This window comes from Helicobacter saguini (assembly GCF_000762875.2).
Taxonomy (GTDB): domain Bacteria; phylum Campylobacterota; class Campylobacteria; order Campylobacterales; family Helicobacteraceae; genus Helicobacter_A; species Helicobacter_A saguini.
The window spans coordinates 1-57,671 of the sequence record NZ_JRMP02000009.1 but is presented as its reverse complement, the minus strand read 5'-3'; the positions used below and the strand labels follow the sequence as shown (position 1 = coordinate 57,671).

Annotated in this window: 54 protein-coding genes, 1 tRNA gene and 4 pseudogenes (1 of these 59 running past the window's edge); 36 read left to right on the top strand and 23 right to left on the bottom strand. The window is 35.4% G+C overall.

Annotation, left to right across the window (positions count from 1 at the left end; translation table 11 throughout):
• Window positions 1-954, top strand: partial view of an MFS transporter gene (locus LS64_RS06785; protein ID WP_052062717.1) — the 3' portion only. 654 nt of this gene lie to the left of the window's left edge; 954 of the gene's 1,608 nt are visible here — the last part of the coding sequence; its start codon lies off the left edge, out of view; its stop codon occupies window positions 952-954.
• Here LS64_RS06785 and LS64_RS13620 read toward each other — a convergent pair.
• Window positions 931-1,062 carry a hypothetical protein gene (locus tag LS64_RS13620; RefSeq protein WP_272916623.1) on the bottom strand — a complete coding sequence of 44 codons (132 nt, stop codon included), beginning with the start codon at window positions 1,060-1,062 and terminating at the stop codon, window positions 931-933. The genes LS64_RS06785 and LS64_RS13620 overlap by 24 nt on opposite strands.
• A 155-nt stretch (window positions 1,063-1,217) precedes the next feature.
• Between LS64_RS13620 and glaH the strand changes: the two genes are divergently transcribed.
• Window positions 1,218-2,180, top strand: a complete 963-nt coding sequence (gene glaH / locus LS64_RS06780) for a glutarate dioxygenase GlaH (RefSeq protein WP_034573845.1) — start codon at window positions 1,218-1,220, stop codon at window positions 2,178-2,180.
• Between the two features lie 169 nt (window positions 2,181-2,349).
• Here glaH and gmd read toward each other — a convergent pair whose 3' ends face one another.
• From gmd to rplJ, 3 genes are all read right to left on the bottom strand, one after another.
• Complete coding sequence (gene gmd / locus LS64_RS06775; protein ID WP_034573842.1) at window positions 2,350-3,486, bottom strand: GDP-mannose 4,6-dehydratase; 1,137 nt, start codon at window positions 3,484-3,486, stop codon at window positions 2,350-2,352.
• 239 nt (window positions 3,487-3,725) lie between these two features.
• The gene (gene rplL, locus LS64_RS06770; protein ID WP_034573840.1) at window positions 3,726-4,100 is read right to left on the bottom strand and encodes a 50S ribosomal protein L7/L12; all 375 of its coding nucleotides are present in this window, start codon (window positions 4,098-4,100) and stop codon (window positions 3,726-3,728) included.
• A 1-nt stretch (window position 4,101) separates the two neighbouring features.
• Window positions 4,102-4,584, bottom strand: coding sequence for a 50S ribosomal protein L10 (gene rplJ / locus LS64_RS06765; RefSeq protein ID WP_034573837.1), 483 nt, complete (start codon window positions 4,582-4,584; stop codon window positions 4,102-4,104).
• A 439-nt stretch (window positions 4,585-5,023) separates the two neighbouring features.
• Here rplJ and LS64_RS06760 point away from each other — a divergent pair, with 439 nt between their 5' ends.
• The gene (locus tag LS64_RS06760; RefSeq protein WP_034573835.1) at window positions 5,024-5,467 is read left to right on the top strand and encodes a hypothetical protein; all 444 of its coding nucleotides are present in this window, start codon (window positions 5,024-5,026) and stop codon (window positions 5,465-5,467) included.
• Window positions 5,468-5,513: 46 nt separating this feature from the next.
• Here LS64_RS06760 and LS64_RS06755 read toward each other — a convergent pair whose 3' ends face one another.
• The 9 genes from LS64_RS06755 to LS64_RS06715 all read right to left on the bottom strand — a co-directional run bounded on the left by LS64_RS06755 (window position 5,514) and on the right by LS64_RS06715 (window position 14,750).
• On the bottom strand, window positions 5,514-5,834 hold the full coding sequence (locus LS64_RS06755) for a hypothetical protein (RefSeq protein WP_034573833.1): 321 nt from the start codon (window positions 5,832-5,834) through the stop codon (window positions 5,514-5,516).
• Between the two features lie 460 nt (window positions 5,835-6,294).
• Window positions 6,295-8,178 carry a ribosome biogenesis GTPase Der gene (gene der / locus LS64_RS06750; RefSeq protein ID WP_052062716.1) on the bottom strand — a complete coding sequence of 628 codons (1,884 nt, stop codon included), beginning with the start codon at window positions 8,176-8,178 and terminating at the stop codon, window positions 6,295-6,297.
• Between the two features lie 87 nt (window positions 8,179-8,265).
• Window positions 8,266-8,802, bottom strand: coding sequence for a hypothetical protein (locus tag LS64_RS06745; protein WP_118949136.1), 537 nt, complete (start codon window positions 8,800-8,802; stop codon window positions 8,266-8,268).
• A 78-nt stretch (window positions 8,803-8,880) separates the two neighbouring features.
• Window positions 8,881-10,398: a bifunctional diaminohydroxyphosphoribosylaminopyrimidine deaminase/5-amino-6-(5-phosphoribosylamino)uracil reductase RibD gene (gene ribD, locus LS64_RS06740; protein WP_052062460.1), complete on the bottom strand. Its 1,518-nt coding sequence runs from the start codon at window positions 10,396-10,398 to the stop codon at window positions 8,881-8,883.
• A 27-nt stretch (window positions 10,399-10,425) separates the two neighbouring features.
• The gene (locus tag LS64_RS06735) at window positions 10,426-10,671 is read right to left on the bottom strand and encodes an RNA-binding S4 domain-containing protein (protein ID WP_034571607.1); all 246 of its coding nucleotides are present in this window, start codon (window positions 10,669-10,671) and stop codon (window positions 10,426-10,428) included.
• Window positions 10,668-12,167 carry a hypothetical protein gene (locus LS64_RS06730; RefSeq protein ID WP_034571609.1) on the bottom strand — a complete coding sequence of 500 codons (1,500 nt, stop codon included), beginning with the start codon at window positions 12,165-12,167 and terminating at the stop codon, window positions 10,668-10,670. The genes LS64_RS06735 and LS64_RS06730 overlap by 4 nt, the downstream gene beginning before the upstream one ends.
• Before the next feature lie 29 nt (window positions 12,168-12,196).
• Window positions 12,197-12,991 (bottom strand): outer membrane beta-barrel protein, encoded by a 795-nt coding sequence (locus tag LS64_RS06725; RefSeq protein WP_034571612.1) that lies wholly within the window; start codon window positions 12,989-12,991, stop codon window positions 12,197-12,199.
• Between the two features lie 18 nt (window positions 12,992-13,009).
• Window positions 13,010-13,978 carry a carbon-nitrogen hydrolase family protein gene (locus tag LS64_RS06720; protein ID WP_064773713.1) on the bottom strand — a complete coding sequence of 323 codons (969 nt, stop codon included), beginning with the start codon at window positions 13,976-13,978 and terminating at the stop codon, window positions 13,010-13,012.
• 46 nt (window positions 13,979-14,024) lie between these two features.
• Complete coding sequence (locus LS64_RS06715) at window positions 14,025-14,750, bottom strand: SEL1-like repeat protein (protein WP_034571615.1); 726 nt, start codon at window positions 14,748-14,750, stop codon at window positions 14,025-14,027.
• A gap of 239 nt (window positions 14,751-14,989) precedes the next feature.
• Here LS64_RS06715 and obgE point away from each other — a divergent pair, with 239 nt between their 5' ends.
• Complete coding sequence (gene obgE / locus LS64_RS06710) at window positions 14,990-16,270, top strand: GTPase ObgE (RefSeq protein WP_034571618.1); 1,281 nt, start codon at window positions 14,990-14,992, stop codon at window positions 16,268-16,270.
• A 392-nt stretch (window positions 16,271-16,662) separates the two neighbouring features.
• Here the strand turns inward: obgE and LS64_RS06705 are convergent, their stop codons facing one another.
• Window positions 16,663-17,535, bottom strand: coding sequence for a hypothetical protein (locus LS64_RS06705; protein WP_138127287.1), 873 nt, complete (start codon window positions 17,533-17,535; stop codon window positions 16,663-16,665).
• 786 nt (window positions 17,536-18,321) lie between these two features.
• On the opposite strand from LS64_RS06705, the gene LS64_RS13615 reads away from it, so the two are divergent.
• The 5 genes and pseudogenes from LS64_RS13615 to LS64_RS06690 all read left to right on the top strand — a co-directional run bounded on the left by LS64_RS13615 (window position 18,322) and on the right by LS64_RS06690 (window position 21,084).
• Window positions 18,322-18,450 carry a type I restriction endonuclease gene (locus LS64_RS13615; RefSeq protein ID WP_272916624.1) on the top strand — a complete coding sequence of 43 codons (129 nt, stop codon included), beginning with the start codon at window positions 18,322-18,324 and terminating at the stop codon, window positions 18,448-18,450.
• A 15-nt stretch (window positions 18,451-18,465) separates the two neighbouring features.
• A pseudogene (locus LS64_RS13215) lies at window positions 18,466-18,579 on the top strand (type I restriction endonuclease); the annotation flags it as partial.
• Window positions 18,580-18,642: 63 nt separating this feature from the next.
• Window positions 18,643-19,308, top strand: coding sequence for a hypothetical protein (locus LS64_RS06700; RefSeq protein WP_237416227.1), 666 nt, complete (start codon window positions 18,643-18,645; stop codon window positions 19,306-19,308).
• A gap of 18 nt (window positions 19,309-19,326) precedes the next feature.
• Window positions 19,327-19,863 (top strand): hypothetical protein, encoded by a 537-nt coding sequence (locus tag LS64_RS06695; protein ID WP_034571623.1) that lies wholly within the window; start codon window positions 19,327-19,329, stop codon window positions 19,861-19,863.
• A gap of 547 nt (window positions 19,864-20,410) precedes the next feature.
• Window positions 20,411-21,084, top strand: a pseudogene (locus tag LS64_RS06690) (IS1595 family transposase).
• A gap of 481 nt (window positions 21,085-21,565) precedes the next feature.
• Here LS64_RS06690 and LS64_RS13965 read toward each other — a convergent pair.
• Together LS64_RS13965 and LS64_RS13960 are read right to left on the bottom strand one after the other, a co-directional pair.
• A pseudogene (locus LS64_RS13965) lies at window positions 21,566-22,015 on the bottom strand (saccharopine dehydrogenase family protein); the annotation flags it as partial.
• 306 nt (window positions 22,016-22,321) lie between these two features.
• Window positions 22,322-22,918, bottom strand: a pseudogene (locus LS64_RS13960) (saccharopine dehydrogenase family protein); the annotation flags it as partial.
• 185 nt (window positions 22,919-23,103) lie between these two features.
• On the opposite strand from LS64_RS13960, the gene LS64_RS06680 reads away from it, so the two are divergent.
• Window positions 23,104-23,958, top strand: coding sequence for a TIGR02757 family protein (locus LS64_RS06680; RefSeq protein ID WP_081948340.1), 855 nt, complete (start codon window positions 23,104-23,106; stop codon window positions 23,956-23,958).
• A 19-nt stretch (window positions 23,959-23,977) separates the two neighbouring features.
• On the opposite strand, the gene LS64_RS06675 is transcribed toward LS64_RS06680, so the two are convergent.
• The 3 genes from LS64_RS06675 to LS64_RS06665 all read right to left on the bottom strand — a co-directional run bounded on the left by LS64_RS06675 (window position 23,978) and on the right by LS64_RS06665 (window position 26,149).
• The gene (locus LS64_RS06675; RefSeq protein ID WP_118949134.1) at window positions 23,978-25,054 is read right to left on the bottom strand and encodes an LptF/LptG family permease; all 1,077 of its coding nucleotides are present in this window, start codon (window positions 25,052-25,054) and stop codon (window positions 23,978-23,980) included.
• Between the two features lie 66 nt (window positions 25,055-25,120).
• Window positions 25,121-25,828, bottom strand: coding sequence for an imidazole glycerol phosphate synthase subunit HisH (gene hisH, locus LS64_RS06670; RefSeq protein ID WP_034572413.1), 708 nt, complete (start codon window positions 25,826-25,828; stop codon window positions 25,121-25,123).
• 30 nt (window positions 25,829-25,858) lie between these two features.
• Window positions 25,859-26,149 (bottom strand): DUF2018 family protein, encoded by a 291-nt coding sequence (locus LS64_RS06665; protein WP_034572410.1) that lies wholly within the window; start codon window positions 26,147-26,149, stop codon window positions 25,859-25,861.
• Window positions 26,150-26,327: 178 nt separating this feature from the next.
• Between LS64_RS06665 and LS64_RS06660 the strand changes: the two genes are divergently transcribed.
• From LS64_RS06660 to rny, 5 genes are all read left to right on the top strand, one after another.
• Window positions 26,328-26,966, top strand: coding sequence for a cyclic pyranopterin monophosphate synthase MoaC (locus LS64_RS06660; protein WP_160659292.1), 639 nt, complete (start codon window positions 26,328-26,330; stop codon window positions 26,964-26,966).
• Window positions 26,967-26,969: 3 nt separating this feature from the next.
• On the top strand, window positions 26,970-27,644 hold the full coding sequence (locus tag LS64_RS06655) for a hypothetical protein (protein ID WP_138127285.1): 675 nt from the start codon (window positions 26,970-26,972) through the stop codon (window positions 27,642-27,644).
• 27 nt (window positions 27,645-27,671) lie between these two features.
• Entirely contained in the window at window positions 27,672-27,956 is a 285-nt protein-coding gene (locus LS64_RS06650) for an HP0495 family protein (protein WP_034572405.1), read from the top strand.
• Window positions 27,957-28,027: 71 nt separating this feature from the next.
• Window positions 28,028-29,209, top strand: coding sequence for a 5-formyltetrahydrofolate cyclo-ligase (locus LS64_RS12785; RefSeq protein ID WP_052062529.1), 1,182 nt, complete (start codon window positions 28,028-28,030; stop codon window positions 29,207-29,209).
• 43 nt (window positions 29,210-29,252) lie between these two features.
• The gene (rny, locus tag LS64_RS06640) at window positions 29,253-30,818 is read left to right on the top strand and encodes a ribonuclease Y (RefSeq protein ID WP_081948338.1); all 1,566 of its coding nucleotides are present in this window, start codon (window positions 29,253-29,255) and stop codon (window positions 30,816-30,818) included.
• Between the two features lie 61 nt (window positions 30,819-30,879).
• Here rny and LS64_RS06635 read toward each other — a convergent pair whose 3' ends face one another.
• Window positions 30,880-31,206, bottom strand: coding sequence for a hypothetical protein (locus tag LS64_RS06635; RefSeq protein ID WP_034572402.1), 327 nt, complete (start codon window positions 31,204-31,206; stop codon window positions 30,880-30,882).
• 154 nt (window positions 31,207-31,360) lie between these two features.
• On the opposite strand from LS64_RS06635, the gene thyX reads away from it, so the two are divergent.
• The 4 genes from thyX to LS64_RS06615 are packed head-to-tail and all read left to right on the top strand — an operon-like array spanning window position 31,361 to window position 36,817.
• The gene (thyX, locus tag LS64_RS06630; RefSeq protein WP_052062773.1) at window positions 31,361-32,167 is read left to right on the top strand and encodes an FAD-dependent thymidylate synthase; all 807 of its coding nucleotides are present in this window, start codon (window positions 31,361-31,363) and stop codon (window positions 32,165-32,167) included.
• Window positions 32,164-33,795 (top strand): GspE/PulE family protein, encoded by a 1,632-nt coding sequence (locus LS64_RS06625; RefSeq protein ID WP_034572400.1) that lies wholly within the window; start codon window positions 32,164-32,166, stop codon window positions 33,793-33,795. The genes thyX and LS64_RS06625 overlap by 4 nt, the downstream gene beginning before the upstream one ends.
• 10 nt (window positions 33,796-33,805) lie before the next feature.
• The gene (locus LS64_RS06620) at window positions 33,806-34,330 is read left to right on the top strand and encodes a CinA family protein (protein WP_052062528.1); all 525 of its coding nucleotides are present in this window, start codon (window positions 33,806-33,808) and stop codon (window positions 34,328-34,330) included.
• A 6-nt stretch (window positions 34,331-34,336) separates the two neighbouring features.
• Window positions 34,337-36,817 carry an ATP-dependent helicase gene (locus LS64_RS06615; RefSeq protein ID WP_052062527.1) on the top strand — a complete coding sequence of 827 codons (2,481 nt, stop codon included), beginning with the start codon at window positions 34,337-34,339 and terminating at the stop codon, window positions 36,815-36,817.
• A 50-nt stretch (window positions 36,818-36,867) separates the two neighbouring features.
• Here LS64_RS06615 and LS64_RS06610 read toward each other — a convergent pair whose 3' ends face one another.
• A complete protein-coding gene (locus LS64_RS06610; RefSeq protein ID WP_034572398.1) occupies window positions 36,868-37,269 on the bottom strand; it encodes a Fur family transcriptional regulator in 402 nt (133 codons plus the stop codon).
• A 124-nt stretch (window positions 37,270-37,393) separates the two neighbouring features.
• On the opposite strand from LS64_RS06610, the gene LS64_RS06605 reads away from it, so the two are divergent.
• A complete protein-coding gene (locus LS64_RS06605; protein WP_034572395.1) occupies window positions 37,394-37,900 on the top strand; it encodes a hypothetical protein in 507 nt (168 codons plus the stop codon).
• A gap of 25 nt (window positions 37,901-37,925) precedes the next feature.
• Here LS64_RS06605 and LS64_RS06600 read toward each other — a convergent pair.
• Together LS64_RS06600 and LS64_RS06595 are read right to left on the bottom strand one after the other, a co-directional pair.
• A tRNA-Ser gene (locus LS64_RS06600) sits at window positions 37,926-38,016 on the bottom strand.
• A 152-nt stretch (window positions 38,017-38,168) separates the two neighbouring features.
• A complete protein-coding gene (locus LS64_RS06595) occupies window positions 38,169-39,233 on the bottom strand; it encodes a hypothetical protein (protein WP_034572392.1) in 1,065 nt (354 codons plus the stop codon).
• 280 nt (window positions 39,234-39,513) lie between these two features.
• Here LS64_RS06595 and LS64_RS06590 point away from each other — a divergent pair, with 280 nt between their 5' ends.
• The 16 genes from LS64_RS06590 (at window position 39,514) to LS64_RS06510 (ending at window position 57,408) form a co-directional block, all read left to right on the top strand.
• Entirely contained in the window at window positions 39,514-40,437 is a 924-nt protein-coding gene (locus tag LS64_RS06590) for a hypothetical protein (protein WP_034572390.1), read from the top strand.
• The gene (locus LS64_RS06585) at window positions 40,430-41,161 is read left to right on the top strand and encodes an NADH-quinone oxidoreductase subunit J (RefSeq protein WP_064773722.1); all 732 of its coding nucleotides are present in this window, start codon (window positions 40,430-40,432) and stop codon (window positions 41,159-41,161) included. Before LS64_RS06590 ends, LS64_RS06585 begins: the two co-directional genes overlap by 8 nt.
• Window positions 41,162-41,464 (top strand): NADH-quinone oxidoreductase subunit NuoK, encoded by a 303-nt coding sequence (gene nuoK, locus LS64_RS06580; RefSeq protein ID WP_034572382.1) that lies wholly within the window; start codon window positions 41,162-41,164, stop codon window positions 41,462-41,464. It abuts the gene before it with no gap.
• Window positions 41,465-41,467: 3 nt separating this feature from the next.
• Entirely contained in the window at window positions 41,468-42,331 is an 864-nt protein-coding gene (locus tag LS64_RS06575; RefSeq protein WP_118949133.1) for a hypothetical protein, read from the top strand.
• 3 nt (window positions 42,332-42,334) lie between these two features.
• On the top strand, window positions 42,335-44,212 hold the full coding sequence (gene nuoL, locus LS64_RS06570; protein WP_052062450.1) for an NADH-quinone oxidoreductase subunit L: 1,878 nt from the start codon (window positions 42,335-42,337) through the stop codon (window positions 44,210-44,212).
• A gap of 9 nt (window positions 44,213-44,221) precedes the next feature.
• Window positions 44,222-46,570 (top strand): complex I subunit 4 family protein, encoded by a 2,349-nt coding sequence (locus LS64_RS06565; RefSeq protein ID WP_118949132.1) that lies wholly within the window; start codon window positions 44,222-44,224, stop codon window positions 46,568-46,570.
• Entirely contained in the window at window positions 46,560-47,993 is a 1,434-nt protein-coding gene (locus LS64_RS06560) for an NADH-quinone oxidoreductase subunit N (RefSeq protein WP_034572272.1), read from the top strand. The genes LS64_RS06565 and LS64_RS06560 overlap by 11 nt, the downstream gene beginning before the upstream one ends.
• A gap of 405 nt (window positions 47,994-48,398) precedes the next feature.
• Window positions 48,399-49,625 (top strand): ParB/RepB/Spo0J family partition protein, encoded by a 1,227-nt coding sequence (locus LS64_RS06550; RefSeq protein ID WP_052062520.1) that lies wholly within the window; start codon window positions 48,399-48,401, stop codon window positions 49,623-49,625.
• Window positions 49,626-49,807: 182 nt separating this feature from the next.
• Complete coding sequence (locus LS64_RS06545) at window positions 49,808-50,233, top strand: F0F1 ATP synthase subunit B family protein (protein ID WP_034572275.1); 426 nt, start codon at window positions 49,808-49,810, stop codon at window positions 50,231-50,233.
• 31 nt (window positions 50,234-50,264) lie between these two features.
• Window positions 50,265-50,795, top strand: coding sequence for a F0F1 ATP synthase subunit B family protein (locus LS64_RS06540; RefSeq protein WP_034572276.1), 531 nt, complete (start codon window positions 50,265-50,267; stop codon window positions 50,793-50,795).
• On the top strand, window positions 50,796-51,335 hold the full coding sequence (locus LS64_RS06535) for a F0F1 ATP synthase subunit delta (RefSeq protein WP_034572278.1): 540 nt from the start codon (window positions 50,796-50,798) through the stop codon (window positions 51,333-51,335). It begins immediately after the preceding gene.
• Window positions 51,336-51,356: 21 nt separating this feature from the next.
• The gene (gene atpA, locus LS64_RS06530) at window positions 51,357-52,874 is read left to right on the top strand and encodes a F0F1 ATP synthase subunit alpha (protein WP_034572280.1); all 1,518 of its coding nucleotides are present in this window, start codon (window positions 51,357-51,359) and stop codon (window positions 52,872-52,874) included.
• Between the two features lie 19 nt (window positions 52,875-52,893).
• A complete protein-coding gene (gene atpG, locus LS64_RS06525; RefSeq protein ID WP_034572282.1) occupies window positions 52,894-53,796 on the top strand; it encodes an ATP synthase F1 subunit gamma in 903 nt (300 codons plus the stop codon).
• Between the two features lie 32 nt (window positions 53,797-53,828).
• Entirely contained in the window at window positions 53,829-55,241 is a 1,413-nt protein-coding gene (atpD, locus tag LS64_RS06520) for a F0F1 ATP synthase subunit beta (protein WP_034572284.1), read from the top strand.
• Between the two features lie 578 nt (window positions 55,242-55,819).
• The gene (gene atpC / locus LS64_RS06515) at window positions 55,820-56,194 is read left to right on the top strand and encodes an ATP synthase F1 subunit epsilon (protein ID WP_034572286.1); all 375 of its coding nucleotides are present in this window, start codon (window positions 55,820-55,822) and stop codon (window positions 56,192-56,194) included.
• 62 nt (window positions 56,195-56,256) lie between these two features.
• Window positions 56,257-57,408, top strand: coding sequence for a BspA family leucine-rich repeat surface protein (locus LS64_RS06510; protein WP_034572289.1), 1,152 nt, complete (start codon window positions 56,257-56,259; stop codon window positions 57,406-57,408).
• The last annotated feature ends 263 nt before the right edge of the window (window positions 57,409-57,671 follow it).

Sequence of the window (57,671 nt, the reverse complement as noted above, 5' to 3'; positions counted from 1 at the left end):
GGACTTGTGGCGACTTATATTAGTGAAATGGCTACAAAAGGTAACAGGGGCTTTTTCTCATCGTTTCAATATGTAACATTAATCGCTGCGCAATTTGCCGCACTCCTTTGCGTTTGGCTCGCGGTAGAATATTTTGGCGAAGCGGTAATGAAAGATTACGCGTGGCGATATTTGTTTGCTTTGGCTGGAATCTTGGCACTTGGCTCACTATTTTTACGCGCAAAAATGCATGAGAGTGCAAAAGAGCTGCATAAAAAAGATGAGCAAAAAGGCTCGCTAAAAGCCCTTTGGCAATATCGCAAATACTGCCTTTTGGTCTTTGGACTAACTGCGGCAGGCTCGATGTGCTACTATAATTTTACGACTTATATGAATACTTTTTTGGCGAAATCGGCGAACTTTTCTAGCGAAGATGCAAGGATGATTGCCCTTTGTAGCTTGGGCTTTGCGATGTGTTTGCAGCCTTTTATGGGGATGCTAGGCGACAAAATCGGTGTGCGAAAAATGCTTGGAATCTTTTCAGTGCTAGGCTTTTTAAGCGTGTATCCGCTTATGAGTGCGATTATTGCCTGTGGTCCAAATGGTGCGATTAATAGTGGTTTTATGGCGTTTATTTTTATCGCTGTGGGTGTGGTGATTTCTGGCTTTTATACGAGTATCGCGGGTATTGCAAAGGCGACTTTGTTTCCTGAAAAGGTGCGAGCGCTTGGCACGGGGCTGCCTTATGCTATGGCAGTAGCGATGTTTGGCGGGACGGTGCCTTCAGTTGCGTTATGGTTTAAATCTGGCGGACCTTATGGTAGCGAGGTAGTCGATGGGCAAACACAGATTCTAACGCTTGGGCTTAGTGAGCAAGGCTACTTTATTTATATGATGTTTTTTTTATTTTGCTGTGTGTTAGTGGCGATTAATATACCAAAGGAGACAGAGTTAGAAAAACAAAATGACGTGTGAAGATTCGTCTTCCGGTTGGATTTTATCCATATAAAAGGGTGGTGGGTGAGCTTTAGGCTTACTTTCATAGAATCTAGATTCTATAATTTCTAAGATTCTATATTCCATAATTTTTTAGCATTTAAATTTTGGAATCTATAACGATTTCAAACTTTAGATTCTAAAGATTCTAACTTTTGGTTTGTAATGCAAAATCCAACCGAAAGACGAATCTTTAAAATAGAATCTAAAAGCAAATTTCACAAGGGCAAAAGGAGTAAGATATGTCAAAGATAGTCGAAACAAAGGAATTTAGTGCGATTCCATCGCAGGTTTCAAGTAGATTAGTGGAAGTGACTTTCAACAAAAAGGTGATTAAGGATTTTCTCAAAGAAATGGAGCAGTATCCCGTTCAGGCGTTGGAATACAAGTCATTTTTGCGATTTCGTGCAGCACAGATTCTAAATAATCTTTGCAATGGCGAGCTGCAGGGCTTTTTGCAACGCACTTTAAGCAATAGAGAGCAAGGCGCACTTTTGATTAACCCAGAGGGCATAAATAGCGTTGAGCAAGGCGATGATATGGTAAAAATCGCTACTGCGTTTGTGCATCTTGTCGGGCGTTCAAACTTCGATGATATGACGGGCAAATTTTATGCGCGCTGGGCGGTGGTAAATACCGATAATAGCGATAGCTATCTGCGACAACCACAAAAGCCACTTGAGCTTCACAACGATGGTACGTATGTAAATCAGGTCACTGATTATGTGCTAATGTATAAGATTGACGAGCAGAATATGAAGGGCGGTGACAGCCAACTTTTGCACCTTGATGAGTGGGAGGATTTGGATAAGTTTTATAATCATCACCTTGCAAAACGCGTGATGAAATGGTCAGCCCCGCCAAGTAAAAATGTGAAAGAAGATGCGTATCACCCGGTATTTGAGACAGATTGTGATGGGCGTCCTGTGATGCTTTATATCGACCAGTTTGCCCAGCCAAAAGACTTTGAGGAGGGGACATATCTAGCTGATATGGGCGACTCGCTAGAAAATAGTAAGAATAAGCTAAGTTTCCCCGTGCCAGTGGGACAATTTTTGCTAATAAATAACCTATTTTGGCTACATGGACGAGACAAATTCGAGCGACACGAAAAACTTCGCCGCGAGCTAATGCGACAGCGTGGCTACTTTTCATTTTGCTCAAATCCATTTAAGCCATACCACACGCTTGGCAAAGGGAAATAGAATCTTAGATTTAGTCATTGCAGGCGTAAGCAAATCAATCCATGAAAATAGATTGCTACAAGAATTCTTTACAATTTTCTAGCAATGACACAAATTAATAGAATCTAGATTCTAAGTTATACCAAATACAACAAACAAACTCTAAGATTTTAGAATCTAGATTCTATATTTACTCAAAATACCTCATAATGCTATATCCGCCATCTTGCAAATATTTATCTTTTTGCATTAGTTTTATATCGCTTTGCATCATATCTTTGACTAATGCGTGCAAGTCGTATTTTGGCTTCCAGCCGAGTTTCTCTTTAGCTTTGCTAGGGTCGCCAAGTAGTAAATCCACCTCCGTTGGGCGGAAATATCGCTTATCCACCGCCACGACCTCACGCCCCTTTTCTAGCTTGTAGTCGCCCTTACAAGCGACCACCACGCCCACTTCATCTACACCCTTGCCCTTAAACTCGATTTCAATCCCAAGCTGCTCAAAACTAAGCCGCACAAACTCGCGCACCTCCGTTGTCACACCTGTCGCAATGACAAAATCCTCCGCCTTTTCCTGCTGCAAAATAAGATACATCGCCTCCACATAATCCTTCGCATGTCCCCAGTCGCGTTTGGCTGACAAGTTGCCAAGATATAGCTTATCTTGCAGTCCAAGCGCGATTTTACTCACCCCACGCGTGATTTTACGCGTCACAAATGTCTCGCCGCGAATGGGACTTTCGTGGTTAAACAAAATGCCATTACTCGCAAAAATGCCGTAAGCCTCGCGATAATTCACCGTAATCCAGTAGGCATAAAGCTTTGCCACAGCGTAGGGCGAGCGCGGATAAAAGGGCGTTTTCTCATTTTGCGGGACAGCCTGCACCAAGCCATAAAGCTCACTCGTGCTTGCCTGATAAATTTTGCTTTTCTTTTCAAGCCCTAAGATTCTAATCGCCTCCAAAAGCCGCAGAGTGCCGATGCCATCGGCGTTTGCGGTGTATTCAGGCGTCTCAAAGCTCACATGCACGTGGCTCATCGCAGCTAGGTTATACACCTCATCGGGACGAACTTCCTGCATAATGCGGATAAGGTTTGTGGAGTCGGTCAAATCGCCGTAATGCAGGCGAAAACGCACATTTTTACTATGCGGGTCTTGATAGAGATGGTCGATTCTATCGGTATTAAATAGCGAACTTCGCCGCTTAATGCCATGCACAAGATAGCCCTTATTTAGCAAAAACTCGGCTAAATACGCCCCATCCTGCCCTGTGATACCTGTAATCAACGCTACTTTATTTTTTTTATTAGTTTTAGTATTGCTCATTTCCACGCCCTTTATTAGATTCTATAGAATCTAAATTTTAGCTTAAAAATGTGAAATAAAGGCTAGATTATTAAACATAAATAAACATTAAAATTAAAATATTTTGCTTAAAAAATGTTGTAAAAAGTTAAAATTGCAATTTATAAATAATGAGTAGAAAATATGATAATAGATTCTAAAATACAAATCTTAGAATCTATTTTAGATTCTAAAAGAATCTAAGTTATATAAAGTAGAATCTATTTTATCTCCGCTTTAGCTCCGGCTTCCTCTAGCTTTTTCTTAAAGGCTTCCGCATCTGCTTTGCTTACGCCTTCTTTAAGTGTATTAGGCGTTTTTTCAGTGGCATCTTTTGCCTCTTTTAAGCCAAGACCTGTGATTTCACGCACGGCTTTAATAACATTAATTTTGTTCGCACCCGCATCAAGTAAAATCACATCAAACTCAGTCTTCTCTTCAGCCGCAGGAGCAGCCCCGCCGCCACCAGCCCCAGCCACAACGGTTGGTGCAGCCGAAACACCGAATTTTTCCTCAAAAGCTTTCACAAGCTCGCTTAACTCTAGCACCGACAAATTGCCGATGTATTCCAACACTTCTTCTTTAGTAATAGCCATATTATGCTCCTTCTTTTTGTTTTCTCAAATTGTCCATACCTGTCACAAAATACCTTGCTGGCGCGCTCCAGACAGAAAGCAACATACCGATAAGCTCCTCTTTGCTTGGCAGCTTAGAAATCGCTATGATGTGCTTACTATCGACAATCTCGCCATCAAAATACCCAAACTTAACCTTAAAATGCTCGGCGTTTGCTTCCGCAAATTTGCACACAACTTTTGATAGCGAAATCTGCTCATCAGCCCAAATATACACATTCGTATCTTTAAGCTCGCTCGCCTTATAGCCCGCATTTTTTAGCGCGATATTTGCTAGTTTATTCTTAATCACTTGCACTTTTATGCCACTTTTTTTAGAATCTCGTCTCAAAGATTCCAAACTTTTCACATTCAAGCCCTTGTAATCGCAAATAATCATAGCGCCCGCATTTTTAAAACTTTCACTCAAGTTATTCACTAAGCTAATTTTGTCCTGCTTTGTCATATATCCTCCTTTCAGACTTTATGACTTATACGGGGTTAGAAAATATAGAATCTATATCATAAAAAGTTATGAAATATAGAATCTAGTATCTAGTTTAAACTTTTAGATTCTATAACTTTTGCTTTATTAAGGCTTTTGCTTTTAAGGTTTCTTAAAACATCTTTAAAAACTTGTGCACTTTATAAAGGCAAATCACAAAATCCAAAAATCCCAGTAGTCTCTAGTCCCAAGATAAAATTCACTTTTTGCAATTCACAAAAAAAGATGTAATTATAGAATAAAATTTGTGAAATTACGCAAAAAATTGCAAAGTTAGATTCTAAAAAGTTAAATTTTTTTTAAAGCACTTACTTGCAATCCTTTACATCATATAAGAAATATTTTTTGTATAATTTAGATTCTATAATTTAGAATCTTAAATGCTTTTCAAGGAAATAAAATGTTTAAAAAGTTAGCTTTTTTATTACTTTTTATCTTTTTAGTGATAACTCAAGCAATTTTAAATGCAACAGATTCTAACGACATCACAGAATATAAAGAATTTTTATATAAAGGAAGTTGCGAAATTCATAACTTAGATAATGAAATTTGCAAATTTATAAAGCTAATTTATAGCTTTGAAGTGCTAGATTCTATATACGTGGCTACAATTCTTAGCAAAATCGCTCCTAATCAGCCCCAACCAGAAAATTACGCTTATAAGTGCGTTAGAGACGATTTAATGCAAAAAATTTGCAAAAGTTTGGAGACTTTGAGCGATGAAAATATCGAGTATATCTTGCGTCTAAGGCTTATGTATAGGGATGTTTATACAGGGCAAACATATGGCGTTTTTTCAACGGAGAATATTATTTTCTTGCGTAATGAATGCGCCCAAAATTAAACACTTTTACACAAGATTTGCAAAATAGATTCTATAATTGCATTTATCATAAATGCAGGACTCCATAAATATAGTCATTTTTTATATTGTAAAATTCTTTAAACGCATAGTAGTTAGAAAGTGCGAGTGATGCTAGTTTGTTAGGCTTTTTATTTTTAAGATTTAAGACTTTTTGCGTGTGGTCGCTGCCTTTACCACTTGGAATCTCAGTATCCACACTATTTGCAAAAGAAAAAAACTCCACGCCAAAACTCTGCATTATCTCATTTTGCGAATTGATAAAATACTTCTCGCTTTTCAAAAACTCACTCTCATTTTGATAAAATGTATCAATATAATATTTTTCTTTCTTACGTGGGATTTTCACACCAAAATCTTTTTCAAACTCATTGATATAGAATTTTTTTGCTAAATCGCCATTATATAGTTTAGAAAATATTTGTAGAACATGATGAATTGCTTTTGTGTGCCATCTTTTGCATAAGAGTTTAGCGCGTCTATAAAGGTAAGATTATTTTCTGCAAAGTCTTTTATGGTTAGGAGAATGCGGATTTACGAGAAGTTAGATTCTATGTTTTTCTTAGAATCTTTAGAATCTTGGATATTTTTAGATTCTATAACTTTATTAGAATCTTGCAAAGTAGATTCCATAATTTTGAATATTTTTTAGAATCTATCTTATAATTCACTTAAAATCTCATAAACCAAAGGCTTATAATCACGCAAACTAACCACTTATAAAAGTAAATTTTATAGAATTGAATTTTATACTATAGAAAATAGTTATTGGAATCTAAAAAATAGATTTTTTTAATAATTAATAAGTTCTAATTTTCAGAATCTTTTTGCTTTTTAGCTCTAGATTCTATAATTATGGGAGTGCCTTGAAAGTTGAAGGTTTGGCGAAGAGTGTTTGTTAGATAGCGTTTGTAGCTAAAGTGCAGGGCGTCTGGCTTATTCATAATAAGGGCGATTTGCGGCGGCTTTGTGGCAAACTGCGTAGCGTAATAAATGCGGATAATCTTGCCATGCTGGCTTGGAAGCGGGTGCTTTTTTTGGGCAGATTCTATGATTTCATTGAGCTTTGCAGTGGGAATGCGGCGCGAAAAGTTACCAAAAATCTCAATAATTTTGTCCTTTAGCTCGTTAATGTGTCGATTCGTAACACTTGAAAGGGTGAGCGTTGGCGCGTATTCAAGGAATTTAAAGCGACGTTTGTAGCTCTCCATAATCGCCTTAAAATCGGCTCTGTGGATGTCCCACTTGTTTAAAACCACGATAATGCCGAGATTGTGCGTGCTAGCAATGGCGGAGATGTGGCTATCAAGGGCGCAAAAATCCTCGCTACTATCAAGCACCAAAATGGCGATGTCACACAGGCTCAAAATCCGTTGCGTGCGGTCTAGGGCGAACTTCTCCAAACCATCAATCTTGCCACGTCGTCGCAAACCCGCTGTATCAATAAATTTTAACGTGTGATTTTTATACTCGATACTCTCGCTCACTGGGTCGATTGTCGTGCCTGCGATATTTGAAACAAGGGAGCGATTTTGGGAGACAAGGGCGTTTAGAATGCTGCTTTTACCGACATTTGGGCGACCGATAATGCCGATGCTTATGATGTTGTTGTTTTTTTTATCGTTTGTGGAATCTTCGTTTTGATTAGAATGTTCGCTATTTTCATTAGAATTTTGCGTTGTGGATTCTATAAATTCCACTACATTATTAGAATCATCAAAATAATCTATAAAATCTAACTTTTTTGGTTGTAAAGTTATAGATTCTGTAAGTTTGTTTTGCTTTATTAAAGATTCTATTAGATTTTCTAACTCGCTTAAAAGTTTAGTAATACCGCGATTATGGCTTACAGAAATAGGGATAAATGGCGTGCCAAAGCTAAGAAAATCGCTTAAATCAAAGCCCTTTTTATCACTATCAATCTTATTTATGGCTAGAATCACAGGGCGTTTTTTGCTAAGGGCGCGAAAAATATTTATGTCATTTTCACTTGGAATCTCATTTCCATCAAGCAGGTAAATCACAATATCACAAGATTCTATCACATTCATTGAGTGGGCTGAAATGCTTTGCCGCAGGGTATTTGCGATTAGCTCTTGGCTTTTTTTATTGCTTAGGTTTGGGTTAGATTCTATTTTAGATTCTATGTTTTTTTTAGAATCTTTAAAGGTTTTGCAGACGCTAGATTCTATATTTTTATTAGAATATTTTGAATTTTTTTGCGTAGAAATTATATCAATCTTAGAATCTAAGTTAGCTTTTTTAGAACTTTTAGAATCTAAAACTTGCATTTTTTTTAACTGCTTTAGATTTAACTCTAAGCCGCCTGTATCAATTAGTGTAATATCAAATTTATTTAGATGGATATTTTGCTTATTTATATCGCGTGTGCTGCCGCTAAGGCTGGAAGTAATGGCAATGTTTTTTTTTATTAATCGATTAAAAAGGGAGCTTTTGCCGACATTTGGGCGACCCATAATTGCGACTTTTGCAATAATATTAAAGGTATCATTATTTAGATTTTCATCATTCAAAACATCGCTATTATCGATACTAGAAGTTTTTTTCTTAGAATCTTTTTTGTTAGAATTTTTAACAAAATCGCCAGAATCTTTACGTTTAATCTTGCGTTCAAAATCTTTTTTGTTTAAGTTTAAAAGTGTAGTTTTTGTTTTATAAGAATTTTTCGCCATAATAATAAAAGTTTGCCAAAATGATAAAAGTTATAAAAAGTGTAAGTTAAGCTAAGTAAAACTTAGCAATTTAGATACTATAAAATCTTAGAATCTAACACCCAAAGTCACAGCGATTCTATGCACATTTAGCTGCTTTCCATCCAAAAATGGCTGCTGCCAAGACGCATCAATACCAGCCGTCATCGGTATCACAGGGATTTTAATCGCCAAACCATAGTTTAACGCCCATGTATCGCTAAGATTGCTATTCACAAACTGCGAATAACCCATCCCAACATACGGCGTCAAAATGCCGAAATTCACACCCAAAAGTAGCCCATATTGCAGGTTATTATCGCGTTTTGACTCGCCTGTCACAATGGATTGAAACGCAGTGTTAAGCTTCACACCCGCAGTATTTTCATACTTTATAAATGGCGCAAGTCGCAGTTTGCTAACCTTAAACCAACCACGCGCATACCCACCAATCGTAAAATTCGTGTCGTTATTAAATTTCCAACCTTTTACAACATTGAAATCAGTACCCAAACTCATACCAAAATCGACATCAAACAAAGGCAGTGCATTACCCACACCCACACCTAACGCAATCGCTAGGACACTTGCTTTTATTTTTTTCATCTTAAATCCTTTCAAATTGATTTAAACTAAATATCGGCTGTTATTATAACAAATAAAGTTAATGAAATGTAAAATATCTTAATTTTTTCTAAAAAGATAGTATATTATGTTTTTAGAATCATTACTAATTTTAGAATTTTTATCGCTTTTAGATTCTATATTTTCTAACTTTTCGTCTTCGCAAGGTTTGCAAAAATTTTGCCAAAAATTATCCAAAATATCAACTTTCACTAACTCAAAATCTTGCAGTAAAATCTTAGAATCTTTGCTATTTTTGCTATTAGAATCTAGTTTAGATTCTAAAAAATTTGGTGCGATATAGCCCAAAATTGCGTCTATTTTTTTTATTTTTTTAGCCTTATTTGTAGAATCTTTATTGTTAGATTCTAAGTATTCATTTAAAAGTGTCGCCAAAAAATTAAACCCCCCTTCAATAATGCCAAATCCCACATTTGGAATCTTCTCAATACTATCAATAATACTAACTTCTCTATCCTTAATATTATAAGATTCAATACTTTTAATATTTTTACTAAAAATATAAATTTTTGGTAATTTCTGTGCTAAATCGCCATTATTTTTATAAGGATAACAAGCAAAACGCGTATCAAGCAGTGGGTTATCATTTCTCAAAGTTTCTCCGCTAATAATTATGAAATCCGCAACACTTCGCATATTATGACTATAAATTTTAGAATCTAAATTGCTAATAATTCCACTTTTATAATCACCATTTAAACGATGTGCGATTTTAAAGAGTAAAAAGCCCTTATTTTTTTGATATTGCGTAAATGGATAGATTAGATTCTCCGCATTCATCGCACTTATATTTTTTTTAATTTCAATATTTTTTAAGGTTTCAAAGCCACCAGACGCCTTAAAATTATCATCTTTAATGCCTACACACAAAGACTTTATTTTTATTTTTTTAAGCAATTTAGAGCAAGGCGGCGTTTTGCCAAAATGATTGCACGGCTCTAAAGTTACATACATCTTGCATTTTTTAAAAATATTGTTATGAAATTTTGATATGAATTTATGTATATCTTGCGAATTTTCTAACTTTTCTAAATAATTTATTAGCTTATTTAGAATCTGCTTTTTAGATTCTATTTTCTTTAAATGTTTAGTTTCCCCTGCCACTTCAATGCTAGATTTCACATTAGAATCTATTTTAGAATCTACGCCAAATCCTTGCTTTTTTCCAGCTGTATCTTTAGACTTCACGCTAGATTCTAAAGAGCTAGATTCTAAAGAATTAGATTCTAAGGATTCCAAAGATTCCACATTACGAAAACTTTTTGGCAATTTAGATTCTATATAATATTGCCCTTTTTGTAATAAAAAGCCCTTTTTTATTCCATATTTTATAATACTTTTTAGAATCTTATTTCTATTTTTTAAAAAATATAAAAAGGCTTGTTTTAACGCCAAAACTTCCGCATGTGCCGCTCCAGCCTTAATATGCGCACTCAAAGAAATAATCTCCCCATCACACACCACACACGCCCCAACCGCAGGATTAGGCAGTGTTAGCCCCTGAAACTTCCACGCATAATCAATCACAATATCCATAAAAATCTTATCACTATTCATAACTTTCCTTTAATAAAATTATAGATTCTATAACTCTTTAATATATTCATCTTTCATATTTTTTGGCACATTTTTTAGTGTTGGAATTTTCAAAACCTGATATTTTTTGCTAGATTCTAAGAATTTTAACGTAATTATATCGCCGATTTTTACTTCTTTTGAGCTTTTTGAAATAATGTTATTAACCAGCACGACATTGCTTTCGCACATATCTTGCGCTATTGCCCGTCTTTTTGTGATATTTGTCGCGTTTAAAAATTTATCTAATCTCATTCTTTTTCCTTTTTTAAATCTAAAATATTCGTGTCTAAAACACCCAAAAGCAAGTTTGTAGGGCTTTTTAACTCGCTTGCGTTTTGCAGGGCATTGTCATAAATTTTAGCAAAATTTTGGCAAATTTTTTCATAATCGCTATGGTTAAATGTCGGTGTGAGCGCATTTGTAAAGGTTAGAATAAAGGGAGTAAAAATAATTTTAGAATCTAAAATGTAACCTAAGGCAGATTTTTGCTCCTTAATATCAAAAAATGTGTTAGTCTCAAAAATATTGTTAGTTTTTAAAGCATTATTACTATCTAAAATAGCCTTACTATCGATATTTTTCCTTAGTTCATTTTTAGATGTAAGGAAGTTTTTAGATGTAACAGAAGTTTTAGATGTAATAGAAGTTTTAGAAGTAACAAGATTTTTAGCACTAATATCTAAATCATTACTAAGTTTAGAATCTAGCCTATAATCAATACACAAAGCATTCTCAACTACGCATTTACAGCCATTTTTTAGCATATTTTCTATCATTTCAAGGCTAATTTTTACACTAAAATCATTTAAAAAAAACGCAAAGGCTGGAATGTTAAAAATCTCTAATTTATCCTTGCTATACTCGCATTTATGCAGCCTTGCATAAGTCTTTAAAAAATTTTCTTTTTCAAAAAAAAGGCGATTTGTATCACCGATAATTTGCAAGAGTGAGAGAATATCTAGCCCATTTTCTTCATAAATAAAGCCCTTAGAATCACTAATTGCGACCACTTTAGCGCGCAGTATTTGCAGGGCTTTTAGCGTATGCAAACTATTCTCATTAATACCAACTATAACGCAAAATTTCCCTTCAAACACAGCATTTCGGCTCTCAAGCAAGCTTTGAATCTGCTTAACACTTGCAAAATTTTTCATTTTTCTAAGCTTTTTACTATTCATTAAAGTTTTAGATTCTATATCTTTTTTAGTAGTAATATTATTATTTATAGAATATTTGATATTAGATTCTATAATATTTTCTTGCTTTAAAACTAAGTGATATTTTTTTTCCAAAAACTTATGATTTTTAGAATCTAATTTGCTTTTACAAAAAATAATTGCAATATTATTATGCCCAAAAAATCGCATACTTAACGCAATAGAAATTATAATATCTTGCAAAGATTCTATAAAAAAATTAGTATTTTTAGAATCTTTGTTGCCGAAATTAGAATCTGCAAAAAAATTAGATTCTATAATCTCATTAAAACTATCATAAAAAAGCTCTAAAATTACAAACTTTTCATTATTATTCTTAGCAAAAATATATATATCAAAATGCTTTGTCTCTAACTTTTTAGTTAAAAAATTATTAGATTCAGTATTTTTTTTCTTAGAATCTAAGCTGCTAGAATCTAACTCAAAAAACCTATCAAAATGCCCAAAATTAGATTCTATGTGAGAAAGTAGCCCTAACTTTTTCAACCTAAAATAATGTTTTTTGAAATAATTATAATAAAAATCTAACATATTTTCCATAAAAAATCTAACCAAAAATTCTAAAATTTATAACTATAACCCACATAAAAATTATAATCCGCCACAATCCCATCCGCACTCAAATCAAAGCTCTGCGTAGGCAGAAACCGCGTGCCTAGCTCGATTCTATGCTTATAAAGCACCACAGCGGACAAGCCCCCTTGCACCATCACATTACCCGTTAGCAATAACGAGGGCGGACCATTCACCCCAGAGCCCGTAATCAAGGGCTTTTCAGTATCCACATAAAGCAGCCCACCAGCGCCAATCCCCATAAAAAAACCAAGCGTATTTTTGTAACTTTTATCGATAAAAAAATCAATCAAAATGTCGAGCCCAAGGCTAATCATAAGGAAATTTCCCTTGTGATTTTCCCGCTGTTTGCTAAAGGGCGAAAGCGTATCGCTTGTAAAATCAAAGGCAAAATACCCGCGAATGCCGATGTAGTCGTCAAGATAGCTAACCACACCACTGCGAATGCCAGCGCCAAAACTCAAGCCCTGCACGCTATCTTGCGCAGAAATCATACGCGTAAGCGGTATCGCATTAATCGAAAGCATCACATACACGCCATTTCGCTTGATTTGTGCTTGTTTTAACGCGGAAATTTGCGTCTGCGTTTTTGGCACTTTTGTAATCGTTTTTCGCTCAATATCGACATTTGTTTGCACCTGTGCGGCACTTTGCACCTTTAATAGCCCATCACTTTCGCTATTGCCAAAATCAGTCAAGTCATTTGCATAAATAGATTCTAAAAAGATTAAAAATGCGATGATAAAAACTAATAAATTAGCCTTAAAAGTTCTAGATTCCATAACTTTCCTACTTAGAATCTAGCGGAATTTCCAGCTATTTTTAAGCTCATTTAGTGCGTTCATATCAAGCTCAACGCAAAGCATCCCTTCATTTTCATCCAAGCTATCAAGTATATCTTGCCCAAACGCCACAAAACTATGCCCATAAAAATCCCACTCATAGCCATCATTTGCCACGATTTTACCGATACGATTCGCCCTAAAAACATAGCAAGAGTTTGTAAAAGAATGCGTATTTAAAAGGTGCTCCCACCGCTCATTTGAGCTAAAAGTGCTAGCGGTAGGGACAAGCACGACATCAATTTTAGCCTTTTTAAACTCCATCCAAAACTCATCAAAATGCGCTTCAAATCCAAACAAAACGCCGAATCTAAAGCCATTTGCCATAAAAGTAAGCGGCAGTTTTGGCAGTTTGCTAATATCATTTGCAAAAAAGCTCGCTTCATTCCAATGCTCGTATTGAATAAGCCGCTGCTGCGTGTATGTGTGGCTTTTCCCACCGCTTAAAAGTAGCATATTTTTGTAGTAGCCCTTAAATTTCCCCTGCTCTTTATACTCGATGCAAGGGGCAATAATTGTATGTTTATAAGCCTTAGAAATATCAAGTAGCAAGTCAATCTTTTTTTTATTTTTTAATTTAGATTCTATATTTTTTAAATTTTCTTTTTTAGAATCTGCGGTATTTTCCACGCTAGAATTAATATTAGATTCCATATTAGAATCTTGCTTGTTAGACCTAGTTTTTTTTATTTTTTTAGAATCTTTTATAGAATCTGCCACGCTAGATTCTATATTTTTAAATTCCACATTCAAATCTTCCCATTCCTGCGAAAAAAATGGGTCTATCACATACTCGCCAAGCAATATGATACTGCCCTTATTTAGCGACTTTGCGTAAGTTCTTATGCGACTTTCATCGCTTAAATCCTGCAGCTGCAAAATCGCCACATTGTTGCTAAACTCGCGTATTTCCAAATCTTTCACCATTTTTCTTTCATTTAGATTCCAAAATTAATAAATCTATACGTAAGGATTATAGCGAGCTACACGCGTCACCATCGCGAAGTTTGCAGCCGCGTTCAAAAAAGATTTTACTATGATTTTCACGCGTATTAGAATCTAGCCACGTATCGCTAAAAGGCTGCTCATAAATGCTACCCAAAAGATAGCAGCTTGAGCCGATATTTTCATTACATTGTGTGTCTAGAATCCTTATTGCCTTCTCATTCAAAGCCGCCGCAGTATCGTAGTCATCTTGTGCGACAAAATCGCGCGCCAAGCGATAGCACCCCCAGCCATCATTTAGGTCACAGCCCATCTCATACAAATTTGCCTCGCTATAATCAGTCTCAACCTTGCCTTGTGACTGCATAATGCCTAGATATGTGCAGGACTCGCCAACTAGCGCACTTGGCGGCTCATCGTAGTTAAAGCAGCTTTTTTGCAGCACATCCGCTGCGCGCGCATAGTCCGCGTCCTTGTTTGTTTGAAACGCATAATACCAGCACGCCTTGCCGATGCCCAAATCACAGGCTTGTTTTTTTAGCTCGGCTGCCTTTTCATAATAGCCATCGACTTCTTCGGCGTAGCTTGCCTTTGATAGTAGCTCATAGCCCTGTTTTATATTAGAATCATACTGATGTTCTTTCATGCTTTCTATTCCATTTCCACCAAAATTATTGTCATTTATACCTACTAAATTTCCATTACCACTTACAAACGCACCATATAACAGCAGAGATTTAATTGTCACTAACATATTTTTCCTTTCAAAATTAAAATAGCATTATTTTATCTTAAAGATTCTAATTTTTTATATTTCAAGTATTAAATTTGATGATTTTATAATCTTAATTATAAAATACATATTTTAGAGTTTTCAATAAAATATTAGTAATTTTAATTTAACTTTATCGTTATAATATAAGTATGGAATATAGCATTTAATTGAATTTTATTCTTTTTATAGAATCTATTTTAAATCTAAAAGGTGTGGGAATGTTTGTAGATAGCGTGAAAATTAATATTAAAGCTGGTGATGGGGGTGCTGGGGCGGTGAGTTTCCGCCGTGAAAAGTTTGTGATACAAGGCGGTCCTGATGGTGGCGATGGTGGAAATGGCGGCGATATAATCTTTATCGCGGATAAGAATACTTCGACTTTGGCGGGATTTCGTGGGAATAAGAATTATTTTGCAAGTAATGGCGCAAGTGGTGAAGGGAAAAATAAAAGTGGTAAAAAGGGTGCTGATTTGCAGGTCAAAGTGCCGCCCGGGACGCAAATAATCAATGATAGCACGGGGGAGATTCTATGTGATTTGACACTTGATGGGCAAAGTGTGCGACTTCTTAAAGGTGGGAAGGGCGGCTTAGGCAATGCGCGCTTTAAAAACGCGACAAATCAACGCCCAACTTATGCTCAAAAGGGCATTTCTGGCACTCAAATGCAGGTGAGTTTGGAGCTAAAAATGATAGCTGATGTCGCGCTCGTTGGCTTTTCAAATGCGGGCAAAAGTTCGCTAATTAGCACGATTACAAACTCGCGTCCAAAGGTCGCAAACTACGAGTTTAGCACGCTTATCCCTAATCTTGGCGTGGTGGATATTAGCCTTTTGGAGTCCTTTGTGGTGGCGGATATTCCGGGTCTTATTGCTGGGGCAAGTGATGGAAAGGGGCTTGGGTTGCAGTTTTTGCGGCATATTGAAAGGACAAAGATTTTGTTATTTATGCTTGATATTAGTCGCGAGGGCAATTCGTCGTCTCGCACGCAATCTTCGCGGGAGCTTGATTCTCGCTTCGTCGATGAACGTTTAAGTTCTATCTCCTTGCTCGAATCTTCGCAACCCACGAATCTTGCGCACGATACTCGAATTGCCACACATAAAATTGATTCCATTGAATCTAAGTCGCAAGATTCTAAGGATTCTAATAGTATAGAATCTAATTTGCACGCACAATTTAACGTATTAATGAATGAAATAAAAAAATACTCCCCCGCTCTAGCCGATAAACCTTACGCCATTGCGATTACAAAAAGCGATTTAGATTCTAAAAATATAGAATCTTTTGGCTCGTTTGCACTGAAAGATACCTTGAAAACAGCGGACACACCGATATTTATAAGCGATGAATTAAAGGAATTTATGGAGTTTGGGAAAAGGATAGAATCTAAAACGCCACTTTTTATAATCCCTATTTCAAGTATTTCTCACACAAATCTAAACGCCCTAAAATCGCTACTAAATGAAAGCCTAAAAGCCCTAGATTCTAAAAACGATTAACTTTTGTAATATTGTAATTTTCTTGTCATTTTGCAGTTATAATTTCGATTGTGGAGCATCGTAATTCCTTTATGGGTTGTGCTCCATAAAGGGAAATCGCTCCGCCGAAAGGAGAAGCGACAATGTTAAAATACGTCGTAATTATACTATTACTTTGTATAATTTTTGTAAATTTTATGTATTAATTTGCATAAATTTATAAAATTATCTTAGTAATAGCTTAAGTGGGCTTGTAATTTTAAGGCTAAATTAAGCCAAAAGATTGCAAGTTCCTTTATACAATGTATTTTACTCCTTTTATAATTCTAACAAAATTTTAAAAATCCACAAAATATAGAATCTATTTAAATTTGTAATAGATTCCAAATCGCCAAATATACTAAAAAATGACTTTAATTTTTGAGATATATGTTTTGTGGTTTTATAGTTTTAGATATTTCTAGTAACTTTTTTATGTCATCTCTTATTACATTTTCCACATCTTTTAAAGTGTAGTTAAATAATTTTAAATTTCTTGTTTTTTCAAAAGTTTCCTTTACGTCAGTGCCTACTCTAAGGGATATTGCTTTATATAAACTAGAATTATCAAAAATAGGAATATGAGAGCATATCATTCGCTGGACTTTAGACAGCATTAGAGAATAATGATACTCCCACCACATAACTTTTTCTTCCATACTAAATCTATTATCACTTAAATTATTAGATATTTCATAAGCCATTTTATATATATCATCATATGATTCTCCATTAAGATTTTTTATTTCCCATTCTCCTTTGAGCCCTGTTATATAACCATCTACTGATTCTATCCAACTATAAGCATTAGGATTCATACAAACATATTTGTAGTCTTGTAATTTAATATTGCTAAATGCAGTATCAAAATAATTTTTGTTTTTGTTGGATAAATCAGCAGCACTAGATAATATCTTTACATATTTATTATTTTCGGCTTTTTGTTTATTTTCGTATAAATATACTGATACTAAATATGCAGGTGCTTCATTTAGTTGTGGCAAGTGTTCGCCTTCATAGCCCATAACTTCATATATGTCCTCGATTGTATATTTCGCCTTTAGTCTAGCAACATCATCTACCTTAATCAAGGGGTTATTAACTATTTTTGCAAGCCTATTGACTATCTCGCTCACATTGTCTGTCTTTGGATTTATGATAATATCCTCTGCTTTATTTGAAGTGATATTATAAATATCCCTTGCTACAGCCGTAACTATTAGCGTAAATAACGCTACCATTGTCAAAAAAATCCTTAACATACTTTATCCTTTGTGTTAAAATTGTCTTAAAAAAGACTGATAGTAATATTCTTGCAAAAAAAAAAAAATCAATATTAAATCTAAAATTTTAAAAAAAATTAAGAATGATGTATATATTTGTAACGTTTGCGTAAAAACATAAAACTAAATTCGTATTTTTATAACTTTTGTAATATTGTAATTTTCTTGTAATTTTGTAGTTATAATTTTGATTGTGGAGCATCGTAATTCCTTTATGGATTTAACGGCTCCATAAAGGGAAATCGCTTCACCGAAAGGAGAACGATTATATGAAATACTTTGTAATTATACTATTACTTTGTATAATTTTCATTAATTTTATGTATTAAAATGCATAAATTTATAAAATTATCTTAATAATAGCTTAAGTGGGCTTGTAATTTTAAGGCTAAATTAAGCCAAAAAGATTGCAAGTTCCTTTATACAATGTATTTTACTCCTTTTTTAAAACAAGATTCTAATAATGCACAAACAAGATTCTAAAAATTGCACAAACAAGATTCTAAAACCGCGTGAGCAAAATTCTAAAATCTACAAACAAAGATTCCAAAACCACGCAAATTATAGAATCTAAAATGTTACATTTTGTGATTTTAGAATCAAAATTCAAAATATTTTTACAATTCCCTTGAAAAAGTCGCATTTTGTGTTATAGAATCTAGGTTTATCAATCAATAAAAGAACGCACAAAATGGAATTTGAAAACGCACTAAAAGCATAATTGAAAAAATTGAGCAGCAAAAGGCTTTGGTGACTACTGAAGAGGCTACAAAAATGACTTTTATTATGCCATTTTTAAGTGCGCTTGGTTACGATGTGTTTAATCCTAGCATAGTCGTGCCTGAATATACCGCTGATATCGGCACTAAAAAGGGCTAAAAGAGCGATTACGCCATATTCAAAGATGGTTCGCCCTTTATTTTAATTGAAGCAAAATCACATAGTGAGAATCTTGATAATCATACAAATCAGCTCATCCGCTATTTTAATACCGCTCCTAGCATAAAGTTTGCCATACTTACAAATGGGATTGAATATCGCTTTTTTACCGATATTGACACGCCAAATGTGATGGATAAGACACCATTTTTAGTCGTTGATTTAGAGAATCTAAAGCCGCGGGATATTAAGGATTTACGCCAGTTTAGCAGCAAAAGTCTTAATTTAGATTCTATAATGAATGTCGCTTTGGAGAAAAAATATCTGCGAAATATAGAATCTATTTTTAAAAGCGAGATTGAAAATCCAAGCGATGAATTTGCCAAATTTTTTGCTACGCAAATAACAGATAAACGAATGACAAGTGCGATAATTGAGCAGTTTAAGGGCTATATCAAAAAGGCGTTTAAAGAAATAATTAATGATTTGGCGTATGAAAAAATCACAAATATTAAAAATGGTTTAAACGAGCAGGTTATGGAATCCGCTGAAGCAAGCGAAGATTCTAATGAAAAAGGCATCGTTACGACTGAAGAAGAATTACAAGGATACTACATAGTACGTGGCATTTTAGGCGATGCAGGGGCAAATCTCAATGATATAGGCTACAAAGATACTCTTAGCTATTTTAATATTTTGTATCAAAATAAGGTGACAAAGTGGATTGTGCGGCTTTATTTTAACACGCCAAAAAAGTCTTTAAGCTTTCCAAATGGCGAATTTATCGCCATCTCACGCCTAGAAGATATTTATAATTTGAAAGATAAAATTATAGAATCTTATAAGGGTAGAATCTAGATTCTATAAGGAGAGAAAATGTTTAGGAAAATTTTGTTGTTTTCTGCTTTTAGCGTAGTGTTAAATGCTGTTGATGTAGATTTGAACGCAATAAATGATATGGTAAAAAGGAGTGAAGATAGGCTAAGTGATATGCAGCTAAGGCGTGAAAATAGTAAAACACAAGAGTGGAGTGAGAAATCTTGCTGTGAATATAAAAAGGTAAATCCTGCAATTTGTGAAAGTGTGAGCTATATGGTTAGCGGGGTAAAAAGTATGCACAAAGCACAAGATTTAATCTATAAATATGATAGCGATGGTAGTATAGAATCTAGCCTGCAAAAGGGCGAAAATTATATCGACAAACTAAATATGAATGATAGCGATAAAAAAGCATATAATTTATACAAACAAAGGTTGCATAATAATCTGCTAAAAGTATGCGAGCTACATAAAAAGCTAAGCCCAACAGATAGAGAATATTTAGAAAACTTAGAATTGCGTTATGACGCACAGCTACTATATATAGAAAGCGAAACAGATGAGCTATGTGATGAAATACCAAAGGCAAAATAGCTTTTTTGTTTAGATTCTAAAGGTTATAGAATCTAGATTGTAAATTATTTAAGATTCTAAAAATATGGAATCTAAACTTTGTTTCTTATAAAATAGTGGTTTTTATATAGAATCTAAATTATGATTGTTTGTAATTTTCTTGTAATTTTGCAGTTATAATTTCGATTGTGGAGCATCGTAATTCCTTTATGGAAATTGAACGGCTTCATAAAGGAAAATAGCTCCTCATAGGAGGTGCTACAATGAAATACCTTGTAATTATACTATTACTTTGTATAATTTTCATTAATTTTATGTATTAAAACGCATAAATTTATAAAAAATGCTTAGTAATAGCTTAAGTGGGCTTGTAATTTTAAGGCTAAATAACGCCAAAAAGATTACAAGTTCCTTTATACAATGTATTTTCTCCTTTTTACTTGCAATATTACAAAAAATCTAGATTCTGTAAATAATAAAATCTTATAGAAACCATTAGGCTCATGACAACTTAAGCTCTTTTGTAATGGGCTTTAAGTTATGATTACGACCTTAGAAAAATGGGTTTATAATACGTTCACGAATTTCGGAGGCTAAATTTAGAGAAATTTTGTGGCATTGTGGCATTTTTGTCTTGATATTGAAGCAGTAAAAATCGCAAAAATTTGCAAAATTTCTAGAAATTCTCTTAACAAAATCTTCAAAGAAATTCGAAAATTAATGGCAAAAGAATGCGAAAAAATTTCACAATTAAAAGGCGAAATTGAAGTGGATGAATCTTACTTTGGACCAAAAAGAGTGAAAGGCAAAAAAGGCAGAGGAGCTAGCAAAAAAACGCCTGTGTTTGTCCTTGCGGAATTTCATGGCATGCTAAAACGCAACGGAAAAGTATATACGCAGATTGTAAAAAATTGTTCTAAGGACGAGCTAATGCCGATAACAACGCAGTTTTCAGCCCTTAAAGATTCTATAATTTATAGTGATACGTGGAAGTCTTATGACGCTTTGGTTGATTATGGAGCGCTAGCGCATTATCGTGTAAAACACAGCCAAAATGAGTTTGTAAATGGTAAAAATCACATAAATGGAATTGAGAATTTTTGGGGTTATGCAAAGCATAGATTAGCAAAATTTAAAGGTATAAAAAAAGAAAATTTTTACTTGCATTTAAAAGAAACAGAAAGCGTAGCTTCTTTAGAAAACGAAGTTTCTTTAGAAAACGAAGTTTCTTTAGAAAAATGAAGGTAAAGATTTGTATAAAATTTTACTGAAATTGATTAGAAAATATAGGCTATAAGTTGTCTTGAGCCAAAGTTATTGCCTTTTCATATGTGTTAATTATTGACTGTGATGGCATCTTTTAATGGTTTAATATTTAAATTTCTAAAAGTTTTTTTATCGTATTTATCCCTATTTTATATTTTTTTAAAATCTGTTATAAAAGATTTTGTATTTATTTTCTGCCGTCTTCTAGCACTTTGAAGTTGCCTGGACTAAAGACATCTAGGACTACGTAAGGTAAGCCTTGTTTGTTTAGTTCGCTCATAAAAAGGTCTGGGTCGTTTTGCTCCATATTCCACACACCACTCCCATGATTAGAATCTATTCCTTGATTTTCCCCACCGCGGGGCATATCTTTATTTAAAGCCACTCGTGCGGCGTTAAAAGATTCTATAGAATCTCCGTTAGATAAAAGCGAAGTGTTTTTAGCACATCCTACGCCCCATTTGTTTTCCACGATTAGCTTCGCGCCTATCATCGCTGGCACGCCTGTGGTATAGCTAACACCTTGCGCATTCACTTCCTTATAGCACTCTTCGTGGTCGCAAATATTATAAATATAAATCGTGCGTAACTTGCCATCTTTATAGCCGCGGATAAAGCAGCCGATATGCGTCTTGCCTTTTGTGCGGGACGCCAAACTTGCAGGGTCTGGCAGCAACGTTTTTAGCACCTCAATAGGCACGATTTTTTTATCCTTATGCAAAACTTCATCAATTCTTAACAAACCGACATTTTCAAGCACTTTCATATGCGTCAAATAACTCTCGCCAAAGGTCATAAAAAAGCGGATTTTACGCAGTCCCTTGATATTTCGCACGATAGATTCTAGCTCCTCGTGGTAAAGCAGGTAGCTATTTTTCACGCCCACTTCGGTGTAGTCCCACTCTTTCATTAACGCAAGGGGTGCTACGTCTCTCCATTCTCCGTTACAATAAGCTTCGTTCTTTAGCGATAAATCGGGGAGATCGCCTTTCGCTTCGTCGATGAACGTCTTAGTTCTATCTCCTTGCTCAAGGCTTCGCAACCCCGATTTCTCATCTAAAGCACTTTGCTTATTCAACTTATTACGCACTTCTTGTGTCCAATGTTTTTCAGCTCGCTCAAACTTACGATATATAGAATCTTCTTGCAAATCAGGGTTAAGTTTAAGATTAGATTCTAAACTCGTGTCCTTTATATTAGCCGCTTCGCTAGTCCAAAATCTCGCTTTAGAGCTTACTTCACGCAGGTTTATTTCTGGATTAAAATTAGTCGCAAAGGCGTATCCGTGGTCGCCTGCATTGCAGTCCAAAATATCAATAGATTCTATAGAATCAAAGTAGTGCTTTTGAGCGTAAGCGCAAAATACATTTGTCACGCCCGGGTCAAAGCCACTGCCAAGCAGTGCAAAAAGCCCAGCCTGCTTGAATCTCGCATCAAACGCCCACTGCTCCTTATACTCAAAATGTGCGGAGTCTGGATGCTCGTAGTTTGCGGTATCTAGGTAGTGCGTGCTAGTTTGCAAGCAGGCGTGCATTATGCTTAAATCTTGGTAGGGCAGGGCGACATTGACTAGGAGTTTTGGCTTGTATTTGTTGATTAGGGCGACTAAATCATCGACATTATCGGCATCGACTTGGTCTATTTCGATTTCGCCTAAGCCTTTTTCGCGAATTGAATCTGCGATTTTTTTGCATTTGTCTAATGTGCGACTTGCTAACACGATACGCGTGAAAGTTTCCCTATTTTTCGCCATTTTATGCGCTACTACGCCGCCTACGCCGCCCGCTCCTATTTGCAATACACACGCCATTTTTGATTCCTTTTTGTAAATAGATTCTGTAATTATATTAGAAATTTGCGGATTTAGTAGGTTTGTGCGTTTTTTTAATTAGTCATTTTTTGGTAATTTTTATTTTTGTTGCTTTTTATAGAATCTAGCCTGTATTTTTACTAAAATTTGTTATAATTTTGCGAATTTATTACAAGGATAAAATTATGGAATCTAAAACTTTAAAGGCTAAAAGTTATGGTTTAGATTCTAAAGATTCTATAGAATCTAAGGGTAATTTTAAGGAGTTAAAAGCCTTTTTAGATTCTCAATATTCTTACTTTAATGTGAAAGATTTTTTGCAAATTCACGCTGACCCCTTGATTGTCGCTCATAAAAATAAGGATTTTAAACACTTTGATGAAATGGCGTTACTTTGTGCGTTGTATGCTTATGGAAATGCTAATTTAATCGTTAAAAACTTAGAAAATATGCCATTTGAGTTTTTGCTAGATTCTAAAAATTCTAACTTTATAGAATCTAGTTTAGAATCTTTTCCATATTATCGTTTTCAAACGCGTCTTGATACAAAAAATGCCTTTAAAATCCTAAAGATTCTAATAAAAAATGGCGGGATTAAAGATATTTTTGTGAATGAATATAAAAAAAACAATAGCGTTATTTGCGGGATTAAAGCCTTGCAAAATGAAATCACAAGCATTATGGAATCTTATAAAATGCAAAGCCCTGGGCTAAAATTTCTCTTTGGCGATAGCAAAAATAACACTTCGCCGCTTAAACGTTATAATATGTTTTTGCGTTGGATGGTGCGCAGCGATAGCCTTGATTTTGGCGTGTGGAGCGATGTTAGCAAAAGCGATTTGCTGCTGCCGCTTGATACGCACACCTTTAATATCACAAAAAAGCTAGGGCTTTGCAGTGTGAAATCTTATAATATGAAAGCGGTGCAAGAAATCACGCAAAACCTTAAAAAATTTGACTTTCAAGACCCAGTTAAATATGACTTCGCCCTTTATCGCATAGGTCAGCTAAATATCGATATTTCTAAGTTTTTAGCATAAAAGTTATGTATTATAGAATCTAGATTCTATTTATCCTTTTGTAGTATCTGCAACTGATTACAAATAAGATAAACAAAGGCAAAAGTAGGCTAATTTCTGGGATAAAGACGGCGTTTGCGTTAAGTTTGGAGAGCGAGAAAAATACGCCCCACACAAGCAAAGATACCACGCTAAAGGTTATTCCTAGCATTGCAAGATTGCCATAGCGAGCAAGCGGCGGGGCGTAATACGCGATAATCACAGCTAGCATTGAGATGAAAAAAGGCACAATTCCTAGTGCATAAATAATGCCACGAGTGCGCTTACTATCGGCATTCTCACTCCATAGAATCTGCAGGGAATAAATCGCATCAAGCAGCGAAACTGAAGGCTTATTCTTATAAAAAGTATCCAAGATTTTGGGCTTAAAACCCTTTAAAATATTCATTTTTTCAAAAGTTTCAACGCTTAGCCCTGCCCCGCCAAGCGTGTATTCCGCAGGGAAAGTAGCCACCACAGGAGCGTGTAAAATCCACTCATTGTTTTCAAAAAACCCTTCATTTGCACGCGTAATAGACACTAGCTTTTTCTCGCCATTATCCGTGTTTAAAGTGTGATAAACCTTGATGCCTTGAGCCTTTTGCAGCAGCGGATACACTTTTTTAAAATAAATATAGTCATTCTCATAACGGATAAATAAATCGCTAGTTATCCCGCCGCTTGTGTTACGCGAAATGATGTTTTCAACGCTTTCTTGCGCGTAGGCAAAATCAGTCGCATTCAAGCCCACGTAGCCACAAATCGACAAGTTTATAAGCAAAAATGGCGGGAAAAAAATCTGCTTTTTTGAGTAGCCAAGCGAGAGCAGCGCGATGTATTGATTGCTCTTAATTAGCGTGATGTAAAAGACGATTAGCCCTAAAAGGAGCGAGAGTGGCAGGACATAGTTAAAGGCATACATTGCGTTGAATGCCAAGAATTGCACCGCGATATTTGCCGAGCCGCTAAGCAAGTCCAAGTGCTGCATAGAATCTACAAGGATGAAAAAAGATTCTAATGCTAGTAAAATCACAAATGTGGGCTTTAAATAGCGCGCCGCCACGAACCAAAAAAACATTTTTACTACTTTGCTCTTTGAGATTAAAGGGAGATTCTATAGTAAAAGTGTGAATGTTTTGCGAATTTATAATTTCACAAAATTTTCTAAAAATTTTAAGCCATCTTTGTGGCTTTTTTCAGGGTGTGGCTGAATGCCAAAAATGTTATCTTTACACACAATGCTAGGGAAACTCACGCCATAATCACAGCTTGCTAAAATGTATTTTTTATCGCACACAGCGTGATAGCTATGCACGAAATATAAAAAAAACTCCTTGCTTAAATCCGTAAAAATAGGACTACTCTGCTCTATTTTATTTAGATTCCAACCGATGTGTGGGATTTTTAGAATCTCGTTTTTAGAATCTATTTTTATAGAATCTTTTGAATCTGCATTTTTGTTAGAAATATTAGAATCTAAATAAATTACATTTTCTGGCTTATTAGATTCTAAGCCAAATTTTATCACCTCACCTTGAATTAATCCCAAGCCTTTAAAGTTACCAAATTCATAACTTTTATCAAACAAAAGTTGCATCCCTAAACAGATTCCTAAGATATATTTCCCACTTTTTGCAAACTCATTTATAGAATCTAAAAAGCCATTTTGAATGATATTTTCCATCGCCACGCCAAACGCACCAACGCCGGGCAGCACGAGCTTATCGCAATCTTTTATGCCCTTAGAATCTTTCAAACGAAGCACATTTAAATTATTAATCTCAAGCGAATTAAACGCACGAATCACATTTGCAATATTCCCCACACCATAATCGATAATTCCAAGATTCAAAACTTTTCCTTAAAATAATATATGATTTGCTTACTCATTTTCACTCAAAATCTTACTCATAGATTCTATAGCAAGACTATTTTTACGCTCATTTATCTTACTTTTTAGATTATCATCGCTCAAAGATTTTTGAAAAAAATCACGCAAATTTACCTGAATATCATCTTCTTCTAACAATATTTCATACATAGCTAAAGTCTCTAATAACCTTTCTAATTCACTTTCCGACAAGCCCCTAGATGAATTAAAAATAATTTCTTTCCACTTACTTACAGGGCTACCAGCAAATATTTCCATGCTATCTAATGGATTTTCCCACATTTTTGCTCCTTTTTATAAAGTTAAGATATTCTCAATGCCCTGTGATTATATCATAAAATATGTCTACATATTTTTTCAAAATATTTTAGTTTAGCTACTTCAAGATATATAACATTTAAAATATATGGTAAAATTCTTGTTTGTATTCTATAATTTAAATTCAAAAAAGTTGGGAAAAATGATATTTTTAAAAGATATTTCTAAGAAAAAGTTGCAGGAATTTGAGAGTTTGGCGCGTGGCATTATGATAGTGCCTAGCAAGGTTTATTATGATTTTAATAGTAGTTTGCAAAAAGATTCTATACTGCAGAGTGCCGTGATTATCGGTATTAACGCGGCGAAACGCACGGCTGATATGTTCCCACTTTGCCATGCTTTAGAGATTTATAACATTGAGATTGACATTACGCCTAGTGATAATATTTTGCGCGCTAGTGAGATTGATAAGGGCGAGTTTTTGCCTAGTTTCAAGCCAAAAAAGTTTAAATTTTCGTCCAAAAAGGCTGAAATGGCTGCGAGTAAAGTAGCCGAAAATAGCCAAAATAGCAATGAAATTATCAGTATTAGCAAATTAAAAGAAGCAAAAAGACGCTTTAATGAGAAAGAGAGTGCGCAAATCCATCATCTAAATCACGCTAAGAAAAGTGCGAATGCAAAATGCGGCTTTATAACCCTTGTGAGTGTGAAAACGCTCTCGCGTGTGCGACCTGATATAGAGGCGCTAAACGCCCTAAACGCCGTGCATCTAAGCCTTATAAATATGCTAAATACGCGAAACGCGGAAGTTATAGAATCTAAGCTTGATATAAGTGAGTAGGGCATGGGCTTTATTTTAAATGTGCTAGTTGGCGTGGTTTGCTTTATTGTTATTTTTTTTATCGGCAGGTTTAATCTTGAAACTGCTTTTTTGTTTGCGTTATTTGTCGCGGTTTTTGCTTTTAAGAAAATGGATTCTAAAGTTATAGAATTTGGTGTTTTAGATTCTAATAATTCTAAGGATTCTAATAGTGTTAAAGATTCTAATGCTGGTTTAGAATCTAGCGGCGTTAAAAGTTCTAAAGATTCTAACTTTTTATCAATTTTATATCAATGTGTAATTGCTACATTTTGCTCTAGTATAATTAATACAAATGAGTGGCAAAAGTTTGTTGTGTTAAGCATTTTGGCGTTAGTTTTTATTAGAATCTATGATTATTTTAAGCCTAGTTTTATAGGAAGATTCTATGATTTTAATAAGTTTCAAAATTCGCAAGTTTTTGTGGGTAAAAATTCAAAAGAATTTATAGAATCTAATTTGCAAGATTCTAAAAATATAGAATCTAAAACAGATTCTAACATTCAAAATAAAAAAACAACTTTGCTTACAAATGCGGCGTTTTATAGAATCTTAAGTGCGATTTTAAATGGAATCTTGAGTGCGATTTCCGCTTTAATCGTCCTAAAATTGCTACAAAATTTCGGCTTAGACAAATATATTTCAACATTTTTAGTATAATTTGCTAAAAAAATACAAAGGATAACCATGCACGGACACAAACACACGGATTTAGAGATTGACATAAAGCCCCAGATTGACTACCCTTGCAAGTGGAGCTATCGCGTTATCGGGCTGCATAAAGACCATGTGAATGCGGCTTTGAAAAATGTTTTTGGCGATAAAAATGTCGAGATTTCGCCCATTGAGCATCACAGCAAAAATCACAAATATGTCGCGATAAATTGCAGTATAAATGTCGAAAATAACGAAGAGCGGCTAAAATATTTTAATGGATTAGTCGAGCAGCAGGGCATTGTGATGGTGATTTAGATTCTAAATATTTCTTGTTTTGCACCCCTAAAATACTCAAAGCTTAGTTATATAACTTAAAAGGATAGAAAGTGACAAAGGGTGAGTTTCGGGCGGAGTGTAAAAGGGAGGCAATTAATTTTACTAAAAGGTTTGAAACTAAAAAGGTTGGTGGAAAGGGGGTGGAAAGGGGGGGTTGTGTGCGGGATGTTTTGGTGCAAAAGCAGATTTTAAAGCTTGTTTTAAGTTATAAAAAGCCAAAAAGTTATAAATATTATAATGGTAAGGATTTGCGATATAGGGAGAATAATTCTAGATTCTATAATATTTTGCTATATAATGCTCTAAATTTTGAAGTTAGTATGAATTATGTTACAAATATGCTACGGCGGATTAAAAAATACAATATTTTTGTGCCAAAAGTGAAAAATTTTGCAATTAATATAGTAAAATTTAGGTTACCTTTGAGTAAAAATAGTTTTAATATTAAAGAGCCAGAAGGTTATAAAAATCATAATAATATAGTTATAAATGTTGCGATTATCCCAGTTTTAGGGGTTTGCGTTGTAAAGGATAAAAGGGTTTTAGATTTTGTAAATTTAGATTCTAAAATAGATTCTAAAAATCGTGCGGATTCTATAAATTTAGATTCTAAAAATGATTTTGCGAAAATGGATTTTATAAAAAAAGATTCTATAAATAACGCAAATTTTGTCAAAACAGATTCTAAAATTTTAGCGAATTTAGATTCTAATAAAGATTACAAAAAAGCTAATTTTATAGAATCTAAGTTAGAAAATTTGCAAGGGTTTAAAGATTTAGATTCTAAAGATTCTAAGTATTTTAAAAGCGAGATTATAGAATCTAATTACCAAAATTCTAAAAAAGTTATAGAATCTAGAATTTCACAAAACTTAGAATCTAAAACGCCAGAATCTAAAATCAAAAAAGATTCTAAAAATATAGAATCTAAATTAGATTCTAAACAAATCGCAACTTTTACTAATCTAAATACTATGAAAAATATAACTTTTAGCAATTTATATTCTATAAATTATAACTACAAAAAGGGAAAAGTTTTTAAAAGAATAGGTTTTGGTAAGGGAATGTATGATAGATTCTATGCTAAAAGCAAGATTAAGCCACAAAGCATATTTGTTAGCCGCGTTAAACAAGCAACAAAAGAGCAAATCTGTGATGCCCACGATATAGAATCTAAGATATATTTGAGTGTGTTTAAGAGAAATTTTAATGATAAAAGTTTCAAAAAATAGAACTTTTTACGATAAAATGTGAGATAAAAAAAGAGACAAAAAAATGAATATGATTGTGATTTATAGCACGCTAAGTGCGATAACAGCGATAATTGCGACACTTTTTTTTATGCGAAAGGTCAGCTATGCCAAGATTCTAAACGATGTGAATAATAGTAACGCAAAAATTAAGGTTTTGGAGAGCGAAATAGACCAGCTACTAAATAATCGCCACAAAAAGCTAAAGGCGCAAGAAGAGGACTTTTTAAGCGATTTAAAGCGGCGAAAAAAAGAGCTAGAATCTAACTTTGAGAGCGACACAAAAGAGCTAAAACGCAAATACAACAACCTGCAAAAAGACCTTGATAGAAAGCTCAAAGAGCGGCAAAAAGAGGCAAATCTAATGCAGGAGGCAAAGGTGCAAATCCTGCGGCAAAAAGAGGAGCAAGATAGAATCTTAGAGCAGTGCAAACTAGAGCGTGAGAATCTAATCGATGCGTTAAGCAACTACACCGCACTCACAAGAGAAGAGGGCAAAAAGCTACTGCTAAATCACTTAGAAGAGGACTTAGCAAAGCAAAAGGCGAGTATGATAAGGCGTTATGAGGCGGAGGCAAAGGCAGAGGCAAAGGGTAAGGCAAACTACATTATAGCACAAGCCACGACACGATTTGCCGGCGAGTTTGCCAGTGAGCGACTAATAAATATGGTGAATTTGCCAAATGATGAGATTAAAGGGCGCATTATAGGTAAGGAAGGGCGTAATATCCGCAGTTTTGAGACTTTGACTGGGGTCAATATCATAATTGATGATACGCCAAATGCGATAATTTTGAGTTCGTTTAATCTGTATCGCCGCGCCATTGCGACTAAGACGCTTGAGATGTTGGTAGAGGATGGGCGCATTCAGCCGGGCAAAATCGAGGAAATTTATGAAAAGGTCAAAAATCAGTTTGAGGAGCAAATCTTAAGCGAGGGAGATTCTATCGTGGCGGATTTGGGGCTAGGCTTTATGCACGATGAGCTTAAAAAGCTAGTGGGGCGTTTGCGTTATCGTGCTAGTTTTGGGCAAAATGCTTTAGGGCATTCGCTAGAAGTATCAAGGATAGCCGGAGTGATTGCAAGTGAGCTAGGCGGCGACTACACTTTAGCAAGGCGTGCAGGGCTACTGCATGACATAGGGAAGGCGCTAACTGATGAGCTAGGGGGAAGCCATGTCGATTTAGGCGTGGAAGTGTGCGAACGATACAACGAGCATCCAGTCGTAATCAACGCGATAAAAGCACATCACGGACACGAAGAGAGCTTGAGTGTGGAGTGTAGCGCGGTATGCACGGCAGATGTACTTAGTGCGGCGCGACCGGGGGCAAGGCATGAAGTGCTAGAAAACTACATAAACCGCGTGCAAGATTTGGAAAAAATCGCAATGGAAAAATTTGGCGTGCGGCAGGCTTACGCGGTGTATGCGGGACGCGAATTGCGCGTAATCGTTAGAGCAGACCTTTTGAATGACTACGAAACTTCAGTTTTGGCGCGTGAAATCGCAAATGATATAAAGGCAAAGCTGCAATATCCAGGCGAAATAAAGGTGAATGTAATCCGCGAACTTAGAGCTGTCCAAATGGCATAGATTTTCTAAATCTATTATTTTAATATTTAACTTTTTTTGGTTTATTTGCAAACACTTTTCCTTATTTCGCGCATTCTTTACACACATTTTTGTTGTCCTTTTTTGTGATTTCATCTTGTGGGACATATTTTCCGCAAGATTCACAAGGGATTAGGTTTGTAGAATTGTTGTTTTTAAACTCATCTCGTTGAAAATAATTGCCACTAAAAATTCCAAAAAATCCATCTTTTTTAGTAGAATTATTATGATTTTGATAACTTTGTGAATTAGATTCTAAATGTTGCGTATTATTTAGATTTTCATTAGAATCTTTTTTAGCAAAAAATCGCTGTCGCTCCAAAATCAAAAACGCAATCCCAACAAGCAAAATAATGTATAAAAATACCATTTTAACGCTCCTTTTTTTATTTTTTAACTTTATTTAAGCAAAGATTCTAAACTTCAAACAAGAATGATATAATACAACTTTTTTATGAATTTATTATGATTTTTAAAGGTATTTTATGGAATCTAGCTTAGAATCTAATCTTTATGATAATCAAATGAGTGTTGAATTGCTGCATTTTACCCCACTTTTTGTGTGTTCGCGCGCCATTCGCACTTGCTGGGATTCACACGCTAAAAGTGACTGCGGGGGCGAGCTTGACCGCGATTTGATACATCGAATCGGCAATATAAATAAGCACAAATCAACGCTAGAGCACCTTTACTATAATTTTGAAATAATAGGAATATCTCGGGCTTGCTTGCAAGAGCTAGCCCGTCACAGAATGGCAAGTCTAAGCGTGAAAAGCACGCGATACACGCTAAAAGAGCTAAAAAATGAGAGCGAATTTATCAATTTAGATTCTATAAAAAAAATTCAAAAAGTTCTAGATTCTATAACTGAATCTACCCTAAAAAATGCCGAAAATTTAAGCCTAGAAAAAATCATAGAATCTAACCTAGATTTTGCCCAAAGCGAAAGCCTTAAAAACGCCTTGAAACGTGCCGCAAAATACATCATTTTAAGCCAAAATGAAAGCGTAAATTTATACAATTTACAAGCCCTAGAAAACCTTAGAATCTTACTGCAAAGTGGTATCAAACAAGACATTGCAAAATACGCCTTGCCAGAGTGCTACAAGAGCCGTCTTGTGTGGAGTATAAACGCGCGAAGCTTGCAAAATTTTTTATCACTAAGAAGCAATAAAAGGGCTTTGCATGAGATTAGAATCTTAGCCCATAACATTTTTAATGCCCTGCCAAATGAGCATAAATATCTATTTTTAGAATTTTTAGAGCCTTTAGATTCTAATATTTCTAATAAAAATATAGAATCTAATTCCCCACAAAAGTCTAAAAAATGAAACTTTTTATAGAAAAAATAAGGGCAAATCCCTACCTAGATTCTAAAAAATTTTTTACTACATTAAATGATGATGATAAGAAAATATTTTTAGATAGCCTTTTTGATATTTTTAAGCAAAAAAGTATCATTTTTTCTAATTTTTTAGAATCTCATCCATATTTTGAAAATTATATAATAAAGCAAGATTTAACCCCTTTTAATCTCGCATTTATCGATGATAGCATTAACGTGATGTATGCGTGTATGCGATGCAAACAGGATTTTTTGCCAAGTGTTATTTTTGAAGATATTATAGATTCTAAAAAAATTATGTGTGTTATATCTTTTGAGCCATTTAGTTCTAATTTTCGTAATAATATTGCCATGAAACTGCGAGAACATTATGCCAAAGAAATTCACTTTTTTATAGCAAGAAAAAGCTTTTTAAGTGAAATAAATAATGTTATACAAATGCAAAAAATGGCTGAAAATAACGAATTAGATGAAAATTTCTTAGAATCTTTGTTTGTTTTAGCACAAAAATTTAACGCAAGTGATATTCATTTAATCCTTGATAAAAACACATCAAATACCCTAAAATACGAGCAAAACGCTACTTGTTTATTTCGCATAAATGGGAATTTATTGCATTTTTTAAATATACATGACAATCTTTTTCATAAACTATCAAAAAAGCTGAAATTACTTTGTAAAATCGATATTAATGATAAGCAAATACCACAAGATGGGCATTTTAAATATGAAAAAATACCAAATTCTAATAAAGAATCTTATTTTAAAAATGATATTAGAATCTCCTTTTTACCCACGCTAAATGGCGAGTCCTTAGTGCTTAGAATCCCTGCAAATAAGCAAAGATTCCATACTTTTAAAAATCTTAATATGATTGAAAATCACCTTAAGTTACTAAAAACTAACTTACTAGCAAAAAGTGGGCTAATAATCATTAGCGGACCGACAAATAGTGCCAAAACTACGCTACTTTACGCTTGTTTGCGACATCTAAATAATGGTAGTAAAAAAATTCTAAGCATCGAAGACCCAATCGAGCAAGAAATAGCAGGAGTAGCACAATCACAAGTGAATAGAAATGAAAATCTAACATTTGCAAATGCCCTAAAATACGTCCTTCGTCAAGATGGCGATGTCATAATGATAGGTGAAATAAGAGATGACGAAACGCTTGATTTAAGCCTAAAAGCAGCCCTTAGCGGACACTTAGTTTTAGCCAGCATTCACGCAAGTGACTGCATTTCTAGCATCTCAAGAATGCTTGATTTAAACGCGCAAAAGGGCTTATTAGAATCTGTGTTAAAATGCGTGATTTCGCAGCGATTGTTAAAAACTTTGTGTCCTTTTTGCAAGGAAAAAATTGATGGAAAATTTGTCGCAAAAGGTTGCAATAAATGTTATTTTCAGGGCTTTGGCGAAAGAAAATTAATACAAGAAATGCTTGATTTTAGAAACACAAATAACGCACTTTTATGCGATTATAACGACTTTAAAGAAATTAGCACAATTTTAGATTCTAAAAACAAAAAGGCATATTTCTCACAATCCCTGCAAGAACAAGCAAACGCACTCTACACACAGGGCATCATCCCTTATGAAGAAACACTGCTGTGAAAGGAAAAATATGGAAAATATAGTAGAAAAAACATTACAAATTTTAGAACAAAATGGCTTAAAAATTAGCGTAGCAGAATCTTGCACAGGCGGATATTTAAGCTATCTTTTAACATCCATAAATGGCGCAAGTAGCGTGTATAAAGGCGGTGTGACAACTTATTGTATAGAATCTAAAATGAAACTTTTAGGCGTAAAAGCTAGCATTTTTGAAACTTTTAGCGTATATTCAAATGAATGCGTGGAAGCGATGGCACGCGGCGTAGCAGGGCTTTTTAACACGCAAATTGCCATTGCCACAAGCGGTCTAGCCACAGATGATACAAGCAGCGATAACTTTTTGAAACTCCCTGCTGGTTTGGTTTTCACCTGCGTTTTAATTAATGAAAAAGCATATTTTTTGAGTAAAAATTATTTGGAAAATTTACAAGATCATAAGATTATAGAAGTTAATACAAGAAATTTAGTACAACAACAAGCTTGTTTAAATTCATTAGATTTTTTACTTCAAAATCTAGATTCTATATTAAAGTAAGCAACAATGAAAAGTTATTTGGATAATTTAAATGATGAGCAAAAAATGGCGTGTGATGCGGCTCTTGGGCATAATCTAGTCATTGCATCTGCTGGGACTGGGAAAACTTCGACTATTGTGGGGCGCATTTGCACATTGCTTAGTCGTGGCATTAAGCCTAGTGAGATTTTGCTTTTGACATTCACAAATAAGGCGTCAAGCGAGATGATTTCGCGTGTGGCAAAGATTTTTGGGAGTGAAATCGCAGGGCAGATTACTGCTGGGACTTTTCATAGCGTGGCGTATAAAACCCTGCGTGAGCGGCAAAAGATTCTATTAAAAAGTCCGCGTGAATTGCGAATTTTATTTAAAAGTGTGTATGAAAAGTTTAGCTTTGCTAGTTTTAATGCTTCTCTTGAATCTAGTGTAGATTCTAAAAATGCTAACTTTATAGAATCTAAAGTTACAGATTATAAAGGTGCGAACTCCCCCTCCCTTGCGGAGGGGGTCGGGGGGTGGGTAAAGACCATCAATAAAGTGGAAAACCAAACTACTCAAATGGATTCTAAAAACGCACAAGATTCTAACAAAGTCAAAGTACCCACCCCCCTAACCCCCCTCCGCAAGGGAGGGAGGAACACCACAACAAAATCTAAAACCAACAAAGTTTCCAAAGAAAACATAGAATCTAGATTCAACACCAACAAAGATTCTAAACAAAATATAGAATCTAGATTCCATACAAAACAAGATTCTAATATTTCACAGAATCTAGATTCCAAAAATCATAATTTTACAGATTCCATAGAATCTAGCGAAAAAGATACACGCAAAAATAAATTGCCTTATGGCTATCAATATTTATACGACACATTTTCACTTTTTCAAAACTCCACCACCACGCAGGATTTCGCAACTTGGCTAAAAGAAAAAAATCCGCACCAAGAGCCTTACATCGACACTTACGAATACATTTTTGATGAATTTACAAAATTGAAACGCGAATATGGCTATGCTGATTACAACGATTTGCTGCTTTTTTTCCGCGAAGAGTTACAAAAAATGAAACTTTCTAATGAAATTAGTTACATCGAAGTGCTTTGCGATGAATATCAAGATACGAACCCCTTGCAAGATTCTATAATCCACGCAATTGCCCCACGTAGCCTATTTTGCGTTGGCGATTATGACCAGAGCATTTATGCCTTTAATGGCGCGGATATTAGCATTATTACGAATTTCACCGCGACTTACAAGGATGCGAAAGTCTTTACGCTTGAGAAAAACTACCGCAGCACGCAGCACATTTTGGACTTGGCAAACAAGGTCATTGAAAATAATCCGCGCATTTACCCTAAAAAACTGCAGGTTGTAAATACGCAAAGTGCGTTTAAGCCACGACTTTTGGAGTATGATGATTTGTATTCTCAATATTCTAGCATAGCAAGAATTATTTTTGATTTACACGAAAAATATAGCATTCAATTTAATGATATGGCGGTAATTTATCGCAATAATAGCAGTGCTGATGGGCTTGAAGCGTCTTTGAAAGCCTTAGGAATTGCTAGCAAAAGAAAGGGCAGCACGAACTTTTTTGATACAAAAGAGATTGAATTTCTGCTTTGTCTTATCAATATTTTGGCAAATTCGCGTGATATGATGAGCTATATCCACGTTTTTTCGCATGCAAAGGGCATAGGAAATAGCATTGCAAAAGAGATTTTTGAAGCACTGAATCTGCTTGGGGCTGGGAATTTGCGTGATGGAATCTTAAAGCCAAATACAAAGATTGAGTGTTATAAAAAGGGTGTGACAAATGCTGGTGTAGGGCTTTTTGGCGATAGTCTTATGAATGATAATAGGTCGCGATTTGATAATATTTTAAGTGATGGTTTTAAATCGCATCCGCTTTTAGCTCACAGTAAAATAAATATAGAATCTGCGATTTTTTTTAATGATTTTTACACGCTTTATACCGATTCTATGGGCATTTCGCAGCCTTCAAATTTGATTGAGAAAATTATAAAAACGCGTCTTTTTAGCAAATTTTTAGAATCTTTATTAAATGAGCGAAGCAAAAATAAGGATGGCAGCATAGATTCTACGCTTTTTGAGAATAAAAAGACGCAGCTTGAGCAACGCCTTGCCATTTTGCATAATTTAAGCAAAAATTACAAGGATTTACGCGGCTTTATCAATGCGATGGTGCTAGGCAGTAGCGAGTTTGGCGAGGGTAGCGGGGTTAATCTTTTGAGTATTCACGCTAGTAAGGGCTTGGAGTTTCGCTGTGTGTTTGTGATTGATTTAATGCAAGGGCGATTCCCAAACCTAAAACTTGTCGCAAAGGGCGGTAGTATCGAAGAAGAACGGCGTTTATTCTATGTCGCCACCACGCGTGCAAAAGAGTATTTATTTCTATCTTTCGCCCATAATGACACGGGAAAAGACATCACTTACACCCCATCAATCTTTCTTTACGAAGCCGGATTGATAATTAAGAAACATTAAATAATTACTGAGAACTAATTTTAATAAAAAATTTAAATTTTTTTAGAATCTTATTCCCTACACTCGCTGCAAACACCTGTAAAAACCGCCGATAAAGAATCTAATTTATATCCGCTCATCGCCTCGCATTCATTCTGTAAATTAGAATAATTTATGTATAAATCTTGCAATTTTCCGCACTTTTCACACATTACATGGACGTGCTTTTGCTGTTTTATTTCATATCGTTGCTTGTAGCCTGGGGCTTTGACCTCGCTTAAGATGTCGCTCTCGCACATAATCGTTACATTTTTATAAATAGTCGTAAGCGAAGTGGATGGATAATTCTCCAAAATATTCTCATAAATGCCCTCAATCGTGGTATGCCCCTTGCTCTCAATCTCGCGCAAAATGGCGAGCCGCTGCGGCGTGACCTTGAGCCGCTTTGCCTTTAGTTCCTTTTCAAAATTCATAACTTTTCCTTAAATAAATATAAATAATTGCGTTTATGATTCTATAATATAATTGTTAAGTAAAAATAATTATTGTGTTTTTTGCGGTAATTTTTGCAAATTTTGTGTATTTTAAGGACATTTTATGGTGATTTTTAGCAGTTTTACAACTGAGCAGAAATTCAAAGAAATTAGTGATTTTAATGAGTGTAATAGCGTTAGTAGCGATGTTTTTATTTTTTTTCGCTTGAGTGATACGCAGAGTTTAGAATCTTATTTTTTGCTGGCTAAAAAGTTGCGTGATAATGAGATAAAGTTCGCTGTTTTGCTAGATTCTAATAATCTTGGGCGGTTTAATTTGCTTAAGACTTCGCTGCTTATGTTTGCTGATTTGGGCGCTAGCTACTTTATGATTGAGCGTGATGATGGCGATTTTATTAAGGGGCGGCATGATGATATGCTTGCGACCTTGCAAAATATCGCAAATTTTTATCTTTTGGATATGAAGATTCTAGCGGTGGTTAGCTCCTATCAGGCGATTGAAGAGCTATCATTTATGCGTATGCCAAATGATTCTATGGATGATAGCGACACGCACATCGGCATTGATGGAATCATTGAAAGGAAAGTATTGTATGGGGGAAATAATTAGATTTTTTGGAATTTTTATTGTTTAATGGCGGACAGGGAGGGATTCGAACCCTCGGTAATCTTGCGACTACGCGTCCTTAGCAGGGACGTGGTTTCAGCCAACTCACCCACCTGTCCAAAATTATCAAAATGAAAAACAATAATTATACAATGTTAAAGTTTAAATATAACTTAAAGTTGTGGAAAATTGTAATTTATTTATGCTGATTGATTGGCAATATTTCTTGTTAATTAGGATGCCTTATATTACACAGTTTTATGTTTTTGGTTTATAACTTTTCACTCTTAATAAAATCCGTTATTTTGTTATATAGAATCTTGTCATTTTTGCCGCGAGATTCTATGCTTAAAGCACGTTTTTTATTCGTGTAGCTAAGCATTTTAGCGATATTTTCTTGTATATCTTTTTTATTATTTTCGCCCAGATTTTCATATTTAGAATCTTGCAAATCAAGTATTTTCCCAGTCTCCACAAGCCGCCAGTAAAGCATATAATCAACGATATTTGCGTTACTCGACAAACTAAAAGTTTTAAGATTTTTTGTAATCATTTGGTTGTTTAACGCCGCCGCCACGCTATCTTTAGCGATTTCGCGCTCTAGCATTTTTGCAGCCACAAGGTTTTTTGGCGTAAAAATCCCATTATTTAGCAGATAATTTAGCGTAATCCCAGCATTTTTATCATTGCGTTTAACACCTTCAAGTAGCGTATCTAACGCCCTTTCACTCCGTCCTGCAAGGCTAAAATACGCGTAAGCCACAAGCAGTTTTTGTGTATCATTAGTCTCTAGCCCATCGCAGAGCAAGGCTTCGCCCATAATCGCACTAGATTCTAAAATATATAACTTTTTAAGATTAAAATTAGTATTTTTGATATTTTCAAGTGAGATTTCATTCGCCATAAATTTTGCAAATTCACTAAAATCCACATCCAGATTCTCACTTATTAACACCTTGCACTCCTTGCAAGTCTCCCCAACATCAAACGCACTCATTTGATAGATAAACGCCAGTGCAAAGGCACTTTTTTTATTTTTGGCAAGGAAAATTATAGAATCTAAATTTTTAAGTTTGCTAACATCATAATGAGTTTGAGCGTCAAAAAAGTATCCATTTTGGCTTTCCACACCGCGAAAATTCACCGCTTTATCAAGCATAGATTCTATCACAGGCTTAATTGCCTGTATCTCGCCTTCAAAATCGCTTTTTGTATAAATGCCAACTTCTTTTAGAATCTTTATTCCCTTTTCTTTTTGCGTTTTATCAAATTTACAAGTATTAGCAAATATGTAATTAATTATCACTAAAAATAATAAAATAAGTAACTTTTTCAAATCTTATACCTTTTTTATGCCGACTTTGTATAAGGTTAATTGTAGTGGAGAAACTTTAAGATTTTTTTAATAATCAAAGTCTAAAAAGTTTATAATGTTACAAAAGTGTTAAAAAATTCTACACTTGGAAATAATAAATGTAAAAAAATTAGCATTTTGAAAATAAAATGCGAATAAAATGATAAAATAAAGATTTTATTTAGAGTATTTTTGGCTATTAAGTTTTGCGATATTTTTTAGCCTTAGTTGTTTGTTAAAAATGTTTTTAGGAATTTTAGAAATGGCGTTTAGAATCTTTGTTTTTTTATTTATATTTATGGAATCTGGTTTTGCTTTGGATTCTAAGGAAAATGCGAGTGAAACGAAAAATTATATCACTGATTATGTCTCTCAAGCGATATGCGAGCAAAAGGGCTTAAAGGCGGAGATTTGCTACTTTATCGGGGTGAATTATGATATGTTTATCGCGTATAATCTTGTGGCAAGGGCGATTGATATGGATTATAACATACCAGCGGATAGCCCTGATATTGCGAGGAATATTTATAAGGAGATTTGTTATACCCTTGAGCGGCTTAGTGATGCGGATTTGGCGGTGATTAATGGGCTAAATTTGTATTCGCATTATCTTTATAGTAGTGGAGAATTTTTATTTTTTGATAGCGATATTAGGGCGATGCTTAAAAATGATTGCGAAGCGTTAAAAAAAATGGAGCAAGAAAAGGCGAAAAATCCTAAAAGAGATTCTAATAATAAGCAGTCTATGAGTGCAGATTCTAGGGCGTTTGCGTTATGGCTAGATTCTAAAGATTCTATAGAATCTAATTTTAAAAATGTGGATTTTATAGAATCTAAAAGGCTAGATTCTGTGGATTCTATAAATAGTGTTTCGCTCACAAACAATATGTTAGAAAATATAGAATCTAGATTCTATAAAAATACTGAATCTAATAATTTAGATTCTAAAAAGTTAGTGAAGTTAGAATCTATTATTGCTTTGAGTAGAGAGAAAAATTTTATAGAATCTAAAGGGCTGGATTCTAAAGATTCTATAATTTTCGCTTTTAATGACCTATCGCCCACCCACCACCCTATTTATGGTATAGAATCTAAGATAGATTCTAATCTAATACCCACCCACTATAATAATTTTATAGAATCTAAAGTTACAAATATCATAGCTTTAAGGAGAAAAAATGTTTGAATTAATAGCTTTTTATACATTCGCGTTTTTAAGTTTATGCGCCTTTTTGGTCGTTGTAATGTCAAATAACATTCTTTACGCACTAAGCGCGCTCGCCTTTGGTATGATACTTATTTCTAGCTTTTTTTTCTTGCTTTCAGCGGACTTTTTAGGCGTGGTGCAGATTATAGTGTATACCGGCGCGGTCGTGGTTATGTATGCGTTTGGAATGATGTTTTTTGATATTAATAAGGAGATAAAAGAGAAGTTTCACAATCAGTTTTTGGTGTGGTGTATTTGCGGTGCGTTGGCACTTTGCTTGTTTATCGCGGTGGGTAATCTTGCTGGGTTTAAGGCTGCAAGCAATGCGGATTTAAGCACGAATGCCCTAGCGCACTTGCTTTATAAGGACTACTTGATTGCCTTTGAGGCGGCTGCGGTTATGCTTTTAATGGCAATGATTGCTGGAATTGGCTTAGGGGCGCATAAGGCGGAGTTTCCGCAGGACTATAATGTGGGCGATGATTTGGACTTAGATTCTAAAAAACGTTCAAACTTGCCTTTGGAAACTTTGGATGTTGGCTTGTGTGGCGCTGGTATTTCGCAGACAAGTTTCACTGAGACGCGTTTTAGCGATGGCGCAAAAGTCATTGATATTAAGGAAGCAAAGGTGATAGATTCTAAAGGTATCACTGAATCTATTGTGGAGACGATAAGTGAAATGGAAACTAAAAAGGAGCAATAAATGGTAACGTTAAGTCATTATCTTGTTTTTAGTGCGATTATGTTTTGTATCGGCTTGTATGGAATCTTGCGGCGAAAAAATATTTTGCTTTTGCTTTTTTCGACTGAGATTATGCTAAATGCGATAAATGTGGCGTTTGTGGCTATCGGTTATTATCGTGGGGATTTAAGTGGGCAAATTATTGCGTTATTTGTGATTGCATTAGCAGCAGCCGAAGTTGCTATCGGTCTTGGACTTGTGATTTTACTGCATAAGAAATATAAAACGCTAGATTTAGATTCACTAAATAATATGAAGGGGTAGGTTATGAGTTTTATAATAGAAAAGTTAGTAAATATGGAATCTAGATTCTATAAAAATATTGAATCTAATAATTTAAATTCTAAAAAATTAGAAATTATAGAATCTTATTTGATGCAAAATTCGCACCTGCAAAATTTGTGTCATGTTCCCACTCTGCCACCCTTTTGTAAGATTAAAACAAATCTTTCAACTGCGAATTTTGCCAACAACGTCGATGAAAATATAGAATCTAGATTCTATAAAAGTATTGAATCTACCAACTTAGATTCTAAAAAAGTTATGGAATCTAAAACTATAAAAAGTGTGGATTGCCACGAAAATTCTTGCGAATTTTCTCGCAATGACAGCAAAGATTCCATAAAAAACATAGAATCTAAAAAAGAGAAATTAGATTCTAAAAACAAACGAATAAAAACGTCAAGCGATAGCTTGACATTAAATAGAGACGTGCGAAGCACGAACCTTGTGAGCCCGCCTGTCGCGCAGTGCGAAAAAAGCGAAAAAGCGAATGCAGAAGTGCATTCGCCGCTTTTTTTGCAAAGCGACAGATTAGCGGGGCTCGCCCCCTTTAAGAAAAAAAAGCGGCTGCTTTTTTTTGCAAAGGGGGCGCGGGGTGGGGGATTTGCACTTTTTTGCGCAATGTGTAAAAATGAAACAAACAACGTTTTGTTGAAAAATAGAGAATTTGGAAAAATAGAATCTGAAAATGATTTGTTAAAAAATAGCAACTTTAGAAAACTAGATTCTATAGAATCTAAAAACGCAAAAGATTCTAAACAAGATTTTAAAATTATGGAATCTAAAAAAATAGATTCTATAAACCTATCGCCCACCCACCACCCTATTAAAATAAATATGAAAGGCTAAGTTATGGATTTGCTAATTTTATATAAAGAAAAGTTACTACTTGCAACGATTTTTCTGCCTTTGATTTCTGCCCTACTTGCTGGGTTTAAGGCGACTAGCAAACGCTCAATTGCTTTAGGCTATATTTGTAGCATTTTAATTAGCCTTAGCCTTGTGTGTGCTATCGCCCTAACGCTTATTTTAATCTGCAGTGATGTGGGTAGCTTTCATGTTATTTTGTGGGATTTTATTAACACTGGGCAGTTTCAGGTTTCGCTATCTTTTATGTTTGATAGGATTAATGCCGTAATGATTGTTGTTGTGACTTTGGTTTCAGCTATGGTGCATTTTTACTCTATCGGTTATATGGCTCATGACAAAAGCTTTAATCGCTTTTTTGCATATCTTGGTGGCTTTGTGTTTTCGATGTTATTGCTCGTTGGCGGCGATAATTTGCTCGTGCTATTTATCGGCTGGGAGGGCGTTGGGACTTGCTCTTATCTTTTGATAGGATTTTGGTATGATAGAAAGTCCGCAAATGCCGCTAGTATCGAAGCGTTTGTAATGAATAGGATTGCCGATTTAGGAATGCTACTTGGAATCTTTTTAGTATATTACTCACTTGGCTCGCTAAATTATAGCGATATATTTACGGCGTTAGCGACTAATCCACCTAGTGAAAACATTATAAACTGGATAGCGATTTTACTATTTATCGGTGCGATGGGAAAATCGGCTCAATTTCCGCTCCATACTTGGTTAGCAAATGCGATGGAAGGACCTACGCCTGTATCAGCTTTAATTCACGCCGCGACAATGGTTACTGCTGGAGTGTATTTAGTCATTCGCCTTGCTCCTATTTATGAGTTAGCTCCGCACGTAGCCTACTTTGTAGCGGCTCTGGGTGCATTTGTGGCAATTTTTGCAAGTCTTATGGCGATTGTAAATAAGGATTTAAAACGCATTATCGCCTACTCGACCTTAAGCCAACTAGGATATATGTTTGTCGCAGCAGGGCTTGGCGCTTACTGGATAGCATTATTCCACCTTTTTACACACGCATTTTTTAAATCGCTATTATTTTTAAGTGCTGGAAATGTAATGCACGCAATGAATGATAAGCTTGATATTACCAAAATGGGCGCGTTAAAAAAGCCTTTGAAAATCACTATGATATTTATGGCGATAGGCTCACTCGCCCTTTGTGGAATACCGCCCCTTGCAGGATATTACTCAAAAGATAAGATACTAGAAGTAGCATTTGCACAGCATGAATTTGTGATTTACGCTGTATTACTTTTTGGAGCGGCTTGTACTGCCTTTTATAGCTTTAGATTATTTTTCTTAGTATTTTTCGCGCCAAAGGCTTATGAAGATTCTATCCATCCACATGAAGCAAGTCGCGTTATGATATACGCAATGACGCCCTTAGCCATTTTAGCCGTGATTGCTGGTATGTTTCACTCAAGTTTTGAATCTTTCCTAAACGCCGTGCTAGTGCCGATAAATATCCATATTGATAATATTTACGCACTTATTGCTATTACACTTTTATTAGTTCTAATATCTATAGCTTTAGCGTGGAAAATGTATGCTGGTGGCTTTAGAGATTCTAAAAATCATAACTTTTTATATAAGATTCTTATAAATGAATACTACATTCCTAAACTTTATAGAATCTTGTTTGTAAAGCCATACGCATATTTAAGCGAGTTTTTATATCATTTTATTGATATGGGCTTTATTGATAAGATTGTAGATTCTATAGCGCGACTTTTCCTTGTCTTAAGCTATTGCTTAAAACCATTGCAAAATGGGAATCTAAGCTCGATGCTACGCCTTATGAGCTTTGGGCTAGTCGCACTTTTAGTGATTACTTTGGTGTATTTTATTGCGATATAGGAGTTAGGTATGGAATATATTTTGACATTGATTATTGCGACTCCTTTGGTAGCCACGCTTTTTATTTTTTTATTTGATGATGGTGGGGCGAAGCGATTTGGTAGAATCATTAGTCTTATTGAGCTTTTAATGGTGCTATTTTTGTGGTGCAATTATGATTCTAATGTGGTAGATGTGCAGTTTTATCACAAGTTTTTTATTATGGAATCTTTGGGGATAAACTACTCTGTGTATGTGGATGGAATCTCGCTATTTTTGGTGATACTAACCGCATTTATCATTTTTATAGCTTGTGTATTCTTAAAACGAAGCGATGATGCAAAGCCTTTTGTAGCCTGTCTTTTATCGCTTGAAGGCATTTTAATGGGGCTATTTTTAAGCTCAAATGCAATACTTTTTTATGTATTTTGGGAACTCGCTTTAATCCCTGTATTATACATGGTAGGCGTTTGGGGAAGCGGTAATAGAATCTATATAGGGCTTAAATTTTTCGTTTATACATTCGCAAGCTCGCTACTTATGCTAATGGCAATACTTTATATGGGCTATTTGTGCTACACGCAAATAGGCATTTTTAGCTTTGATTTTTTCATCTGGCGAAGTAGCGAAGTAATCATTCCATTTGAAACGCAGCTTTGGCTATTTTTAGGCTTTTTTATTAGCATAATGGTTAAGATTCCCATCGTCCCATTGCACACGTGGCTACCACATATTTATACCGAAGCTCCAACGCTTGGTAGCGTTATGCTATCCGCTCTTTTAAGCAAAATGGGAACGTTTGCCCTATTGCGTTTCGTGCTACCGATTTTCCCTGATGCGTGTGTGTATTATATGCCTGTCGTAAGCGTCCTAGCCGTGATTATGGTCGTTTATGCTGGAATTATCGCCTTTAAGCAAAAGGATATAAAACGCGTAATTGCATATAGCTCCATTTCACACATGGGAATTGTCCTACTTGGAATCTTTAGCTTTAATGCCGATGGAATCTCTGGCGCAATCTTTATGATGGTAGCTCACGGTATCACAAGTGCTGGACTTTTCATACTAGCTGGTATGCTATATTATCGCACAAATACTCGTCATATAGCCGATTTTGGCTCAGTAGCTCATGTTATGCCACATTACGCATTTTTCTTTGCTTTGGTGATGTTATCAAATGTTGGGCTGCCTTTGACTATCGGCTTTGTGGGTGAGTTTTTATCACTTTATGGCTTTTTTGCTACTTCGCCTGTATTGACGGCGTTGGCTGGGACTACCTTGATTATCTCGGCAAGTTATATGCTTTATCTTTTTAAAAATATTTTTTATAATAAAGAAAGCTATATAAATAGTAAAGATAGCAAGATTCTAAGCAGTCTTAAAGATTTAAATTTTAGGGAATATCTTAGCATTACGCCCATTGCAGCGGCTATTGTGGCGTTTGGAATCTATCCTAATGCGATTTTAAATTATACGCAAGTTAGCGCGCAACAACTTGTTTCATCAATGTTAGCCTTAAGTGTAGAATCAAGTAGCAAAACACACTTATTGAAAGTCAATGGCGGTCTTATTGCGCCTTTAAATGTGGAGCAGTTTATAGGGCGAGATTCTATTGAGTTTAATGGAGAAGAGATTCCATTAAATGATGCGGAAAAAGAGTTGTTAAAACAAGAGTTAATGAAAGAATTAAAGGCTTTGGAATCTAAAGATTCTAATAATTTACAGAATCTAGATTCTAACATTTTAGATTCTAACGATGATTATGATATTTTTCAATTTAAAGAGTGGGATTTTTATGATGATTTCTACGACACACAAAGTAAATTAGATTTTATGGAATCTAAAAACGTCATTGCGAGTGTAGCGAAGCAATCCATAACTGAAGAGTTTAAAAACAAAGATTCTATAAAGTTAGCAAATATAGAATCTAGATTCTATCACAACACTGAATATACTAACTTAGATTCTATAAATTCGCGGAGCGAAAAATCTCAAAACGCTATGAAAACACAGAATCTAAATTTGGAAAATAACCAAACGAAAACAAATACGCGGAGCGTTGTCGGGGGGTTTGGGGGCAAAGATTCTATGGCTTGGGGGGGTAAGGGGGAGACGAGCTTGCAAATTCAAGCCACCCTTGTCCCCCCTTGCGAACGTGTGGAGTGCAAAGATTCTAAAATAAAAGAAAACAACATAGAATCTAGCGATTTTGTCAATTCGCGAAGCGAAACAAAAAACGTGGATAACAAAGTAGATTCTAAAAATTTTATGAAATTAGTGAATATAGAATCTAGATTCTATAAAAACAAAGATTCTATATTCCTATCGCCCACCAACCACCCTATTTTTATAGAAAAAGGAGCTAAATATGCAATCTAGTGAATTTGACTTTTTTCAATATTTTTATATTTACGCGCCTTCTATGATTTTGGTTTTGGGTGCGATTGTCGTGCTACTTTCAAACGCATTCGCGCGGCATTTCTCGCGTAGCAATAGCATTGCGTTATGTAGCATTTTTATCGCATTTGCCCTGCTTTTTACCTTTAGTCTAGCACACTCAACTAGCATTCCACGCATTATTTACATAGGCGAGATTCTAATATTGCTTAGCGGACTTTGCTTTATTTTCCTTAGTTTTTCGCGTTATCGTTTCGTAGGATTGCAAACGCAGGAATTTTATCCGCTTTATCTTTTTTCACTCTCTGGCTTTTTAATTATGATTTGCGCGGATAATTTTATTGTTATGCTGCTTGGCTTAGAAATCGGCTCTTTGCCGCTTTGCGCGTTAATGGCATTTTCAAGACGCCTTTTTGGCATTGAGGCTGGGATAAAGTATTTTGTCTCAAGCGCGCTTGCTAGTATGTTTTTGCTTGTTGGGATTATGCTTTTGTATTTGTATAGTGGGAGTTTTGATTTGGATTTTCCTATGCAGGTGTTTGCGTATAGTTCTCATTTTGATAGCATTAGTGCGAATATCATTGCGATGAGCGGGGCGATGTTTATCCTTGCTGGTGTTGGTTTTAAGGTTTCTTTGGTCCCGTGGCACAGCTGGATGCCTGATATTTATGAGGGTAGCTCTCCTATGCTTGCAGGTTTTATCTCTGTCGTGCCAAAAATTGCTGGATTTATCGTATTTTATGCGATTTTTAGCCCGATTTTTAGCGTAGATTCTAACAATTCTTATTTTGATAAGCTTTTTAAGATTTTGCTAATGATTAGTATCACACTGCCAAATATCGCCGCGTTGTTGCAAAAGGATGTAAAGCGAATGCTTGCATTTAGCTCGATTTCGCACTCTGGCTTTGCGTTGGCTTGTATTTATTTGAATAATTTTGATACGCTAATTATTTACTGGGTGCTATTTTTTATTACAAATCTTGGTGCGTTTGCGCTTTTATGGTGTCTTATGCCGCGTGAGCTAAATAGCCGCTTTGATTATAGCTTTGATAGATTCTATGGCTTGGCTAAGGCTCGTCCTATTGTGGCGTTGGCTCTGGCATTTTTTATGATTGCCTTGGCTGGAATACCGCCATTTTCTATCTTTTGGGGTAAGATTTTTGTTATCACGGCGGCTTTAAGTAGCAATGAAATCGCGTTAGCATTTGTAATGATGTTAAATAGCGCGATAGCCGTGTGCTATTATTTGAAGCTCCCTGTGGCAATGTATTTCAAAACCCCAAAGCCAAACACGCAAGAATATATTGATAATAGCACGATTCTAATCCGCGTCATTATCGTTATTTGCACCTTTTTAGTGCTAACTTCCGCCTTCCTTGTCCCCCACCTTTTTGATATTGTGTAAAAATTTAGTAGAACACGTTTTAATATCAATATAAAAATACTTAAGATTAAATTTAGTATTATTTATATTGACTTTTAGGATTCCCAAAAAACAATGACTTTATTATTTGAAATTTATGGATTAAACAAACCTTTAAAACTATGGTAAAATTGCTTTTAAAACTTTTTAAGTTCTTGTTTAATAAAAATATGTATTTATCTTATTTATAAGACTCATAAAGGATTTAAAATTTTTGCTTATAAAATTAATTTATAGGATTTAGGTTATATTTATTCCATTATTTTGTTTTTGATAAGTAAAATTTAGATTCTAAAATTATGGTAATGTGAGATTATGGAATCTTAAAGCAAAATTTTACATAAAAAAGTTGTGAAATATGGAATCTAAACATGTAAGGATTAGGAAATGGCGAAGAAACGGGCGTTGAATATGGGCTTGGGCGAGCTTTTGGGCGATATTAATGATGTGTATAATCGGGCGTTTGATAGCGTGGATGGTGCTAGTTCTAAACGCGTGGTGAGTTTGGATATAAATCGCATTAAGCCAAATCCTATGCAGCCGCGACTTGAGTTTGATGAAGATGGGCTAAAGGAGTTAGCAGATTCTATAAAAGAGCATGGACTTTTGCAGCCTATAATTGTGTTAAGTATGGAATCTAGGGGGGTTAAAAGGGATTTTGGGGGGGATTCTAAAGAAGATTCTAAAGAAAATTATGGATTAGATTCTGCTAATTCTAGGGAAAATTCTAGGTTAGATTCTAAAGGGGATTTTAAGGGAGATTCTACTAAAGATTCTAAGAAAAAAAGGGGGGATTTTAAAGGATATTTTGAAAGTGATTCTAAAGATTTTGGTGTGGATTTTAAGCAAGATTCTATAGAATCTAATGAGTATATTTTGGTCGCTGGGGAGCGGCGGCTACGCGCTATAAAGTTGCTTGGGGAAAGTCAAATTGAATGTATAATTATTGATGTGGAGACTTACAGGCTGCGTGAGTTGGCGTTAATTGAGAATATTCAGCGGCGTGATTTGAATGCGATTGAGCTTGCGTTATGTTATGAAGCCTTAATTAAAGAGCATAATCTAACGCATGAAAAGCTAGGAGAGCGGCTAAGTAAGTCGCGTGTGGTGATTACAAATACGCTTCGTTTGCTTGAGCTTAGTAAGGAAGCACAAACTTTGGTCGTGCAAGGGAAGCTTTCACAAGGACATGCAAGGGCGTTAGTAGGCTTAAGTGGAAGTGATGAAAAAGTCGCTATTGATAGCATTTTAGGGCAGAATCTAAATGTGCGAGATACTGAAAAAATGGTCTCAAGGATGAAAAATCGCCCTAATTTTAGTGAAGATTCTAAAGTGGATTCTAATATAGAATCTAATGGGCTTAAAAGTGCGCAAAATACGCAAGATTCTAATGATTTTATAGAATCTAAAGGTGTTGATAGCACACAAGATTCTAAAGGAAATATAGAATCTAAGGGCAAAATAGATTCTAAAATGACGCAATCTTTGCAAGTTTTAAGCGAGATTTTGGCAAAAAATGGGGCAAGTGCTACTATTAGTAACAATTGCTTGATACTTAAATTTGATAGTCATTCTACAATAGATAAAATCATTGATAAGTTACAAAAAAGCTAACTTTTTAGGCGTAAAATTAAGATATTAATATATTACATTGTTATATTTTTTGTGTTTATTTTGTTATTTTTATATTCTTTTTTGTAATTTTTATTGCAACAAAAAGATAAATTTGCTACAATACTACTTTATTTAATTTTAACGCGAGTTAAGTTACACGATTTAAACGCAAAAGGACACACATGGAAATCATACCAAATCCCAAGATTATGCTACTTGTCTTTGTTGTTTTTTTAATAACGATGTTTTTGCTAAATAAGTTTGTGTTTGTTCCGCTGATTTCGTATATGGATGAGCGTGAAAAGAAGGTTAGCAAGGATTTGGAGCTTGTAAGTAGCGATGATAGCCAAAGTGAGCAGATTGAAAAAGAGATAAAAGAGATTCTAACAAAGGCAAAAAATGAAGCCTACGCGTTAAAAGAAGCTGAAATTAGCAAGGCAAAGGAAGCCGCCGCTATTAAAATTGAAAAGATTCAAAGTGAAAATAAAGAAAAAATGGATGCGTTTTTAGCAAAATTAGAAGCGAATAAAGAAGCTATGAAAGCCGATATAAAGGCAAGTTTGGGCGATATAGAATCTTTATTAGTTACAAAAATTAAGCAGATTTAGATTCTAAAAAAATTTAAGGAAAAGGAAAAATATGCGTTACATTGTCTTAATTTTGGGCGTTTTTGCTATGTTTAGCGGCATTCTTTTTGGTGCGGAGCATAAGCCGCTAAATATCGCGGAAACTGATATTTTTCAACGTGTGATAAACTTTGTGATTTTTGTGGCGTTAATGTGGTATTTAGTCGCTGATAAGATTAAAGCGACTCTTAAGCATCGCTCACAAACTATAAGCGATAAGCTAAGCCAAACTCAAGCCAAATTGCAAGAATCTCGCCATAAAAAAGAAAAAGCACAGCAAAGATTGAAAGATACGAATAAGCAAGTGGCTGAAACACTAAAAATTGCCAAGCAAGAAGCCGCAATGGCAGCCCAACGAATCGAAGAAAAGACAAAAGAGCAAGTGGCTAGTATGATTAAGGCAAATGAGGAAGCGATGGAGTTTCAAGAGCGTTTGTTTCAAAAGCAGATTGTAAATGAGATTTTAAATGAGAGCTTTAATAGCCCTACGCTTAAGATAGATTCTAAAGATTATGTTAGCATATTAGAGAAAAAGGTGGCGTAAATGCAAGAAAATGTGATAGCGAAAAAGTATGCAAGAGCCTTAGAAAAGCTAGTAGATTCTAATGGTTTAAATGAATGTTATGAATATTTTGATGAGATTAGCAAGGCGTTTTATGTGCCAAAGTTTAGCGCGATTGTGTATTCGCATATAATTTCAAGGGCTAAAAAGTTAGAATTATTGAAATCTTTTACCACCAAAAAGCTAAATAAAAATGGTGAGAGATTGCTAGAAATTTTGGTGCAAAATGATAGAATCTCGCTTTTACCATTTTTGAGTTTAGAGCTAAAAAGGCTAATAGATTCTAAGAAAAATGAGTATTCCGCCACGCTTTATTTTAAGGAAAATATTAGTGAAGATTCTATCAAAACGATAGGAAATAAGCTTGGTAAAAAGCTTAATACGACTTTAAAAATCACGCAAAAAATTGATACTTCACTTGATGGCATACGACTTGAAGTGCCAGATTTAGGGTATGAAGTGATATTTTTACGAGATAAGTTTTTGCATGAGTTGCAAGATTCTATCTTAAAAGCAATTTAATCTAAAAGAAAGGAAACGCAAATGGTTACAGCAAAGTTAAAGCCAGAAGAGATTAGCTCGATTATTAAGGAGAAAATTGAGAGTTTCGATTTGCAAATCGATATTTCTCAAGTAGGGAAAGTAACTAGCTACGCAGATGGCGTGGCTAAAGTGTATGGGCTAAATGATGTTATGTCTTATGAAATGGTCGAGTTTGATACAGGTGAGAAGGGCTTGGCATTGAATCTTGAGGAGGGCAGTGTCGGTATCGTTGTGCTTGGTAATGGCAAGGGCATTAAGGAAGGCACTACCGTTAAGCGTTTGAATCGCCTTATGAAAATCCCTGTGGGTAATGGCGTTATCGGGCGCGTTATTAATACCGTTGGAGAGCCACTTGATGGAAAGGGTGCTATTGAAGCAGCGGAGTTTAGATTTATCGAGCAAAAAGCCCCTGGGATAATGCAGCGAAAAAGTGTGCATGAGCCATTGCAAACAGGTTTAAAGGCAATTGATGCGCTTGTGCCTATCGGTCGCGGACAAAGAGAGCTAATTATCGGCGATAGACAAACAGGAAAGACCACCGTTGCAATAGATTCTATAATCAATCAAAAAGGACAAGGCGTATTTTGTATCTATGTAGCCATCGGTCAAAAAGAATCTACTGTGGCTCAAGTCGTGCGAAAGCTAGAAGAGCATGGCGCTATGGAATACACCGTTGTGGTAAATGCGTCCGCTTCAGCATCTGCGGCTATGCAATATCTAGCACCATACTCAGGCGTTACAATCGGTGAGTATTTTAGAGATAATGGTAAGCACGCACTAATCATTTATGATGACTTGACAAAACACGCTGTGGCTTATCGTGAGATGAGCTTGATTTTACGCCGACCGCCCGGACGTGAAGCATTCCCTGGGGATGTTTTCTATATACACTCTCGTTTGCTTGAAAGGGCTGCTAAGCTTAGTGATGAGCTAGGGGCTGGGTCACTTACCGCGTTACCTATTATTGAAACACAGGCTGGGGATGTTTCTGCGTATATTCCTACGAATGTTATTTCGATTACTGATGGGCAGATTTTCCTTGAGACTGACTTATTTTATTCTGGTATTCGCCCGGCAATTAATGTTGGCTTGTCAGTTTCTCGTGTTGGTGGTGCTGCTCAAATTAAAGCCACGAAGCAAGTAGCAGGGACTTTGCGACTTGACTTAGCGCAATTTAGGGAGCTTCAGGCTTTTGCGCAATTTGCAAGTGATTTGGATGAAACAAGTAGAAAGCAGCTAGAGCGTGGGCAAAAAATGGTTGAGGTATTAAAACAGCGACCATATAGTCCGCTAGCTATTGAAAAGCAAGTAACGATAATTTATGCTGGTGCTAAAGGATTCTTAGATGATATTCCAGCTAGTAAAGTAGTGGAATTTGAGAATGGCTTGTATCCATTTATCGAGGCGAAATATCCTAAACTTTTTGAAGATATTAGGACTAAAAAGGCTTTGGATAAAGAGATTGAGGCGACTTTGAATAAGGCGCTTAGTGAGTATCAGGCGAGTTTTGCAGTTTAGTTGCATATAAGGTTTTTTTATGGCAAATGGATTGAAAGAGATTAGGAAAAAGATTTCTAGTGTGAATAACACTAAGAAAACAACGAGAGCTATGAAGCTAGTATCCACTTCTAAGCTTAAAAAAGCAGAGGAAATGGCTAGGCGTGCGCGAGCTTTTGCGGATAAGCTAAATGAAGTCTTTTATGATATGATGCAGCGAATTAAGCACAGCGGGCTAAATAACCTTGATAGCAAGTATTTTCACGACACAGATTCTCATGATGTAAAAATCGTGGATATTGTGTTTGTTACGGCGGATAAGGGCTTGTGCGGCGGCTTTAATAGCATTACGATGAAAGAGGTTTTGCGACTTAGGAATGAGTATCAACAAAAGGGCATTACGGCGCGTTTTCGCTGCGTTGGCAAAAAGGGAAATGCGTTTTTTGCGTTTAATAATATTAAACTTGAAGATAGCATTACGGACTTAAGTTCTGTGCCAAATTATGAGCGTAGTAGCGATTTTATCGGCGCAGCTGTAAATGACTTTTTGGAAGGCAAGACGCACGAAGTAATCATTATTCACAATGGTTTTAAGAATCTAATTTCGCAGGAGCTAAAAAGCGTTAAGATTCTACCACTTGTCCCAGATTTAAGCAATGTGAAAGATGATAATGTCGCTGATGTGTTAAATATTTCGCCTGAAGATGAGGAAACTACGATTTTGGATGAGTTGGCAAAAAAATATGTTGAGTATAATATGTATTATGCCCTTGTGGATTCTTTGGCAGCCGAGCATAGTGCAAGAATGCAGGCTATGGACGCCGCTACAAATAACGCCACAGAGCTAGTGCGTAGCCTTACTATTTCGTATAACAAGGCGCGGCAAGAAGCCATCACAACCGAGCTAGTCGAAATCAATGCTGGCGTGGAAGCCATGAAGTAACAAATTAGATTCTAAGAAAAGGAGATAAAAGTATGAGTAAAATAGGTAAAATCACGCAGGTTATGGGACCTGTCGTAGATGTTGAGTTTGATGGATATTTGCCTGATATTAATGAAGCCCTTGATGTGCATTACACTTTTGAGAGCGAGAAAAAGCACTTGGTTTTGGAAGTCGCCGCGCATTTGGGCGATAATGTAGTGCGAACCATTGCTATGGATATGACTGAGGGCTTAACGCGTGGGCAAGAAGTTAGTGCGCGTGGCGTTATGATTGAGGTGCCTGTTGGCGAAGCGGTCTTGGGTAGAATCTTTAATGTTATCGGCGAGGTGGTCGATGATGGTGAGCCTGTAAATGCGAGTCTAAAATGGCCTATCCACAGAGAAGCCCCAAGCTTTGATAATCAAAGCACGAAAACTGAGATGTTTGAGACAGGCATTAAGGTCGTTGATTTACTTGCACCGTATTCTAAAGGTGGTAAGGTTGGACTATTTGGTGGTGCTGGCGTTGGTAAGACCGTTGTTATTATGGAGCTTATTCACAATGTGGCGTATAAACATAGCGGATACTCCGTATTTGCCGGCGTTGGTGAAAGGACAAGGGAAGGGAATGACCTTTACCACGAGATGAAAGAAAGTGGCGTTTTGGATAAAGTTGCCTTGTGTTATGGGCAGATGAATGAACCACCGGGTGCTAGAAATAGGATTGCTTTCACGGGGCTAACAATGGCTGAATATTTCCGTGACGAAAAGGGCTTAGATGTGCTAATGTTTATTGATAATATTTTCCGCTATGCGCAATCTGGTGCGGAAATGTCGGCACTTTTAGGTAGGATTCCATCGGCAGTTGGTTATCAGCCAACACTTGCTAGTGAAATGGGCAAATTGCAAGAGCGTATCACATCGACTAAGAAAGGCTCAATTACTTCGGTTCAAGCGGTATATGTCCCAGCCGATGACTTAACTGACCCTGCTCCAGCGTCTGTTTTCTCACACCTTGATGCAAAAACCGTTTTGAATAGAAAGATTGCTGAAAAAGGGATTTACCCAGCGGTAGACCCACTAGATTCTACATCTAGAATCTTAGACCCGCAAGTAGTAGGCGAGGAGCATTACAAGGTCGCGACAGGCATTCAGCAAGTGTTGCAAAAATACAAAGATTTGCAAGATATTATCGCACTTTTAGGTATGGATGAATTGAGCGAAGAGGATAAACGTGTCGTGGAGCGTGCTAGAAAAATTGAGAAGTTTTTATCACAGCCATTTTTCGTTGCCGAAGTTTTCACAGGTAGTCCGGGCAAATATGTAAGTTTGCAAGAGACTTTAGAGGGCTTTAAGGGCATTTTGGAAGGCAAATACGACCATATCCCTGAAAACGCCTTTTATATGGTAGGTAACATTCAAGAGGTGATACAAAAAGCAGAGGATATGAAAAATAGCGGAAAATAGTAAGAGATTCGTCTTCCGCATATCCTTTGCAAAAACTTTTACCTTGCTAGTTGCGACAGACGTCTTAAGTCTAGTCTCACGTCGCAAGGTAAAAGGTTTTTGCAAAATATAGTCAAAATACTAGAATCTAGATTCTATCCACTATCTTAAAAAAGGGTAAAACTTTAGGTAAAGCTAAAAGATTAGAATCTAGATTCTATGTTCTTATACAAATGTTTTAGATTAAGCACATTCTGCCCTTTTGAATTATAATTTTACAAAAAGGGTGTGGCAGGGTGGGAATAGATTATAATTCAAAAGGGCAGAATGTGCGTTTGATTAGAATCTAAATTCTATCCATCACATAAAGGGCGGTGGCGAACTTTAGAATAATATATAGAATCTATATTCTATAATTTTGATGTAAGCCACTTGCTACTTTTTTGATTTTACATCTCAAAAAGAGTGGTTTGGTAGGAATAGATTAAAATCAAAAAGGTAGCAAGTGGCGTTTATGGATTAGAATCTAGATTCTATCTATCACAAAGCCCAAAGGTTAAAAGCAATTAGAATCTAGATTCTAAAATAAAGGATAAAAAATGCAAGATTTTCAACTAGACATAGTAACACCTTATGGTGAAATCTTTAATGGCAAGGTTACAAGCGTTTATTTCCCAGGCAAAGACGGCGAGTTTGGCGTATTGTCCGGACATTGCGATATGTTGGCACTTTTGCAAGCAGGCGTAATTGACATTCACGGTGAAAAAACCCACGACTTAGTCGCAATAAACTGGGGACATGTCTCAATTAGTCATAATAAAGTAAGCGTTTTAGCCGATGGCGCAGTGTGCGTGCGAGGCGATGGCAAAGGTCAAGTAGGCAAAGCGCTAGAAGAGGCAAAAGCCCTACTTGAAGCCGCCAGCAGCGACACCGCCATAATCGCCGGCGCCCTCCGCAAAATCGACGAATTATAAATGACCTGTCAATTTCATAAATGTTTTTTATATAATTTCTGTAAATAAGGCTAAATATCTCAATGATTCCTAAAGCTTCCAAACGCGCCCCGCAGAGTAAAGATGAATTAAAAGCCTTAGTTAGTAATGAAAACATAAATCTAGGCGAGATTGATATTAGTAAAATCACGGATTTAAGCAACCTTTTTGCAGATTCTAAGAGAGTGGATTTTAGCGGTATAGAATCTTGGGATACAAAAAATGTAACCGATATGCAAAGGATGTTTGAAAATTGCCACACTTTTAATGAAAATTTAGAATCTTGGGATGTTAGCCGCGTGACGCAAATGCAGTATATGTTTCAAAATGCAGTGCGTTTTAACCACGATTTAGGCGCGTGGAATGTCGCAAATGTGCGGCATATTAGCGAGATGTTTAGTGGCGCAAGTAGTTTCAAACAGAATCTAAATGCGTGGAAATTTAATAATCTTTTGAGCGCGAATGATGTCTTTAAAAATAGCCCTATGCAGAGTGCGAAAAGCACCCTTGCAAAGTGGTATAAAAAGGCAGCAAAAATTGATGGGAAATACCGCCCCATGCAGACTTGGCAACTGCGAATGCTAATAAAAAATCCCCATGCAAATCTAGCCGAAATTAATACGAGTGAAATCACAGATATGAGCCATCTTTTTTACTATGATAAAAAGCGGCGAAACTACGCTGGGCTAGAGACTTGGGATGTATCGCGGGTCGAAAATATGAGCGGTATGTTTGCGTATAGCGCGATGAATGTGGATATTAGCAGCTGGGATGTTAGCCGCGTTAGGGATATGAATATGATGTTTATGCACACGTTTTTTAATCGCCCTTTGAATGCGTGGGATGTGGGCTGTGTGGAGCAAATGCAGTATATGTTTTCGCTAAGTGAGTTTAATAAGCCTTTGGATAGCTGGAATGTGGGACGTGTGAAAAATATGGAGCAGATGTTTTGTGCTGGTGAATTTAAACAAGATGTGTCGATGTGGGATGTGGGGCGCGTGGAAAATATTAGTGGAATGTTTATGCACACGCAAATTGCACTAGATTCTAAGTTATTAAAGGCTTTAGAATCTTGGGGTAAGAAACTCCCAAAAGTCTGCAACATTAAAGACGCCTTTTACTATACAAATCAAATTTTGGGCGACAAAGAGGGTAATGAAAAAATCCTACCAAAGTGGTATTTGGATAGAAGTTAAATTATCAAAGATATTTAATAAATTTTGTATTTTCATTTTAATATAAAAACTTTTTTGATTGTACAATATAGTTTGTAATTTTATAATCTATTTATAACTTTTTAATCACTAATTGTTAATTTCATTTATTTTTAATTCTAAAAATTTATAGTTTTTTTAAAATATTTGTAAAAAATTTGTGAATTTTTGTGGAATTTAAGGATAGATTCAGTTTAGATTCTATATAATCACATTTCTTTTTTTGATTTATGTCTTTTAAATTG

Excerpts from the sequence above, each read along its gene's own strand:
- LS64_RS13620 (WP_272916623.1), bottom strand. The coding sequence starts at position 1,062 with ATGGAATATAGAATCTTAGAAATTATAGAATCTAGATTCTATGAAAGT.
- glaH (WP_034573845.1), top strand. The coding sequence starts at position 1,218 with ATGTCAAAGATAGTCGAAACAAAGGAATTTAGTGCGATTCCATCGCAG.
- gmd (WP_034573842.1), bottom strand. The coding sequence starts at position 3,486 with ATGAGCAATACTAAAACTAATAAAAAAAATAAAGTAGCGTTGATTACA.
- rplL (WP_034573840.1), bottom strand. The coding sequence starts at position 4,100 with ATGGCTATTACTAAAGAAGAAGTGTTGGAATACATCGGCAATTTGTCG.
- rplJ (WP_034573837.1), bottom strand. The coding sequence starts at position 4,584 with ATGACAAAGCAGGACAAAATTAGCTTAGTGAATAACTTGAGTGAAAGT.
- LS64_RS06760 (WP_034573835.1), top strand. The coding sequence starts at position 5,024 with ATGTTTAAAAAGTTAGCTTTTTTATTACTTTTTATCTTTTTAGTGATA.
- der (WP_052062716.1), bottom strand. The coding sequence starts at position 8,178 with ATGGCGAAAAATTCTTATAAAACAAAAACTACACTTTTAAACTTAAAC.
- LS64_RS06745 (WP_118949136.1), bottom strand. The coding sequence starts at position 8,802 with ATGAAAAAAATAAAAGCAAGTGTCCTAGCGATTGCGTTAGGTGTGGGT.
- ribD (WP_052062460.1), bottom strand. The coding sequence starts at position 10,398 with ATGAATAGTGATAAGATTTTTATGGATATTGTGATTGATTATGCGTGG.
- LS64_RS06735 (WP_034571607.1), bottom strand. The coding sequence starts at position 10,671 with ATGAGATTAGATAAATTTTTAAACGCGACAAATATCACAAAAAGACGG.
- LS64_RS06730 (WP_034571609.1), bottom strand. The coding sequence starts at position 12,167 with ATGTTAGATTTTTATTATAATTATTTCAAAAAACATTATTTTAGGTTG.
- LS64_RS06725 (WP_034571612.1), bottom strand. The coding sequence starts at position 12,991 with ATGGAATCTAGAACTTTTAAGGCTAATTTATTAGTTTTTATCATCGCA.
- LS64_RS06720 (WP_064773713.1), bottom strand. The coding sequence starts at position 13,978 with ATGGTGAAAGATTTGGAAATACGCGAGTTTAGCAACAATGTGGCGATT.
- LS64_RS06715 (WP_034571615.1), bottom strand. The coding sequence starts at position 14,750 with ATGTTAGTGACAATTAAATCTCTGCTGTTATATGGTGCGTTTGTAAGT.
- obgE (WP_034571618.1), top strand. The coding sequence starts at position 14,990 with ATGTTTGTAGATAGCGTGAAAATTAATATTAAAGCTGGTGATGGGGGT.
- LS64_RS06700 (WP_237416227.1), top strand. The coding sequence starts at position 18,643 with ATGGATAAGACACCATTTTTAGTCGTTGATTTAGAGAATCTAAAGCCG.
- LS64_RS06695 (WP_034571623.1), top strand. The coding sequence starts at position 19,327 with ATGTTTAGGAAAATTTTGTTGTTTTCTGCTTTTAGCGTAGTGTTAAAT.
- LS64_RS06680 (WP_081948340.1), top strand. The coding sequence starts at position 23,104 with ATGGAATCTAAAACTTTAAAGGCTAAAAGTTATGGTTTAGATTCTAAA.
- LS64_RS06675 (WP_118949134.1), bottom strand. The coding sequence starts at position 25,054 with ATGTTTTTTTGGTTCGTGGCGGCGCGCTATTTAAAGCCCACATTTGTG.
- LS64_RS06665 (WP_034572410.1), bottom strand. The coding sequence starts at position 26,149 with ATGTGGGAAAATCCATTAGATAGCATGGAAATATTTGCTGGTAGCCCT.
- LS64_RS06660 (WP_160659292.1), top strand. The coding sequence starts at position 26,328 with ATGATATTTTTAAAAGATATTTCTAAGAAAAAGTTGCAGGAATTTGAG.
- LS64_RS06655 (WP_138127285.1), top strand. The coding sequence starts at position 26,970 with ATGGGCTTTATTTTAAATGTGCTAGTTGGCGTGGTTTGCTTTATTGTT.
- LS64_RS06650 (WP_034572405.1), top strand. The coding sequence starts at position 27,672 with ATGCACGGACACAAACACACGGATTTAGAGATTGACATAAAGCCCCAG.
- rny (WP_081948338.1), top strand. The coding sequence starts at position 29,253 with ATGAATATGATTGTGATTTATAGCACGCTAAGTGCGATAACAGCGATA.
- LS64_RS06635 (WP_034572402.1), bottom strand. The coding sequence starts at position 31,206 with ATGGTATTTTTATACATTATTTTGCTTGTTGGGATTGCGTTTTTGATT.
- thyX (WP_052062773.1), top strand. The coding sequence starts at position 31,361 with ATGAGTGTTGAATTGCTGCATTTTACCCCACTTTTTGTGTGTTCGCGC.
- LS64_RS06625 (WP_034572400.1), top strand. The coding sequence starts at position 32,164 with ATGAAACTTTTTATAGAAAAAATAAGGGCAAATCCCTACCTAGATTCT.
- LS64_RS06620 (WP_052062528.1), top strand. The coding sequence starts at position 33,806 with ATGGAAAATATAGTAGAAAAAACATTACAAATTTTAGAACAAAATGGC.
- LS64_RS06615 (WP_052062527.1), top strand. The coding sequence starts at position 34,337 with ATGAAAAGTTATTTGGATAATTTAAATGATGAGCAAAAAATGGCGTGT.
- LS64_RS06610 (WP_034572398.1), bottom strand. The coding sequence starts at position 37,269 with ATGAATTTTGAAAAGGAACTAAAGGCAAAGCGGCTCAAGGTCACGCCG.
- LS64_RS06605 (WP_034572395.1), top strand. The coding sequence starts at position 37,394 with ATGGTGATTTTTAGCAGTTTTACAACTGAGCAGAAATTCAAAGAAATT.
- LS64_RS06590 (WP_034572390.1), top strand. The coding sequence starts at position 39,514 with ATGGCGTTTAGAATCTTTGTTTTTTTATTTATATTTATGGAATCTGGT.
- LS64_RS06585 (WP_064773722.1), top strand. The coding sequence starts at position 40,430 with ATGTTTGAATTAATAGCTTTTTATACATTCGCGTTTTTAAGTTTATGC.
- nuoK (WP_034572382.1), top strand. The coding sequence starts at position 41,162 with ATGGTAACGTTAAGTCATTATCTTGTTTTTAGTGCGATTATGTTTTGT.
- LS64_RS06575 (WP_118949133.1), top strand. The coding sequence starts at position 41,468 with ATGAGTTTTATAATAGAAAAGTTAGTAAATATGGAATCTAGATTCTAT.
- nuoL (WP_052062450.1), top strand. The coding sequence starts at position 42,335 with ATGGATTTGCTAATTTTATATAAAGAAAAGTTACTACTTGCAACGATT.
- LS64_RS06565 (WP_118949132.1), top strand. The coding sequence starts at position 44,222 with ATGGAATATATTTTGACATTGATTATTGCGACTCCTTTGGTAGCCACG.
- LS64_RS06560 (WP_034572272.1), top strand. The coding sequence starts at position 46,560 with ATGCAATCTAGTGAATTTGACTTTTTTCAATATTTTTATATTTACGCG.
- LS64_RS06550 (WP_052062520.1), top strand. The coding sequence starts at position 48,399 with ATGGCGAAGAAACGGGCGTTGAATATGGGCTTGGGCGAGCTTTTGGGC.
- LS64_RS06545 (WP_034572275.1), top strand. The coding sequence starts at position 49,808 with ATGGAAATCATACCAAATCCCAAGATTATGCTACTTGTCTTTGTTGTT.
- LS64_RS06540 (WP_034572276.1), top strand. The coding sequence starts at position 50,265 with ATGCGTTACATTGTCTTAATTTTGGGCGTTTTTGCTATGTTTAGCGGC.
- LS64_RS06535 (WP_034572278.1), top strand. The coding sequence starts at position 50,796 with ATGCAAGAAAATGTGATAGCGAAAAAGTATGCAAGAGCCTTAGAAAAG.
- atpA (WP_034572280.1), top strand. The coding sequence starts at position 51,357 with ATGGTTACAGCAAAGTTAAAGCCAGAAGAGATTAGCTCGATTATTAAG.
- atpG (WP_034572282.1), top strand. The coding sequence starts at position 52,894 with ATGGCAAATGGATTGAAAGAGATTAGGAAAAAGATTTCTAGTGTGAAT.
- atpD (WP_034572284.1), top strand. The coding sequence starts at position 53,829 with ATGAGTAAAATAGGTAAAATCACGCAGGTTATGGGACCTGTCGTAGAT.
- atpC (WP_034572286.1), top strand. The coding sequence starts at position 55,820 with ATGCAAGATTTTCAACTAGACATAGTAACACCTTATGGTGAAATCTTT.
- LS64_RS06510 (WP_034572289.1), top strand. The coding sequence starts at position 56,257 with ATGATTCCTAAAGCTTCCAAACGCGCCCCGCAGAGTAAAGATGAATTA.